50 protein-coding genes (1 of these 50 running past the window's edge) are annotated in these 57,671 nt (G+C 59.7%); 25 read left to right on the top strand and 25 right to left on the bottom strand.

Annotation, left to right across the window (positions count from 1 at the left end):
* The 9 genes from KUF73_RS28705 to KUF73_RS28745 all read left to right on the top strand — a co-directional run.
* On the top strand, positions 1–269 hold a 269-nt coding region (locus KUF73_RS28705), incomplete at its 5' end, for a transposase (protein WP_218441332.1).
* A gap of 151 nt (positions 270–420) precedes the next feature.
* Complete coding sequence (locus KUF73_RS28710; RefSeq protein WP_218441333.1) at positions 421–1,173, top strand: GntR family transcriptional regulator; 753 nt, start codon at positions 421–423, stop codon at positions 1,171–1,173.
* Positions 1,170–2,900, top strand: a complete 1,731-nt coding sequence (locus KUF73_RS28715; RefSeq protein ID WP_218441334.1) for a fumarate reductase/succinate dehydrogenase flavoprotein subunit — start codon at positions 1,170–1,172, stop codon at positions 2,898–2,900. The genes KUF73_RS28710 and KUF73_RS28715 overlap by 4 nt, the downstream gene beginning before the upstream one ends.
* Positions 2,901–2,926: 26 nt before the next feature.
* Positions 2,927–3,172: a ferredoxin family protein gene (locus tag KUF73_RS28720; RefSeq protein WP_008060065.1), complete on the top strand. Its 246-nt coding sequence runs from the start codon at positions 2,927–2,929 to the stop codon at positions 3,170–3,172.
* Between the two features lie 162 nt (positions 3,173–3,334).
* Positions 3,335–4,741, top strand: coding sequence for an ABC transporter substrate-binding protein (locus KUF73_RS28725; RefSeq protein WP_218441335.1), 1,407 nt, complete (start codon positions 3,335–3,337; stop codon positions 4,739–4,741).
* Between the two features lie 183 nt (positions 4,742–4,924).
* Positions 4,925–5,707 (top strand): ABC transporter permease, encoded by a 783-nt coding sequence (locus KUF73_RS28730; RefSeq protein ID WP_218441336.1) that lies wholly within the window; start codon positions 4,925–4,927, stop codon positions 5,705–5,707.
* The gene (locus KUF73_RS28735) at positions 5,707–6,555 is read left to right on the top strand and encodes an ABC transporter ATP-binding protein (RefSeq protein WP_218441337.1); all 849 of its coding nucleotides are present in this window, start codon (positions 5,707–5,709) and stop codon (positions 6,553–6,555) included. The genes KUF73_RS28730 and KUF73_RS28735 overlap by 1 nt, the downstream gene beginning before the upstream one ends.
* Entirely contained in the window at positions 6,552–7,514 is a 963-nt protein-coding gene (locus KUF73_RS28740; protein WP_218441338.1) for a HEAT repeat domain-containing protein, read from the top strand. Before KUF73_RS28735 ends, KUF73_RS28740 begins: the two co-directional genes overlap by 4 nt.
* Positions 7,511–7,786 (top strand): DUF971 domain-containing protein, encoded by a 276-nt coding sequence (locus KUF73_RS28745; protein ID WP_218441339.1) that lies wholly within the window; start codon positions 7,511–7,513, stop codon positions 7,784–7,786. The genes KUF73_RS28740 and KUF73_RS28745 overlap by 4 nt, the downstream gene beginning before the upstream one ends.
* A 126-nt stretch (positions 7,787–7,912) precedes the next feature.
* Here the strand turns inward: KUF73_RS28745 and KUF73_RS28750 are convergent, their stop codons facing one another.
* Together KUF73_RS28750 and KUF73_RS28755 are read right to left on the bottom strand one after the other, a co-directional pair.
* Complete coding sequence (locus KUF73_RS28750; protein WP_218441340.1) at positions 7,913–8,650, bottom strand: TorF family putative porin; 738 nt, start codon at positions 8,648–8,650, stop codon at positions 7,913–7,915.
* A 108-nt stretch (positions 8,651–8,758) separates the two neighbouring features.
* Positions 8,759–10,501, bottom strand: coding sequence for an amidohydrolase (locus KUF73_RS28755; protein WP_218441341.1), 1,743 nt, complete (start codon positions 10,499–10,501; stop codon positions 8,759–8,761).
* Between the two features lie 103 nt (positions 10,502–10,604).
* Here KUF73_RS28755 and KUF73_RS28760 point away from each other — a divergent pair, with 103 nt between their 5' ends.
* From KUF73_RS28760 to KUF73_RS28785, 6 genes are read left to right on the top strand one after another with little or no spacing between them, the layout of a single operon-like run.
* Positions 10,605–11,522 (top strand): LysR substrate-binding domain-containing protein, encoded by a 918-nt coding sequence (locus KUF73_RS28760; RefSeq protein ID WP_218441342.1) that lies wholly within the window; start codon positions 10,605–10,607, stop codon positions 11,520–11,522.
* Between the two features lie 35 nt (positions 11,523–11,557).
* On the top strand, positions 11,558–11,800 hold the full coding sequence (locus tag KUF73_RS28765; RefSeq protein WP_218441343.1) for a hypothetical protein: 243 nt from the start codon (positions 11,558–11,560) through the stop codon (positions 11,798–11,800).
* Positions 11,788–12,405, top strand: a complete 618-nt coding sequence (lexA, locus tag KUF73_RS28770) for a transcriptional repressor LexA (RefSeq protein WP_218441344.1) — start codon at positions 11,788–11,790, stop codon at positions 12,403–12,405. Before KUF73_RS28765 ends, lexA begins: the two co-directional genes overlap by 13 nt.
* Positions 12,405–13,022, top strand: a complete 618-nt coding sequence (imuA, locus tag KUF73_RS28775) for a translesion DNA synthesis-associated protein ImuA (protein WP_218441345.1) — start codon at positions 12,405–12,407, stop codon at positions 13,020–13,022. Before lexA ends, imuA begins: the two co-directional genes overlap by 1 nt.
* Positions 13,023–13,029: 7 nt before the next feature.
* Positions 13,030–14,445 (top strand): DNA polymerase Y family protein, encoded by a 1,416-nt coding sequence (locus KUF73_RS28780; RefSeq protein WP_218441346.1) that lies wholly within the window; start codon positions 13,030–13,032, stop codon positions 14,443–14,445.
* Positions 14,421–17,519: an error-prone DNA polymerase gene (locus tag KUF73_RS28785; protein WP_218441347.1), complete on the top strand. Its 3,099-nt coding sequence runs from the start codon at positions 14,421–14,423 to the stop codon at positions 17,517–17,519. Before KUF73_RS28780 ends, KUF73_RS28785 begins: the two co-directional genes overlap by 25 nt.
* Positions 17,520–17,634: 115 nt before the next feature.
* On the opposite strand, the gene KUF73_RS28790 is transcribed toward KUF73_RS28785, so the two are convergent.
* The 7 genes from KUF73_RS28790 to KUF73_RS28820 form a co-directional block, all read right to left on the bottom strand.
* The gene (locus KUF73_RS28790) at positions 17,635–18,297 is read right to left on the bottom strand and encodes a flavin reductase family protein (RefSeq protein ID WP_218441348.1); all 663 of its coding nucleotides are present in this window, start codon (positions 18,295–18,297) and stop codon (positions 17,635–17,637) included.
* 12 nt (positions 18,298–18,309) lie between these two features.
* Positions 18,310–19,797 carry an amidohydrolase family protein gene (locus KUF73_RS28795; protein ID WP_218441349.1) on the bottom strand — a complete coding sequence of 496 codons (1,488 nt, stop codon included), beginning with the start codon at positions 19,795–19,797 and terminating at the stop codon, positions 18,310–18,312.
* Positions 19,794–20,990, bottom strand: a complete 1,197-nt coding sequence (locus KUF73_RS28800; RefSeq protein ID WP_218441350.1) for an amidohydrolase family protein — start codon at positions 20,988–20,990, stop codon at positions 19,794–19,796. Before KUF73_RS28800 ends, KUF73_RS28795 begins: the two co-directional genes overlap by 4 nt.
* 139 nt (positions 20,991–21,129) lie before the next feature.
* Positions 21,130–22,182, bottom strand: coding sequence for an extracellular solute-binding protein (locus KUF73_RS28805; RefSeq protein ID WP_218441351.1), 1,053 nt, complete (start codon positions 22,180–22,182; stop codon positions 21,130–21,132).
* 18 nt (positions 22,183–22,200) lie between these two features.
* A complete protein-coding gene (locus KUF73_RS28810) occupies positions 22,201–22,989 on the bottom strand; it encodes an ABC transporter permease (protein ID WP_218441352.1) in 789 nt (262 codons plus the stop codon).
* A complete protein-coding gene (locus KUF73_RS28815; protein ID WP_059405971.1) occupies positions 22,986–23,903 on the bottom strand; it encodes an ABC transporter permease in 918 nt (305 codons plus the stop codon). The genes KUF73_RS28810 and KUF73_RS28815 overlap by 4 nt, the downstream gene beginning before the upstream one ends.
* Position 23,904: 1 nt before the next feature.
* A complete protein-coding gene (locus KUF73_RS28820) occupies positions 23,905–24,990 on the bottom strand; it encodes an ABC transporter ATP-binding protein (protein WP_218441353.1) in 1,086 nt (361 codons plus the stop codon).
* Between the two features lie 140 nt (positions 24,991–25,130).
* On the opposite strand from KUF73_RS28820, the gene KUF73_RS28825 reads away from it, so the two are divergent.
* The 3 genes from KUF73_RS28825 to KUF73_RS28835 all read left to right on the top strand — a co-directional run bounded on the left by KUF73_RS28825 (position 25,131) and on the right by KUF73_RS28835 (position 30,934).
* Positions 25,131–25,820, top strand: coding sequence for a GntR family transcriptional regulator (locus KUF73_RS28825; protein ID WP_218441354.1), 690 nt, complete (start codon positions 25,131–25,133; stop codon positions 25,818–25,820).
* Positions 25,821–26,033: 213 nt separating this feature from the next.
* Positions 26,034–28,145: a PAS domain-containing sensor histidine kinase gene (locus KUF73_RS28830; RefSeq protein ID WP_218441355.1), complete on the top strand. Its 2,112-nt coding sequence runs from the start codon at positions 26,034–26,036 to the stop codon at positions 28,143–28,145.
* Positions 28,146–28,303: 158 nt separating this feature from the next.
* Complete coding sequence (locus KUF73_RS28835) at positions 28,304–30,934, top strand: excinuclease ABC subunit UvrA (protein ID WP_218441356.1); 2,631 nt, start codon at positions 28,304–28,306, stop codon at positions 30,932–30,934.
* A 303-nt stretch (positions 30,935–31,237) separates the two neighbouring features.
* On the opposite strand, the gene KUF73_RS28840 is transcribed toward KUF73_RS28835, so the two are convergent.
* Genes KUF73_RS28840 through KUF73_RS28865 form a run of 6 tightly spaced genes read right to left on the bottom strand, consistent with a single transcriptional unit; the run spans position 31,238 to position 36,665 of the window.
* Positions 31,238–33,181: a response regulator gene (locus KUF73_RS28840; protein WP_218441357.1), complete on the bottom strand. Its 1,944-nt coding sequence runs from the start codon at positions 33,179–33,181 to the stop codon at positions 31,238–31,240.
* Positions 33,171–34,046: a sensor histidine kinase KdpD gene (locus KUF73_RS28845; protein ID WP_218441358.1), complete on the bottom strand. Its 876-nt coding sequence runs from the start codon at positions 34,044–34,046 to the stop codon at positions 33,171–33,173. Before KUF73_RS28845 ends, KUF73_RS28840 begins: the two co-directional genes overlap by 11 nt.
* Positions 34,039–35,049, bottom strand: a complete 1,011-nt coding sequence (locus tag KUF73_RS28850; RefSeq protein WP_218441384.1) for an ATP-binding protein — start codon at positions 35,047–35,049, stop codon at positions 34,039–34,041. The genes KUF73_RS28845 and KUF73_RS28850 overlap by 8 nt, the downstream gene beginning before the upstream one ends.
* Complete coding sequence (locus tag KUF73_RS28855; RefSeq protein ID WP_218441359.1) at positions 35,046–35,450, bottom strand: anti-sigma regulatory factor; 405 nt, start codon at positions 35,448–35,450, stop codon at positions 35,046–35,048. Before KUF73_RS28855 ends, KUF73_RS28850 begins: the two co-directional genes overlap by 4 nt.
* Positions 35,447–35,809 (bottom strand): STAS domain-containing protein, encoded by a 363-nt coding sequence (locus KUF73_RS28860; protein WP_217870352.1) that lies wholly within the window; start codon positions 35,807–35,809, stop codon positions 35,447–35,449. Before KUF73_RS28860 ends, KUF73_RS28855 begins: the two co-directional genes overlap by 4 nt.
* A gap of 4 nt (positions 35,810–35,813) precedes the next feature.
* Positions 35,814–36,665, bottom strand: coding sequence for an STAS domain-containing protein (locus KUF73_RS28865; RefSeq protein ID WP_218441360.1), 852 nt, complete (start codon positions 36,663–36,665; stop codon positions 35,814–35,816).
* Positions 36,666–36,963: 298 nt separating this feature from the next.
* Here KUF73_RS28865 and KUF73_RS28870 point away from each other — a divergent pair, with 298 nt between their 5' ends.
* Positions 36,964–37,161, top strand: a complete 198-nt coding sequence (locus tag KUF73_RS28870; protein WP_218441361.1) for a hypothetical protein — start codon at positions 36,964–36,966, stop codon at positions 37,159–37,161.
* A 57-nt stretch (positions 37,162–37,218) separates the two neighbouring features.
* Here KUF73_RS28870 and KUF73_RS28875 read toward each other — a convergent pair whose 3' ends face one another.
* Positions 37,219–37,740 carry a DUF4142 domain-containing protein gene (locus KUF73_RS28875; protein ID WP_218441362.1) on the bottom strand — a complete coding sequence of 174 codons (522 nt, stop codon included), beginning with the start codon at positions 37,738–37,740 and terminating at the stop codon, positions 37,219–37,221.
* Between the two features lie 218 nt (positions 37,741–37,958).
* Here KUF73_RS28875 and KUF73_RS28880 point away from each other — a divergent pair, with 218 nt between their 5' ends.
* On the top strand, positions 37,959–38,192 hold the full coding sequence (locus tag KUF73_RS28880) for a DUF465 domain-containing protein (RefSeq protein ID WP_218441363.1): 234 nt from the start codon (positions 37,959–37,961) through the stop codon (positions 38,190–38,192).
* 108 nt (positions 38,193–38,300) lie between these two features.
* Positions 38,301–38,501, top strand: coding sequence for a hypothetical protein (locus tag KUF73_RS28885; protein WP_218441364.1), 201 nt, complete (start codon positions 38,301–38,303; stop codon positions 38,499–38,501).
* 90 nt (positions 38,502–38,591) lie between these two features.
* Here the strand turns inward: KUF73_RS28885 and KUF73_RS28890 are convergent, their stop codons facing one another.
* From KUF73_RS28890 to KUF73_RS28900, 3 genes are all read right to left on the bottom strand, one after another.
* Entirely contained in the window at positions 38,592–39,680 is a 1,089-nt protein-coding gene (locus KUF73_RS28890) for an SMP-30/gluconolactonase/LRE family protein (protein ID WP_218441365.1), read from the bottom strand.
* On the bottom strand, positions 39,677–40,822 hold the full coding sequence (locus KUF73_RS28895; RefSeq protein ID WP_218441366.1) for an SRPBCC family protein: 1,146 nt from the start codon (positions 40,820–40,822) through the stop codon (positions 39,677–39,679). The genes KUF73_RS28890 and KUF73_RS28895 overlap by 4 nt, the downstream gene beginning before the upstream one ends.
* Positions 40,823–40,928: 106 nt before the next feature.
* A complete protein-coding gene (locus KUF73_RS28900) occupies positions 40,929–41,792 on the bottom strand; it encodes a LysR family transcriptional regulator (protein WP_218441367.1) in 864 nt (287 codons plus the stop codon).
* Between the two features lie 170 nt (positions 41,793–41,962).
* Between KUF73_RS28900 and KUF73_RS28905 the strand changes: the two genes are divergently transcribed.
* Positions 41,963–44,593 (top strand): glucosidase, encoded by a 2,631-nt coding sequence (locus KUF73_RS28905; RefSeq protein WP_218441368.1) that lies wholly within the window; start codon positions 41,963–41,965, stop codon positions 44,591–44,593.
* Positions 44,594–44,688: 95 nt separating this feature from the next.
* Here the strand turns inward: KUF73_RS28905 and KUF73_RS28910 are convergent, their stop codons facing one another.
* The 3 genes from KUF73_RS28910 to KUF73_RS28920 all read right to left on the bottom strand — a co-directional run bounded on the left by KUF73_RS28910 (position 44,689) and on the right by KUF73_RS28920 (position 48,034).
* The gene (locus KUF73_RS28910; RefSeq protein ID WP_218441385.1) at positions 44,689–46,536 is read right to left on the bottom strand and encodes an amidohydrolase; all 1,848 of its coding nucleotides are present in this window, start codon (positions 46,534–46,536) and stop codon (positions 44,689–44,691) included.
* Positions 46,537–46,944: 408 nt separating this feature from the next.
* The gene (locus tag KUF73_RS28915) at positions 46,945–47,259 is read right to left on the bottom strand and encodes an SCP2 sterol-binding domain-containing protein (RefSeq protein ID WP_007976511.1); all 315 of its coding nucleotides are present in this window, start codon (positions 47,257–47,259) and stop codon (positions 46,945–46,947) included.
* A 64-nt stretch (positions 47,260–47,323) separates the two neighbouring features.
* The gene (locus KUF73_RS28920; RefSeq protein ID WP_218441369.1) at positions 47,324–48,034 is read right to left on the bottom strand and encodes a histidine phosphatase family protein; all 711 of its coding nucleotides are present in this window, start codon (positions 48,032–48,034) and stop codon (positions 47,324–47,326) included.
* 201 nt (positions 48,035–48,235) lie between these two features.
* On the opposite strand from KUF73_RS28920, the gene sohB reads away from it, so the two are divergent.
* Positions 48,236–49,258 carry a protease SohB gene (gene sohB / locus KUF73_RS28925; protein ID WP_218441370.1) on the top strand — a complete coding sequence of 341 codons (1,023 nt, stop codon included), beginning with the start codon at positions 48,236–48,238 and terminating at the stop codon, positions 49,256–49,258.
* Positions 49,259–49,339: 81 nt separating this feature from the next.
* On the opposite strand, the gene KUF73_RS28930 is transcribed toward sohB, so the two are convergent.
* Positions 49,340–49,834, bottom strand: coding sequence for a DUF934 domain-containing protein (locus tag KUF73_RS28930; protein WP_218441371.1), 495 nt, complete (start codon positions 49,832–49,834; stop codon positions 49,340–49,342).
* Positions 49,818–51,476: a nitrite/sulfite reductase gene (locus KUF73_RS28935; RefSeq protein WP_218441372.1), complete on the bottom strand. Its 1,659-nt coding sequence runs from the start codon at positions 51,474–51,476 to the stop codon at positions 49,818–49,820. The genes KUF73_RS28930 and KUF73_RS28935 overlap by 17 nt, the downstream gene beginning before the upstream one ends.
* Before the next feature lie 521 nt (positions 51,477–51,997).
* Between KUF73_RS28935 and KUF73_RS28940 the strand changes: the two genes are divergently transcribed.
* Positions 51,998–53,083 carry an ABC transporter substrate-binding protein gene (locus tag KUF73_RS28940; protein WP_218441373.1) on the top strand — a complete coding sequence of 362 codons (1,086 nt, stop codon included), beginning with the start codon at positions 51,998–52,000 and terminating at the stop codon, positions 53,081–53,083.
* Positions 53,084–53,089: 6 nt separating this feature from the next.
* On the opposite strand, the gene KUF73_RS28945 is transcribed toward KUF73_RS28940, so the two are convergent.
* Positions 53,090–53,308: a DUF2970 domain-containing protein gene (locus KUF73_RS28945; protein WP_218441374.1), complete on the bottom strand. Its 219-nt coding sequence runs from the start codon at positions 53,306–53,308 to the stop codon at positions 53,090–53,092.
* 160 nt (positions 53,309–53,468) lie between these two features.
* Between KUF73_RS28945 and KUF73_RS28950 the strand changes: the two genes are divergently transcribed.
* On the top strand, positions 53,469–57,671 hold the 5' portion of the coding sequence (locus tag KUF73_RS28950) for an NEL-type E3 ubiquitin ligase domain-containing protein (protein ID WP_218441375.1). It continues 2,235 nt past the right edge of the window; the window shows 4,203 of its 6,438 coding nt (coding positions 1–4,203); its start codon is at positions 53,469–53,471; the stop codon falls past the right edge of the window.

The following is a 57,671-nucleotide window of genomic DNA, read 5'->3' on the forward strand; positions in this document are numbered from 1 at the left end:
ACCCAGAACTCCAGGACTCCGGCACGTTCAAGGGCCGCACCTTGATCTCTAAAATCGGTTCAGCGCGCTTGCGTGCTGGCCTCTACATGCCAGGCCTGGTAGCGCTGCGGCATAACGAAGCGATCATTGCCATGAAAGATCGCCTGAAGGCCAACGGCAAGGCCCCCAAGCAGATCATCTGTGCTGCAATGCGTAAGCTGCTGCATTTCGTTTACGGGGTGCTCAAATCGGGACAACCATTTGACCCAAAACTTGCACTTGCCCGGTGAGAGTCAAGACGGTATCTACATGATCCCTGTAGGAACTGCCGCAGGCTGCGATCTTTTGATTCTGCTTAACCTTATGCTCAAACAATATTTCTCAATAATCACATCACGTCTTTAAGATCACGTCACAACTCGTTATAACAAGTGATCTAAGATGACCGATAACGTTCTATCCCTTGGCAGCATTCCGCTGCATACCCAATTGCGAGACGTGCTGCGCGCCCGCATTCTCGACGGTGAATACCCGCAAGACAGCCAGATGCCTTCCGAAAGCGAGCTCGGCGCGCTGTTCAAGGTCAGCCGCATCACCGTGCGCCAAGCCTTGGGCGATCTGCAAAAAGAAGGCCTGATCTTCAAGATCCACGGCAAGGGCACGTTCGTGGCAAAGCCGAAAACCTTCCAGAACGTCAGCACCCTGCAAGGCCTGGCCGAGTCCATGACTGGTCGAGGTTACGAGGTGATCAACCGCCTGCGCAGCTTCAAGTTTATTGCTGCCGACAAACTGGTCGCCGAGCGTTTGCAAGTCGTGGAAGGCGAGACCGTGGCGCAGATCAAACGGGTGCGTTTGATCAACCGCGAGCCGATTTCGCTGGAAATCACCTACCTGCCCAAAGCCATTGGCGAGCGTCTGGAGAAGGCTGATCTGGTCACCCGCGACATTTTCCTGATTCTCGAAAATGACTGCGGCCTGGCCCTCGGTCATGCCGATCTGGCCATTGACGCGGTGCTGGCCGACAGCGATCTGACCCAGGCGCTGAACGTCGAACCGGGCTCGCCGATCATGCGCATCGAGCGTCTGACCCATGACGCCAGCGGCCAACCCGTGGACTTCGAACACCTTTACTACCGGGGCGATGCCTTCCAGTACCGCCTGCGGATCGACCGGCAAAAAGGGGATCAGGCATGAGCCGAACGACACTCGAGCAGGAATACGACATCGTCGTGATCGGCGGCGGTACAGCGGGGCCGATGGCGGCGATCAAAGCCAAGGAACGCAACCGCGATTTGCGGGTGCTGTTGATCGACAAGGCCAACGTCAAGCGCAGCGGCGCGATCAGCATGGGCATGGACGGCCTGAACAACGCAATCATTCCCGGCCATTCGACGCCAGAGCAGTACACCAAGGAAATCACCATCGCCAATGACGGCATCGTCAATCAGGCAGCGGTGTATGCCTACGCCACCCACAGCTTTGAAACCATCGAGCAACTGGACCGCTGGGGCGTGAAGTTCGAGAAGGACGAGACCGGCGATTACGCGGTGAAAAAGGTTCACCACATGGGCGCCTATGTGCTGCCGATGCCGGAAGGGCACGACATCAAGAAAGTCCTGTACCGCCAGTTAAAACGGGCGCGGGTGAGCATCACCAATCGACTGGTTTGCACCCGTTTGTTGAAGGATGAAGAGGGCGCGGTTAACGGTGTCATGGGTTTCGATTGCCGCACGGCCGACTTCCATGTGATCAAGGCCAAAGCCGTGATTCTTGCCTGCGGAGCCGCCGGGCGTCTGGGCCTGCCGTCTTCGGGTTACCTGATGGGTACCTACGAAAACCCGACCAACGCCGGCGACGGTTATGCCATGGCGTATCACGCCGGGGCTGAACTGGCGAACCTGGAATGCTTCCAGATCAACCCGCTGATCAAGGACTACAACGGCCCGGCTTGCGCCTACGTCACCGGCCCGTTGGGTGGCTACACCGCCAACAACAAGGGTGAACGCTTTATCGAGTGCGACTACTGGAGCGGCCAGATGATGTGGGAGTTCCACCAGGAGCTCGAAAGCGGGAACGGCCCGGTGTTCCTCAAACTCGATCACCTGGCCGAGGAGACCATCCAGAACATCGAAGAAATCCTGCACAGCAACGAGCGCCCGAGCCGTGGCCAGTTTCACGCCAATCGTGGTACCGACTACCGCACGCAGATGGTCGAAATGCACATTTCCGAAATCGGTTTTTGCAGCGGGCATTCAGCGTCGGGCGTGTGGGTCAACGAGAAGGCCGAGACCTCGGTCAAGGGCTTGTACTCGGCGGGCGACATGGCGGCCGTGCCGCACAACTACATGCTTGGCGCGTTCACTTACGGTTGGTTTGCCGGGAACAACGCGGCGGATTTTGTCGCTGGCCGCGAGTTCTCTGCACTGAACGCCGAGCAGATCGAAACGGAAAAACAGCGGGTTTACGCACCACTGGACCGTGAACACGGCCTGCCACCGGCTCAGGTCGAGTACAAGCTGCGGCGCTTCGTCAACGACTACCTGCAACCGCCGAAAGTGACTAAGAAAATGCAAATCGGCCTGCAACGCTTCAGCGACATCCAGCGTGACCTCGATCAGATCAAGGCGCACAACGCCCACGAACTGATGCGCGCCATGGAAGTCAGCATGATCCGCGACTGCGCTGAAATGGCCGCGCGGGCTTCGCTGTTCCGCGCTGAAAGTCGCTGGGGGCTTTACCACTATCGGGTCGACCACCCGCAACGCAACGACAGCGACTGGTTCTGCCATTGCCACCTGAAGAAGGGGGAAAACGGCTTGATGACCAGTTTCAAGAAAGCCGTCGAGCCTTACATCATCCCGCTGGATGCCGATGAAATGCAGGCCTACGACCGGTTGCGGGTCGGTGCTGACGCGGCTTGATGCCGTCAACAAAAGAGGGACAAACCATGGCGTATCAACCCCAGGAAATTTTCTTCCGTTCCAACGCCCCCGTCACGGTCGACGAGGACCTTTGTATCGCCCACAAGGGTTGCACCGTGTGCGTCGACGTCTGCCCGATGGACCTGTTGGCGATCAACCCGGCCACGCAAAAGGCCTACATGGCGTTCGACGAATGCTGGTACTGCATGCCGTGTGAAAAGGACTGCCCGACCGGGGCGGTGAAAGTAGACATCCCATATCTGTTGCGCTGAAACCCGTGTGGGAGCGAGCCTGCTCACGATGACGCCCGCCCAGACACCCAAAAACGCCATCCGGCCACACCCGGACGCTCGCTTCAAACACCCCTCGTTTCCCACCGCGCCCTGATCGTGGCGGAGACGAACATCCAATAAATGATTCGAGGGGAAACACCCATGTTCTTGCGTACAGCATTGGCCGGTCTGGTACTGGCGTCATTCACCTTGTCGGCCTCGGCCGAAACCATCCGCATTGCCATCGGCACCCAGGACACCACGATCAACTGCGCGGCCGGCGGCTTGTTGATTCGCGAACTCGGCCTGCTGGACAAATACCTGCCCCACGACGGCCAGTACAAAGACGCCCAATACGAGGTGGAATGGAAGAACTTCACCAGCGGTGCGCCCCTGACCAACGAGATGGTCGCCGGCAAACTCGATTTCGGTGCCATGGCCGATTTCCCCGGTTCGTTCAACGGTGTAGCGTTCGAAGCAGCCGGCAAGCACAGCCTGTTCATCAGTGTGCTGTCGGGCAGCACCAAGGGCAGCGGCAACGGCATCGTGGTGCCGAGCGCCTCAGGTGTGCAGTCGCTGGCCGAACTCAAGGGCAAGACCATTTCCGTGCCGTTCGCTTCCACCGCTCATGGCATGTTGTTGCGCGCCGTAGCCGCCCAGGGTTGGGACCCGCTCAAGGATGTGAACATCATTGCCCAACCGCCGGAAGTCGCTGGCTCTGCGTTGCAAGCCGGCAAGATCGACGCCCATGCCGACTTCGTTCCGTTCGCCGAATTGTTCCCGAGCCGAGGCTTCGCCCGGAAAATTTATGACGGCTCCCAGGCTGGCGCACCGACCTTCCACGGTGCCTTGGTCGATCAGAGTTACGCGAAAAAATACCCGGAAATCGTCGTGGCCTACTTGCGCGCCAGTATCGAAGCCAACCAATTGCTCGCCGCCGAACCGGAGAAGTACAGCGAACTGATCGCCAAAGTCACTGGCGTCGATGCCGAGGTCAACTACCTGTTCCACGGCCCGCTGGGTGTGCAGACCCGCGACCTGAGCTGGAAACCGGAATACCGCCAGGCCGTCGGCACCGCGATCGACACCCTCAAGCTGTTGAAGAAAGCGGATCGTGGCCTCGACTTGAATACCTTCATCGACGATCAATACATTCGCGCCGCGTTCAAGGCCTCGAACCTGGATTACACCGCGCAACTGGCCAACTACGCGCAGACGCCGCTCAAGGCGGTTGATGCGTCGACCGGCAAAGCCATCACCGATTTCAACCACGTGGTCGAAATCTGGGTGCGCGGCGAGCCGAAAGTCCGCCAGTACGCGTCCGCTGAAACGGCATTCACTGCGCTGGCCAGCCTCAAACAGGAAGGCAAAAACATCCGCGCGGTGTATGCCCAGGCCAGTGACAGCGGCATCAAATTGCTGGCGGATCAGGCGTGGTTTGCGAGTGATGCGAAAGGCCGGCTCAGTGCGTTTCTGCTGAAAGGCCAGGCCCAGCAATTCGCCACGGCCGAGGGCGGCAAAGTGTTCGACTTCACCGATGCCACCACTCAGGCCGTGGCCGTCCGCTAACCCCCAGAACGCCTCGGTCAACTGAACCCGACGGGCGCGCAATTGAACGCGACCAATGTAGGAGCTGCCGAAGGTTCGGGCCGCGTTCGGACGATCTTTTGACGTTGCTTTTAAAAAAAGATCAAAAGATCGCAGCCTCGTTTCACTCGACAACTCCTACAGGTTCGCCATTGGAAGTCATGTATGTACGGATCACTTTCACGCTGGATTCCAAGAGTCGCCTCGCTGCTGCTCTGCCTTTTGTTCTGGCAACTCGCCGCCAGTCACCACTGGAACCTTGGCCTGGTCACCTTCGCCAACGTGCCGACGCCACTGGCCGTCATCGATGCCGCGTTCGGCCTCGGTGACTCCGGCAAGCTCGCCCAGCACCTGACCAGCAGCCTCAGCCGGGTATTCGCCGGCTACCTCGCGGCGCTTGTCATCGGCATTGCATTGGGTCTGGCCATCGGCCGTTCGAAATGGGCCGAAGACTTGCTGCTGCCGCCGCTGGAAGTGCTGCGCCCGATTCCAGCCGTGGCCTGGATTCCCTTGGCAATCCTGATGTTCCCGTCGTCCGAGTTGTCGATGGTCTTCATCACCTTCACCGGTGCGTTGTTCCCGATCCTGCTCAACACCGTGCACGGCGTCGAAGGTGTCGACCCGCGACTGATCGCCTCAGCGAAAAGTCTCGGGGCAGGGCGGTGGGCGATTCTGCTGGAAGTAATCCTGCCGGGTGCCGCGCCGAGCATCATCACTGGCCTGGCCATCGGCATGGGCACGTCCTGGTTCTGCCTGGTGACCGCGGAAATGATCTCCGGCCAGTTCGGCATCGGCTATTACACCTGGGAGTCCTACACCATCCAGAACTACCCCGACATCGTCGTCGGCATGTTGCTGATCGGTGTCCTCGGAATGGGCAGCAGCCTGCTGATCAAACGCCTTGGCGGATTGTTCACGCCTTGGCATCGACCACGAGGAAAAGCCTGATGAGCGTATTCCAACACCCGGAAGGGCGCATTGATATTCGCGACTTGTCGATCAGCCTGGGCGAGGGCAGCGCTGCTTTCGAAGCCGTGCAGGGCCTCGATTGCCAGATTGAACCGGGTCAGTTCGTCTGCATCCTCGGCCCGTCCGGTTGCGGCAAATCCACCTTGCTCGGCGCACTGGCCGGCCACCTGCAACCGCGCACCGGCACCCTCAACGTTGACGGCGCCGCAGTGTCGGGCCCATCGCCTCAGCGCGGCATTGTGTTTCAACAACACACGCTGTTTCCCTGGCGCACGGTGCGCGACAACGTTGCGTTCGGCCTGAAAATGCGCGGCATCGGCAAAGCCGAACGTCATAAAGCCGCCGACGAAATCCTCGCGCTGGTCGGCCTCGAAGGTTTCGCCGAGCGCTGGCCGGATCAGCTTTCCGGTGGCATGCAACAGCGGGTGGAAATCGCCCGGGTGCTGGTCAACCGTCCACGGCTGTTGCTGATGGATGAACCCTTTGGCGCACTCGATGCCTTGACTCGCCTGAACATGCAGGAACTGCTGCTGGACATCTGGACGCGCATCCGCACCACCGTGGTGTTCGTCACCCATGACATCGACGAAGCGTTGTTTCTCGCCGATCGCTTGCTGGTCATGAGTACGCGCCCCGGCCGGATCATCGAAGACCTGCGCCTGGATTTCCCCCGGCCACGCACCACCGAACTGGTGACCAGCCACGAATTCTCCCGTTTGAAACGTCACTGCCTTGAGCTACTGCGTCACGAAGACGGTCGGCAATTACCACGCCTGAACCCTCTCGGACTTCCCCCAGAAAACAAACTGCCGCGATTTGCCCTATGACCTCACTATTCGATGTAACCGATAACGCTGACATTCTTGCCCTGCAACCGCGCCTGACCGATGAGGACGCCGGCGTGCGCCGGATCGCGCTCATCGACCTGGCTGACCTCGAAGAGCCCGATGGCTTGTTGTGGCTGGTCAATCGACTGGTCGAAGACCCGGCCGAAGAGGTTCGTGGCGAAGCCGCACGCTTGCTCGAAGCCTGGGAAGATGAGCCGGTCGTTGAAGCGCTTTGCCAGGCCCTGACCGATCCATCCGAAGCAGTGAGGACCGCTGCCGCGCAAAGCCTCAGCCTGCTCAAGAGCGAAGCAGCGGGCCGGGTGATTCTGCCGTGGACCGGGCATGCCGACATCGGCGTGCGTATTGCTGCGTTCAGGGCCTTGCGTGAGTTGCGCTTTGCCTTGGCTGCGCCAGCGGCATTGTTGGCGTTGGGTGATCACGATGCCAATGTCCGGCGAGAAGCGGTCGGTGTATTGGGCTGGCTCAAGCAGATCGATGCCTTGCCGGCACTGGCTCGATTGGCCAGTGATGACCCGGACACTGAGGTCCGCCGCGCCGCTACCGGGGCGCTCGGCCTGGCGTCTGACGCACAAGTTCTGCCAGCGTTGCGACAGGCGCTACAGGATCAAGCCTGGCAAGTACGCGAGGAAGCGGCCACCACCCTGGGCAAGGTCGGGCATGTCGACGCGGGTTCTGCACTGGTGCAAGCCTTGAGCGACGACTACTGGCAAGTGCGCCTGCGCGCCACCCGCAGCCTCGGGCGCTTGCGTTATGCCCCAGCCCTCGATGCGTTGATCGAAACCCTGGGGCATCGCATCAGTAATTTGCGCAAGGAAGCCGCGCTGGCCCTGGGGGAGTTGAACGATCGCAACGCCACCGCAGCGCTGCTGGCCGCGCAAGACGACGGCGACCCGGAAGTGCGCAAAGCCGTGCGCATTGCCCTGAGTCAGCTGCAATGAACCCGCTGGCAGTGGGCAATTCCCGAAGCAAACATCAGTTGCGCCTGAACTGGCCTGATGGTCGAGTACAACTGCTGGATCACGCCGAATTGCGTCGACAGTGTCCCTGTTCACAATGCCGGGCGTTTCGGTTGCGGGGGATGACGCCGAGGGTTGATGAGCGTGTACGTGTGATCGAATTGAACCCGCAGGGCTACGGCCTGCAACTGGTGTTCAGCGACGGCCATGAACGCGGCATCTATCCGTGGGCCTACCTCTCCAGCCTGACCTGACCCCTTACCCTGTAGGAGCTGACGAGTGAAACGAGGCTGCGATCTTTTGATGTTGCTTTTCAAAGACAAGATCAAAAGATCGCAGCCTCGTTTCACTCGACAGCTCCTACAGGGGGCTGTGTCGGGTTAGAAGGATTTGCTGATGCTTGCCACCACAGTAGCGGTGCACACGTCTTCGAAACCCCAGTTACTGGCGCACTGGCTCTTCGACAGGTCGGTATCGACATAGCTCAGGCCCAGCATTACCCCGGCCAGCTCGTGGGTCAGTTTGACCTCCCATTCGCGGTACGAATCCTCGGCTTCACCTGAGTTCGAGTACAGGTGCGGGTCCTTGAAGTCCATGTCGCCATATCGCAGTTTCAGGCCCACGCCGTAGGGCAATTCGCGTTCGTAGCCAACATAGCTGTAGAGCGAGTTCTGCTTGCTGTCGATACCCGGTGCGTCGTTTGAGTAATAAGCGCCGAGTTTCACCCCATAAAGGCTGAGAGTGCCGTAGACCTCGCTCTGATTGAACTGGCTCTCTTTCGGGTAGGCGTATCTGAGATAGCCGAGGTCGAGACTGACGTCATCGGTGGCCTGCCACAGCCAACCGCCGTAGTAATCGATCTCCTGCCGGGTCTTCAGGCCACCGCCAAAATCGACGTTGGAAGTCCATGCGCCCGCGTACAGGCCGCTGCTGTGCGCCAGGGTTGCTCCCGCTTGCAGGGCTGGATCGTTCTGGGTTTGCGAGATGCCGCGAGTGCGGTAATCGCTGGCCAGGGTCACGTCCAGCAGCAACGAGAAATCATCGTTCAGGGGGATGGCCTGGCTGCTTAACGGCAGCAAACTCAAGGTTCCGAGGGCGAACAGGGTGAAAACTTTCATGGGTTGCGTTCCGCTATTGTGGTTGTTATGGGCAGATGGCAGACAAGGCTGCGCCGGGCCTCGTGTCGCAAAACACGAGGTCGGGCAGCAGGTGTGTTGCAGTTTTTGTCAGAGGGTTGGGGCGTAGACTTGCCGGCCGCCGAACCAGGTCTGTAGCACTTGGGTGTCGTGCAGGGCTTTGTTGTCGACGCTGAACACATCGCGGTCGACCACGATGAAGTCAGCCTGTTTGCCGGCGCTCAAGGAGCCAATCTGTTTATCCAGGCCGATGGTGCGAGCAGCATTGATGGTGTAGGCATAGAACATGGTTTCGCGGTCGAGGCTTTCGTCGGCGTTGAGCACGCCCAGCGGGCCGACTCGGGTAATGGCCTGAGCCATGGCGTTCCACGGGTTGGGCGACGACACCGGCCAGTCGCTGGCACCGGCGATGGTCGCGCCCTGTTTGAGCAACGAATGCGCCGGGTACTGGTAACGGAACGCAAGGGCGCTGACGTAAGGCTTGATCATGTCCGTGGTGTAATCGTCAGCGCTGGCCCACAACAGTTGCATCGAGGCGATGACGTTGAGCGGTTTGAAGCGGGCGAATTCTTTCGGGTTGACCATCTGCAAGTGGGTGATGGAATGGGTGATGCCACTCTGGCGGTCCTTGCGCGCCTGTTCGATGCCATTCAGCGATTCACGCACCGCGCGGTCGCCGATGGCATGGATGTGCACCAGCCAGCCCCGTTGATCGATGGCGCTGACCAATTCGCCGAAATGCTTGGGATCGATCAGCAATTCGCCCTGTTTGTGCGAGTTGCTGTAAGGGTCGATCATCGCGGCACTCTGCGCCGGGTATTCGATTACGCCGTCGGCGAAAATCTTGATCCCGGGCAAGGTCAGGTTGGGAATCCCCTGAAATTGCTGGCGCACCTTGTCCAGGGTGTCGAGATCGGCTGGCACGCTTTTCGAGTTGGCCACCAGCAACGCGGCGACGTGGGCGGTCATGTTGCCGGTTTCGGACAGGGCCTTGTACACCGGCAGCATGCCGACGGTTTTCTCCGTCGGTTTGAGGGCAAATAACGGCTCACCCGGAGCGGCGTTGGCGGCGGGGTCCATCCACGCCGTGATGCCCAGGCTGTTGTTGTAGCTGACCGCAGCCTGCGCCGCTTTGAGCATCTCGCCGGCACTCGGCGACGGCATTTTCGAGGCGACCCGGTCCCAACCGGCGTCCACCAGAAAGCCGTTGGGCCTGCCGTCTTTAAGGGTGCCAATGGTGCCGAGTTCGGCGGCTGGCAAGGTCTTGAGCAGCTCGGCATCAATACCGGCGCGCTTGAGCATCACATCGTTGGCCCATGCTGTGTGGTGGTCGCTGCCGGTAAACACTACCGGTACGTCGGCCCATTCGCCGCTGTTGAATTTCTTGCCCAGGGCTTCGGACTGCGCCCAGTAAGCCGAACTCATGCCGGCCACGGTCAGGATATCGCCGTGTCTGGCCTTACCGTCGTCACGCCAGGCACGCAGGCGTTTTTCCAGTTCGTCCAGATCAACTACTTCATCCTCCATGTTGGCCACCACCATCTCCAGGCCGCCGAAAATCGCGTGGGAGTGACTGTCGATCAGGCCGGGCATCAAGGTCTTGCCGCCCAGATCAATGACTTTGGTTCCCGAGTCGATCAGGGCCTTGATCTGCGCATCGCTGCCCACTTGCAACACTTTGCCGTCCTGCACCGCCAAGGCCTGAGCCTTTGGCTGGTTGCGGTCGGCCGTGAAAATCTTGCCGTTGAACAACACCAGATCAGTCGCCGCCATGGCTTCCAACGAGGCAAAACTCATAGCTGCCATCAACAGATTCGGGATGAATCTTTTCATTGAATGTTTCCTTGTTATTGCGTCTGATGGCCAGATTAGTGGCTTGCCGCAATCAGCAGAACGCCTCGCTCACGAAAAACGTTTTTGCCTGAATGGAAAAAGTATGGACAAGTTGGGTGCATTGAAAATGTTCGTGGTCACGGCGCAACTGGGCAGTTTCAGTCGTGCGGCCGAGCAACTGGGCAAGACCCCGTCGGCCCTGACCAAAGCGGTCAATCACCTGGAGGCGGAACTCGGTGCGCGTTTGTTCGAGCGCAGCACGCGGCGGATTTTGCTCACGGAATCGGGGCGGCTTTACCTGGAAACTGCGCGTCAGGTATTGCAGCGACTGGACGAGGCGGGCGAGGAAATCGAGCAGTTGCAACACGGCCTGCGCGGCAGCCTGAAAATCACCGCGCCGTTGGCTTATGGGCAGGCCTTTCTCGATCAGGTGATTGGCGGTTTTCTTGAGCACTACCCGCAGATCGATCTGCAAGTGGGCCTGTGCGACGAGTTCGTCAACCTGCTGGAAAGTGGCTACGACCTGGCCTTGCGTGAGGGCCATGATGACTTGCCGGGACTGATTGCCCGGGTGGTCGGCAGCAATCGCCTGGCACTGTGCGGCAGCCCGGACTACCTGGCGCGCAAGGGCCTGGTGGTGACCCCGCAAACGCTCGATGACCACGAATGGTTGCTCTATCGCCACCCATTGCTCAGCCGCGAATTCTGGTGGGCCGAGCGCGACGGCCAGCGCTTGAGCCTGCCGCAGCCCCAGGCTCCGCGTTTGCGCAGCGACAATTACGACTTGCTGCTGGCCAATGCCCTGGCCGGTCGCGGCCTGCTGCACACACCGCTGTGGAGTGCCGCGCCGTACCTGGCCGATGGCCGACTGGTGCGGGTGATGGCCGATTACGAGATCGACCCGGACAGCTTCGGCTCGTACATCCTCGCGGTGTACCCCAGCCATCGACGGGCCACGGCGAAAGTGCTGGCATTCATCGATTACATCGCTGGGTTTCTGGCGTCCCGGGGGCTGGGTTAACAGCAACGCCAGCCCCTAATGAACGGACCGCCAAAATGTTGGACGTCGATCCTGACGCTTGGGGGTCAATTCATAATGTAGGAGCTGCCGCAGGCTGCGATCTTTTGATTTTGATTTTGATTTTGATTTTAAGAACAAGATCAAAAGATCGCAGCCTCGTTTCACTCGACAGCTCCTACCAGCTCCTACCAGCTCCTACCAGCTCCTACAGGTGTCTGTCGGAAAAATTACAAGTGCTTGCCAGAAAAATCGCAAAAGAGTACAAATGTACTCCATGACGACTTTAACTCCCCGCCGTACCGCCATCCTGACGTTTATCCGTGAGCGCATCGCCGAACACGGTCAGTCCCCGAGCCTCGCTGAAATCAGCGAGGCGTTCGGTTTTGCCTCCCGCAGCGTGGCGCGCAAGCATGTGCTGGCGCTCACCGACGCCGGTTTTATCGAGGTCAATCCGCATCAGGCCCGGGGCATTCGCTTGCTCGGGCAACCGCCGCGCCCCGAGTTGCTGGACATTCCTGTGCTCGGGCGGGTGGCGGCGGGTGCGCCGATTGGCGCTGATGCGGAGGTCCATAGCCGGTTGCTGCTCGACCCGTCGATCTTCTCGCGAGTCCCGGACTACATGCTGCGGGTGCGCGGTGACTCGATGATCGAGGACGGCATTCTCGACGGCGATCTGGTGGGCGTGCACCGCAATCCCGAGGCGTTCAACGGCCAGATCGTGGTGGCGCGGCTCGACGGCGAAGTCACCATCAAGCGCTTCGAGCGGGTCGGCGACACGGTTCGGCTGTTGCCGCGCAACCCGGCTTATCAGCCGATCATCGTCGAAGCCGATCAGGACCTGGCCATCGAAGGGGTGTTCTGCGGCCTGGTGAGGCAAGGCTGATGGGCGCCGTCGTTGCGTTGGATACGCTGTTCAATGGCGGCCAGGTCTGGAAGGGCCGGCCTGCGCCGCCGACCGTCAGCCCGCAGCCCACCGGGCATGCCGTGCTGGATGCGGCGTTGCCCACCGGCGGTTGGCCGGAAGCGGCGCTGACCGAAATTCTCTTGGCCGGGCAGGGCGTGGGCGAGTTGCAACTGGTGTGGCCGGCGCTGGCGCGGCTGTCGGCGGCGGGCGAGCGCATCGTGCTGGTGGCGCCGCCTTACGTGCCGTATCCCCAGGCCTGGCAGAGTGCCGGGGTCGATCTGCGCCAGTTGTCGATCATCCAGGCCAGCGAACGCGATGCACTGTGGGCGGCGGAACAATGCCTGCGGTCGGGCAGTTGCGGCGCGGTGCTGTGCTGGCCGCACAAGGCCGATGACCGTGCCTTGCGCCGTTTGCAGGTGGCGGCGGAAACCGGCCAGACGCTGGCGTTCGCCTATCGCTCGATCAGTGAAGCGATCAACCCGTCGCCTGCGGCCCTGCGTATCGCCATTGATGCCAAACCGGCGCAATTGCGCGTGCTCAAGTGCCGTGGCGGGTTGGCCCGTTCGGCGCCGATTGCCTTTGCCGTGGGGCATTGAGGTTGCCATGCGCTGGGTTTGCATTCTATTTCCGCAATTGGCGCTGGACGCGGTACTGCGTCAGCGCACCGACCCCGATCAGCCGCTGGCGTTGCTGACCGGCCCGGCCCAACGCCGCGTATTGCAGACGGTCAACGGCCCGGCGCGGGCGCTGGGTTTGCGCCCCGGCCAGTCGATGAGCGCCGCCCAGGCCTTGAGCAAGGGCTTTGCCACGGCCGAGTACGACATTGCCGAGATCGAGTACTGGCAGCAATTTCTCGCCGCTTGGGCCTATCGATTCAGTTCCCAGGTCAGCGTGCATTATCCCCGTGCACTCGTATTTGAAATCGAGTCCAGCCTGGGACTGTTCGGCGCCTGGCCGCAGTTTGAGGCGAGGTTGCGCAGCGAACTCGGTGAGCTGGGCTTTCGTCATCGTATTGTTGCCGCGCCCAACCCGGTGGCGGCGCGGATGCTGGCCAACGCCTATGACGGCCTGGTGGTGCCCGACGAGCAAGCCTTGCAGCATCACCTTGGGCAAATGCCGGTGGATCGGATCGGCCTCGAATCCAGCGTTGCCACGGCGTTGTCGCGCATGGGGCTGCGCACCCTGAGTCAGGTGCAGGCGTTGCCCCGACATAGTCTGGCCCGGCGTTTCGAGGCCCAGGTGCTGAAACATCTGGACAGCTTGTCCGGGCAACGGCGACTGGCGCTGGCGTTCTATCTGCCGCCCGACCGCTTCGATGTGCGCATTGAGCTCAACTTTGATGTGCAATCCCATCAAGCCTTGTTGTTTCCGCTGCGCCGCTTGACCGGCGATCTGTCGGCATTCCTGTGTGGTCGGGACAGCGGCGTGCAGCGTTTCGACCTGCACCTGGAACACGCCGGGTTGCCGGACACGCTGATCAAGGTCGGACTGCTCAGCGCCGAGCGCGATCCGGCGATGCTCTTCGAACTGGCGCGGGGGCGGCTGGAGCAGGTGCAGGTCGAAGCCCCGGTGCGCGGTTTTCGCCTGCGCGCCGAAGATTTGCCGACCTTCGTTCCGCAGTTTCAGGAGCTCTTCGACGACCGCCCGCAGCAGTCCTTGCCCTGGGAGCAACTGCGCGAACGCCTGCGCGCACGGCTGGGGGATGACGCGGTGCATGGCCTGCGCTTTCAGGCCGATCACCGACCCGAGTGTGCATGGCAGGCCAATGCCCAAAGCCAGCCATGCGCGGGATTGCCGAGCGTGCAACGACCGGGCTGGCTGCTGACCGAACCTGTGGCAGTGCACGAAGGTTCGACGCGGATTCTGATGGGGCCGGAGCGCATCGAGTCCGGTTGGTGGGACGGCGAGGACGTGCGCCGCGATTATTACCTGATCCAGACCCGTGCCGGCCAGCAGGGCTGGGCCTACCGTGCGGTGGGCGAGGACGGCCCGTTGTGGTTGCAGGGTTGGTTCGCATGAGTGCCGGCTACGCCGAACTGCATTGCCTGTCGAACTTCAGTTTCCAGCGCGGTGCCTCCAGTGCCCTGGAGTTGTTTCAGCGGGCGAAAAAGCAGGGTTATGAGGCTCTGGCGATCACCGACGAATGCACCCTGGCCGGCATCGTTCGTGCCTGGCAAGCCGCGAAATCCGTGGAGCTGCCACTGATTATCGGCAGCGAAATCCGCATCGAGAACGGCCCGAAACTGGTTTTGCTGGTGGAGAACCTTGAGGGTTACCAGACGCTGTGCCGACTGATTACCCGAGCCCGTCGTCGCACACAGAAGGGCCAGTATCGAGTATTACGTGAAGACCTCGACACACCCTTGCCGGGGTTGCTGGCAGTGTGGGTGCCGGATGCGCTTGATGACTTTGCACAGGGCCACTGGCTAAAGCAGGTCTTCGCCGAGCGCCTGTGGCTGGCGGTGCAGTTGCATCGTTGTCAGGACGATACCCGGCGACTGAACGACCTGCTGGCATTGGCCAGGGAACTGCGGATTCCGGCCGTGGCCAGCGGCGATGTGCACATGCATGCGCGCGGGCGGCGGGCCTTGCAGGACACCATGACCGCGATCCGCCATCACCTGTCGGTGGCCGATGCCGGGTTGCGCCTGCACCCGAATGGCGAACGGCATTTGCGCAGCCTCGATGTGCTGCGCGATCTCTATCCGCAAAGCGTGCTCGATGAAACCCTGAACATTGCCCGGCGCTGCACCTTTGACCTCGGGCAGTTGCGTTATCAATATCCGCGGGAACTGGTGCCTGATGGTCACACCGCGACTTCCTGGCTGAAAGTATTGACCGAGCGTGGCGTTCGCGAGCGATGGCCTGAAGGTGCGAGCGAGAAGGTACGCGGGTTGATCGACAAGGAGCTGGGGCTGATTGCCGAGCTGGGCTATGAAAGCTATTTTCTCACCGTTCAGGACATTGTCGCCTTCGCCCGGGGCGAGAGAATTCTTTGTCAGGGCCGAGGCTCGGCGGCCAACTCGGCGGTGTGTTTCGCCTTGGGCATCACCGAGATCGATCCGGATCGAATGAACATGCTGTTCGAGCGCTTTCTCTCCAAGGAGCGCAATGAACCGCCGGACATCGACGTCGATTTCGAACACGAACGGCGTGAAGAAGTCTTGCAGTATGTGTTCCGGCGTTATGGCCGGTCCCGGGCCGCGTTGACGGCAGTGGTCAGCAGTTACCATGGCGCCGGCGCGGTGCGCGACGTGGCCAAGGCGCTGGGTTTGCCCCCGGATCAGGTCAACGCGCTGGCCGACTGCTGTGGCCACTGGAGTGATCAGGCTCCGCCCGTAGAGCGCCTGCGTGAAGGTGGATTCGATCCTGACAGCCCGGTGTTGCGCAGGGTACTGAGCCTGACTCAGCAGTTGATCGGTTTCCCCCGGCACCTGTCCCAGCATCCCGGTGGTTTTGTGATTTCCGAGGAACCGCTGGACAGCCTGGTGCCGGTGGAAAACGCCGCCATGGCCGAGCGCACCATCATCCAGTGGGACAAGGACGATCTGGACGCGGTCGGCCTGCTCAAAGTGGATATCCTGGCCTTGGGCATGCTCAGTGCGATTCGTCGCTGCTTCGATTTACTTCGTCGTCATCGCAATCTGGACTTGAGTCTGGCGACGGTGCCCTCCGAAGACGCTCAAACCTACGACATGATTGGCCGCGCCGACACCATCGGCGTCTTCCAGATTGAATCCCGGGCACAAATGTCGATGCTGCCAAGGCTCAAGCCGCGCAAGTTCTATGATCTGGTGATTGAGGTGGCCATCGTTCGTCCTGGACCCATTCAGGGCGGAATGGTGCATCCCTATCTGCGCAGACGAAACAAGGAAGAACTCGAAAGCTATCCCTCCGAAGAATTGAGGGAGGTACTGAAACGTACCCTCGGCGTCCCGCTGTTTCAGGAACAGGTGATGCAGATCGCCATCGTCGCGGCGGATTACAGCCCCGGCGAGGCCGATCAATTACGCCGTTCCATGGCCGCCTGGAAACGCCACGGCGGGCTCGAACCGCACAAGGAACGCCTGGCCGCCGGGATGAAGAAAAACGGCTACACCGCCGAGTTCGCCGCGCAGATCTTCGAGCAAATCAAAGGCTTTGGCAGCTACGGTTTTCCCGAGTCCCATGCCGCCAGTTTTGCCTTGCTGACCTACGCCAGTTGCTGGTTGAAGTGCCATGAGCCGGCGGCTTTTGCCTGTGCGCTGATCAACAGCTGGCCCATGGGTTTCTACAGTCCGGACCAGATTCTGCAGGATGCGCGCCGCCATCATTTGCAGATTCGCCCGGTGGACGTGCGGGCCAGTGACTGGGATTGCAGCCTGGAACCGGTCACCGGTGCGCAACCGGCCATTCGCATGGGCTTGCGCATGATCAAGGGGTTTCGCGAGGACGACGCCCGGCGTATCGAAGCCGCACGCTCAAAAGGCGCGTTTGCCGACATCGCCGATCTTGGTATGCGAGCACGACTCGATGCCCGCGCCCAAGAGCAACTGGCCGATGCCGGGGCGCTGCGAGGGATGGCCGGTGATCGGCATCGGGCGCGCTGGGAAGTGGCGGGGGTGCAAAAACAGCTTGGCCTGTTTGCCGGCCTGCCCAGTCAGGAGGAGGGCGCGGTATCGCTGCCCAAACCCACAGTCGGCGAAGATCTGCTGGCGGATTACAACAGCGTCGGCACCACCCTCGGGCCGCACCCGCTGGCCTTGCTGCGCGGCGAATTGAAAGCCCGGCGCTGCCGCAGTTCGAAGGAGTTGCTGGAGGTCGAGCACGGGCGACCAGTCAGCGTCGCCGGGCTGGTGACCGGCCGACAACGGCCGGGCACCGCCAGTGGCGTGACCTTCGTCACCCTGGAAGACGAGTTCGGCAACGTCAACGTGGTGGTCTGGCGCGATCTGGCCGAGCGGCAACGCCAGGTACTGGTCGGCTCGCAGTTGCTCAAGGTCGACGGGCGCTGGGAGAAGGAGGGCGAGGTTCGGCACCTGATTGCCGGGCGTTTGAGCGACTTGAGTGAGTTGCTGGACGGCATCAGCGTGCGCAGTCGGGATTTCCGTTGACGTGCATTCCCCTCTGCAGGAGCTGCCGAAGGCTGCGATCTTTTGATTTTGATTTTAAAAAAAAGATCAAAAGATCGCAGCCTGCGGCAGCTCCTGCCGGTAGATCCGTTGAATCTTATTTAGCCATCGGCCAAAACCGTTCGCCACCCCCCGGTGCATCCGTCCAGGCCTGTAACGATCGGGTTGGCAAATCGAAATAATCCCGCGTACGCGCATAGCCATGCCCACCCATGCGGCCAATTGCATCGAGCCCCAATTGATCGATGTACAGGGTTTTCGGATCGATCAGTTCATCCCGAACATGGGCCATCAGCACTTCGCCAAAGATGATTTCCCGCGACTGGCCGATGGACAGCGCCATCATCCGTCGGCACTCCAGCGCTACCGGCGCTTCGCCGATGCGTGGGCATTTGACCGTGGTGCCGGGGATGGCGGTGAGGCCGGCGGCGGTCAGTTCGTCGAAACCGGGGGCGAAGGGCACGGCGCAGACATTCATCGCTTCCACCAACGCATCGCTGACGATATTGACGGTGAATTCCTGGTTGAGCTGGATGTTGCGCGTGGTGTCTTTGGGGCTCTGGTCACCGTAGTTTTCCACGCCCAACGCGAGGATCGGCGGATCGGCCGACAGCGCATTGAAAAAGCTGAACGGTGCCGCGTTAATCCGGCCTTCGCCGTCAACGGTGGTGACCAGGGCAATCGGTCGTGGCACCACGCTGCCGATCAGAATCTTGTATTTGTCCCGAGGGCTCAATTGGCTGAAGTCGAAGCTTTGCATGGGCAGAATTCTCTAAAGAAGTGGATCAACGGCGCTCAATGGCGCCTGTGCGCTGTAGTCATCGGCGAACGGGATGGCCGGCTGGAACAGACCTTTCCAGTCCGGTTGACCAACGGCCCGGTCGCTGTGGCCGCGCATCAGTTTTTCGAATTGTTGTTGGGCCTGGCGTTGCAGGGTGGGGTAGTCGATACCGTTGACCTGACCGTCCTGCATCACGCAGCGGCCATCGATGTAACTGGCGATGCAGTCGTCACCGCGTCCGGCCAAAACCAGATTTTTCAATGGGTCGAACAATGGCCCCAAGTGCAGGCCGCGCAGGCTGAATACGGTGATGTCGGCCTTGGCGCCCGGGGCCAGTCGACCGAGATCGTCGCGTCCCAAGGCCTTGGCACCGCCGAGGGTGGCGGCGTTGTACAAATCCAGCGTAGTGGTCAGCGCATTGCCGCCCTCCATCAAGCGAGCGATGTTCAAGCCCTGACGCATGTTGTCCAGCAAGTCCGCCGGCCAGGTGTCGGTGCCCAGGGCGAAGTTGATGCCCTTGGCCCGATAACGCCCGAACGAATTCAGCGCCTCGCCGTCCCGGGCAAACACCACCGGGCAATGCACCAGGCTGGCGCCGCCATCCACCAGCCGTTGCAGGTCGTCATCGCCCTCGGTGTAGATACCGTGTGGCAACAGGCTGCGCGGGTTCAACACGTCCAGCTGCTGCAACCAGCCCAGCGGTGAAAAACCGCGCAGTTGCTTGACCATCGCTACCTCGCCGAGCCCCTGGCAGCAATGCAGACGCATGGGGGCATTCAACTCGCGGCTCAGCGCGGCGGTGCGTTGCAATAGCGCCGGCGTGCACGTCTGGATGCGGTCCGGCAGCAGTGCGCCGCGAATCAAACCGCCGTTCGCACCATCGAAGTCCTGGAAAAATCGCTCTGCAGCCGCGAGTCCGGCCATGCCCCGGTTTTCGTCCCAGTGGTGCGCCAGGGTTCCATCGGCCTGCCAGTAACTCATGCCGCTCATGTAGCAGGGGCCAAGATAAGTTCGCAGGCCCAACTCGGCAGCCACACCGGCTACCGCGGCAAATTCGTCGTAGGTTTCCGCCCACTCGCGGTAATACATCGAGGTGATCGGCATGGCGGTGGTGATGCCGTTGCGGATCAACTGGGTGAAGGCATAACGGTATTTGAAGACCTCTTCTTGAGGGCTGTAACTCTCCCGTGGACCTCGCGCCAGATATTCCGCCGACCACATCCGGCCCATGTCGCGTTCATCGCCGTTGTCCAGGGTCAGTACCGTGGAATCGAGGTCGCCGAGTGCATCCAGGTCGATAAAACCGGGGCCGATCAACGCGTTGCCGTAATCGATCCACTGATCCACCGGCCCCGCGTAATCGCGCCCGACAAACACAATGCGCGAGGCTTCAAATACCACTTCGCCGTCGCGCCACAGCACATGCTGCGTGCCGTCGAAGCCGACCACGCAGCCAGCCTTCAGGCCGATACGCTTCACAAACGGCTTTCCAGCAATCGACCGCCAGCGGCGATCAATCGCCCAGCGCGATAGACCTGCCGCAGCGGCCGCGACACCAGCGCTTCACCCAGCGTTTGCACCGGCATCAACAGGAAGTCCGCCGGCCTGCCGATGTCCAGACCATAACCTTCACAACCCAGCGCCCGCGCACCATTCACCGTCGCCGCTTCGAACGCGGCGGCCAGTTCCTCGTCTTTGTTCAAATCAAAACGAAACGCCAGCAGCATCGCCCGTTCCAGCATGTCGCCGTTGCCCATGGGCGACCAGGCATCACGAATGCCATCCGAGCCAAGGCAAACATTCACCCCGGTTTCGCGCAGGGCCAGAAACGGTGGCACCGCACAATCGGCTGGTGCAGAACTCATCAGCGAAATGCCCAACGCCGCCAGACGCTCGGCCACTGGTTTGACCTGACTCCACGGCAACATACCGAGGCAGTACGCGTGACTGATCATCACCCGGCCGTGAATCCCGAAGCGTTCGGTGTAGTCGGCAATCAGCGCAATTTGCCACAGCCCCAGTTCACCCTTGTCGTGCAGGTGAATGTCGACGCCACGCTGAAATTCGCTGGCCAGTTTGAACACGAAGTCGAGTTGGGCGATGGGGTCATTGTCGATGCCGCATGGGTCGAGTCCGCCGACGTTTTCCACGCCCAGGGCCATGGCTTCGCGCATCAGTTCGCCAGTTCCGGGACGGCTGATCAGGCCGGTTTGCGGGAACACCACCAGTTGCAAGTCGATCAGGTCGCGATAGCGCTCGCGCAGTTGTTGCATGGCTTCGACATGACGCAGGCCGAATTCCGGGTCGATGTCGACGTGGCAACGCATGGTCAGCGAGCCACGGGCAATGCAGTTTTCCAGCAGGGCGCCGGCCCGCTGTGTGATCGGGGTTTCGACTTCACGCAGGATGCGGCGCTCGTTGGCGATGTAATCCTTGAGGGTCGGCCCGGCACTGTTCGGACGCCAGGGTTGGCCCCAGAGGGTTTTATCCAGATGCACGTGGCTTTCCACCAGCGCCGGGGTCATCAGCTGGTTCTGGCCGTCGATGTCGGTGGCGAGCAATTCCGTGGTCGAGGCCGGGCGGCGTTGAGTGAACCGGCCGTTTTCGATCAGCAGGTCTTCGGCGGGGGCGCCGTAGGGGCGCACGTTGCGTAGCCAGCGGGGGTGGGTCATACAAACCTCAAATTCAGCATTGTGTGCGAGGGCCTCATCGCGAGCAGGTTCACTCCTACAGTGGATCTTTGGCGTTCACAAAATCCCTGTAGGAGTGAGCCTGCTCGCGATGGGCATCACTGGGTCTCAAGTCAGGCAATCAACCCTTGAGCTTCGCCCAAATGCGGTCCTGCAGTTCCCGCGCCTTATTGCTGCATTCCTTTTCAGGCCGCAGGCGCGAGGCGAATTCATCGGGCATGTTGATGGCGTCCATGACCCGCCATTTCGCGTCGATCAACTTGTCGCTCTGGATGCCGTTGTCGTAGGCGATGGCGTTGGATACAGCGGCGGCGTTTTCCGGTTTCATCATCCAGTCGATGAAGATCTTCGCGTTGCCAGGATGCGGTGCGCTTTTCGGTACGGCGAAGTTGTCCTGGAACATCGCTACCCCTTCACGTGGGTAAACGTATTTGATGGTGCTCTTCTGCAAGGTGGCCCGCGCTGTAGACCCGTTCCAGTTTTGCATCATGATCACTTCGCCGGAGGCCATGCGGTCGACGGTGTTGTCGGAGCTGTACATCTTCAAAAACGGTTTCTGTTTTTGCAGCAGTTCGAGGATGCGCTTGGCGTCCTGCGGGTTTTCGCTGCATTCGTCGACGTTCAGGTAATGGCTGGCCGCATTGATCACGCTGCTGGAGGTGTCGAGCGCGGCGAGTTGGCCTTGCAGTTCCTTGCGCGGTTCGAAGAATTCTTTCCACGAGTCGTCGAGTTTGCCGCCGGGAACGCGTGCACTGTCATAGGAAAACCCGGTGGTGCCCCACAGGTACGGTGCCGAGAATTTGCGGCCGGGGTCGAAACTCGGGTCGCGGAACGCCGGTTTGACGTACTGGAAATTGGGCAGGGCCGAGGCGTCGATTTCCAGCAGCAAGTCTTGGTTGATCAGGGTGCGCATGATCGACTGCGACGGCACGATCACGTCATACGCGGCGCCCCCGGCCTGCAACTTGGCCAGCAGGGTTTCGTTGCTGTCGTAGCCGTCCATGGTGACCTTGATCCCGGTCTCCTTTTCAAACTTGGCCAGCAGGTCGACCGGGTAATAGTCGGTCCAGTTGTAGAAGAACAGTTCCTTGGGCTCGGCGGCCTGGGCGCTGAACGCGGTGAAGCAACTCAGGGCCAGACCGGCGACAGCGAAACACATGCTTTTTGTTTTCATGATTGAAGCGCTCCAGGATTATTGGTTTTTGCCGCGCTGTCCCAGCCAGAAGGCCAGTACCACCAGCACGATGGAAATCACCAGCATCAGGGTCGAGATCGCGTTGATCTCCGGCGTCACGCCGGCCTTGATCGCCGAGAAGATGTACACCGGCAGGGTGGTCGAACCCGGCCCGGCGACGAAGAAGGTCATGATGAAATCGTCGAGGCTGACCACAAACGCCAGCACCGACCCGGACAGCACCGCCGGCCACAACAGCGGCAGCGTCACCCGGCGGAACACCTGCCACGGATTGGCGTACAGGTCGTTCGCCGCTTCCAGCAGGCTTTTGTCGAGGTCATTGAGCCGTGCGCGGATCGGCAGGTAGGCGAAGGGAATGCAGAAACCGATATGGGCGACGATCACCGTCAGCAATCCGAGCTTGATTCCCAGTGCCATGAACAGCAGCAGCGTCGCGACGGCGGTGACAATCTCCGGCAGGATCAGCGGCAGGTTGATCCCGCCCTCGACCATTTTCTGCCCATAGAACGGCCGGTAAGTCGCCAGCGCCGCGAGCAGCGCAATGGCGGTGGCGCAGACCGTGGCGATACTGGCGACGATGATCGAGTTCAGCGCCGCCGTCTGGATCGACGGGTTGGCCAGAATCCGCCCGTACCAGGCGAACGAGAACTCGGTCCACACCGTCGCCGAGCGGTTGGCGTTGAAGCTATAAGCAATCAACACCAGGATCGGCAGGTACAGATAGGCCAGGATCAGCAGGCTGACTTCCCGGGTCATCGGCAGTTTTTTCAGGTGCAGGGCGATCATGCGGTGGCTCCCCGACGAAGCGTTTTGGCGGCGTTGCGGCTGTAGAGGGCGTAAAGCACCAGGGACAACAGCAGAATCCCCAACAACAGGAACGACAGCGAACTGCCCAGCGGCCAGTTGCGCGCGGTGCCGAACTGCTGCTGGATCAGGTTGCCGATCATCAGCGTCTTGCCGCCGCCGAGAATCGCCGGGGTGATGAAAGCGCCAAGACTCGGCACAAACACTAACAGCGCCCCGGCAATCACCCCCGGCATCGACAGCGGCAGGATGATCCGCCGCAGCGCGTGCCAGCGGTTGGCACCGAGGTCATAGGCCGCTTCCACCAGACGCCAGTCGAGTTTTTCCAGGGTCGAGTAGATCGGCAAAATCATGAATGGCAGGAAGCTGTAGACCAGCCCGACGCTGACGGCGAAGTCGTTGTAGAGCAGGGTGATGCCACCGGCCTGAGGGAAAAGCGCGTTGAGGCTCTGGGCGACCCAGCCATGTTCGCGCAGGATGATCAGCCAGGCGTAGTTGCGAATCAGCAGGTTGGTCCAGAACGGGATGGTGATCAGCAATACCATCAGGTTGCGCCGTCGTGGTGTCAGGCTCGACATCCACAGCGCCACCGGAAAGCCGAACAGGAAACACAACACCGTGGTGCCTCCGGCCTGGAACACCGAGCGCAAGAGTGCCTGGGCATAGACCCAATTCAGCTCCAGTTCGCCGTCGAAACCTTCCTGGAAAAACAGCTGCACGTAGCTTTGCAATTGCCAGTTGGCCTGCCAGTCGACGCCGCCATAGACGTTGCGCGGCAACAGGCTGATGTAGCCCATGATGCCCAGCGGAATGGCGATCAGGGCCAGCAGGGTCAGAACCACCGGGCTGAGCAACAGCGCGCGGTTGAGGGCGGGGGAAGTGCTGCTGACGCTCATCTCAGGCCTCCATCAGCAGGCAGGCGTGGGGCGGCAGGTTGACCGCGACGCGATCACCGATGCCACGGCTGCGATTCAGGCCCTCGTTGTTTTCACGCAGCATGACTTTGATGTCGTTGTTCAAGCGGCACTGATAGAGGGTCGCGGTGCCGACATACAGCACCGCCTCGATCACCCCGCGCAGGTGATGCGGTTGTGTCGGATCGACCAGTTGCGAACGCTCCGGGCGGAACGCCAGTTGCACGCTAGAACCGTCGAAGCCTTGGGCCGGGCAGGGGATTTCGACCGGCATGCCGTTGGGAACGAAGAGTTTTTCGTTCTGCTGGCCGCGCTTGAGGTGGCCGGGGAGGAAGTTGATGTCACCGATGAACTGCGCGACGAACTGATGTTGTGGCCGTTCGTAGATGTCAGTGGGTGTGCCGATCTGCAGGATCTTGCCAGCGGACATTACGGCGATGCGATCGGACAACGTCAGCGCTTCTTCCTGATCGTGGGTGACGAAAATGAAAGTGATCCCGGCTTCTTTCTGCACGCGCTTGAGTTCGACCTGCATTTCCTTGCGCAGCTTGAGATCCAGCGCCGACAGCGGTTCGTCGAGCAGCAGTACTTTCGGTTTCGGTGCCAACGCCCGTGCCAGAGCCACGCGCTGTTGCTGACCGCCGGACAATTCGGCGGGTTTGCGCTGGGCCAGGTGCTGCATCTGCACCAGCGCCAGCATCTCGTCGACACGTTGTGCAATTTGCTTGCGATCAAGACCCTGCATCTCGAGGCCGAAGGCGATATTCTGCGCAACACTCATGTGCGGAAACAGCGCGTAGCTCTGGAATACCGTGTTGACCCGGCGCTTGAACGGCGGCAGGTCGTTGACCGGTTCACCGGCGAGGCGGATCTCGCCGTCGCTGACATGCTCGAAGCCGGCGATGGTACGCAACAGGGTGGTTTTGCCGCAGCCGGAAGGGCCGAGCAGGGTGAAGAATTCGTTATCGGCGATATCGACTGAAACGTTGTCGAGCGCTGGTGCCAGGCCTGGATCGTCGGAATACCGCTTGGAGACATTACGCACTTCGATAGCTGTTGGTTGACCCATTATGGTGCAATCCTCTAATTATTGTATGCAATATCTGGATGCAATTTAGAAATACCCGGATTAATCTGCTCGTGCAACCCCTTTTGAAAGGCTGTTCATTCGCCTGGGGGCCGGTTGCACAGCGCTGAAGGAGTCATCGAATGGCCGAAAAGAAACCGGAAACCACGGTCGACCGCGTCTACCAAGGGGTTTACGAGGCGATCAGCAAGCACACCCTGCGTCCTGGCATGAAGCTCGGCGAGGCCTCTTTGGCTGAACTTTTTAATGTCAGCCGAACGTCGGTTCGGGCCGCGCTCAAGCAATTGGAAGCCGATGGCCTGGTCACCACCGAGCCCAATAAAGGTGCATCGGTGTCATTGCCGAGTGACGAAGAGATCCGCTCGCTGTTCGAAACCCGGCGCCTGGTCGAGATCGGCATCGTCAGCGAGCTGTGCCGCCGCCGCGACACCGCTGTGACCCAGGACCTGCGCGATCACCTGTTGCTGGAAGATGAAGCGCATAAAAGCGGGGATCACGAACGGCTGATCCATTTGCTCGGCGAATTCCACATCAAACTGGCGCGCAGCCTGAACAATCCGGTGCTGCTGGACTGGTTCCAGAAGCTGATCTCCCGCGCCTCGCTATACGCCGCTGCACTGGATGACGACAGCCACGAGGCGTGTCGCGATAACGAACACTTGCGGCTGATCGAGTACATCGAGGCGGGTAACCAGAGTGCGGCGATCGAGCTGACCTGCATGCACCTCAATGGCATCGAGAAAGCCATTCTTGATGTCGCTGCCACACTCAAAACCGGCTATCACCCGCTCAAACACCTGATTGAGGTCTAACCCACATACCCTGTAGGAGCTGCCGAAGGCTGCGATCTTTTGACTGTGTTTTTTAAAGACAAGATTAAAAGATCGCAGCCTGCGGCCGCTCCTACATTGAGACTGCGTTTTCCATAGACGCCATGGCGATACGAATCAGCTATACCTCCATGAAACCAATAGCATCCACAATGCTCGAAACAAACGGGTGAATGTGCGAGGCAGAGCCAGTCGATGCAGTTTCTAGAAGATAGCCACGGATGTTCTGGCTGGGGCGGTGAAATGGCCGGGCGCATTCGTGCGTTCGACTGGAGCCGGACCGAGTTGGGCGCCCTCGAAACCTGGTCGAAAAGTTTGAGCAGTTCGGTGCAGATGATGCTCGCCTCACCGCTGCCGATGGTGATGCTCTGGGGCCTTCCCGGCTACATGATCTATAACGACGCTTACTCGGTATTTGCCGGTGGTCGTCACCCTTACCTGTTGGGTTCTCCGGTAGAGCTGGGCTGGCCAGAAGTGGCCGAATTCAATCGGCATGTCGTGGACACCTGTCTGGCAGGCGGTACATTGTCCTTCCGCAACAAAGAGTTGGTGTTGCTGCGTGATGGTGCTCCGGAAGACGTCTGGATGGATCTGTATTACAGCCCCGTGGCTAACGATGATGGTTGCCCGGCCGGGGTCATGGCGATGGTGGTAGAGACCACCGAATACATGATTTCCGAACGCCTGCGCCAGGCTGCGGAAAATGCTTATCGCGCCGACAACGAACGGGTGCGCCTGGCCCTGAATGCCGGGGCCTTGCTCGGCTCGTTCGTGCTCGACATCAAGGCCAACGTACTGAGCGGCGATGAGCGTTTTGCCCGGACCTTTTCCTATCCTCCCGGACAGAACCTGCAAGACCTCTCGCGGAACATCGCCCAAGAGCAGGTTCACCCCGACGACCTCGGCTGGGTTTTGGAGCAAATGCAGCAGTCAATCGACACGGGTGCGCCCTATAACGCTGAATATCGGGTATTGCGCTCCGACGGCAGTTACCTCTGGGTGCTTGCCAGCGGCGCCTGCGAATTCAATGAGCAGGGCGAGCCGTTTCGTTTCCCTGGCGTGTTGATCGACATTAATGAACGTAAGACCGCCGAAGAATCGCTGCTCAGGTTCACCCGAAATCTTGAGCAGCGGGTGAGCGATGAAGTTGAAGCGCGGCTGGCGGCGGAAGAACAATTGCGTCAGTCACAGAAACTCGAAGCCATCGGCGGCCTTACCGGCGGCGTGGCCCATGACTTCAACAACCTGTTGCAGGTGATCGCTGGCAACCTGCACTTGTTGGCCCGGCACGAGTCGCAAAACGCCAACGTGCAACGCCGGGTCGCGGCGTCGATTGCTGCAGTCGAGCGCGGCGCAAAACTGTCCTCGCAATTGCTCGCATTCGCACGCCGCCAGCCATTGTCCCCGGCGACTTGCACACCCCAGCAGATTTTCGACGGTGTGGGTGAACTGTTGCAGCGCGCACTGGGAGAAACCATTCAGGTGCATATGACTGCGCCGATAGACCCTTGGCCAGTGTTTGTCGATCGTAATCAGCTGGAAAACGCGATCCTTAACCTGGCGATCAATGCCCGTGACGCCATGAAGGGAGAGGGCACCATCGAGTTGAGTGCCGACAACATGACGCTCGACGCGGTGTTTTGCGCCAGCAAAGGCATTGTCGCCGGTGATTATGTGCGGGTGTCGGTGGCAGACACCGGTGTTGGCATGTCGTCGCAGGTACTCGCGCAGGCCTTTGAACCGTTTTTCACCACCAAACCCGATGGCCAGGGCACGGGGCTGGGCTTGAGCATGGTGTTCGGTTTCGTCAAACAGAGCGGTGGGCATATCGATATGTCCAGTGTCGTCGGCCAGGGCACTCGGGTGCAGTTGTATTTTCCGCGCAGCCTGCGGTCGGCGGACAATGAAACAGCCACGCCTGATACCGGGCAACGCGGTGGCCATGAACGGATTCTGGTGGTCGAAGACAATGAAGCGGTGCGCGTTTCGACGGTGGAATTGCTGCGCGAAGAGGGCTATCAAGTGTCGACGGCGGCCAATGCCGACATCGCCATGCAGATGCTGCTGGATGGTATGACAGTGGACCTGATCTTCACCGATGTGGTCATGCCCGGCCTGATCAAAAGCTCGGACCTGGCGGCGTGGGCCAAGGTCCAGTCACCCCCGGTGACGGTGCTGTTCACCTCCGGCCACACCCGTGACATTATCTCGCGCAATCACCAACTGAGCCCGGACACGCATTTGCTGAGCAAACCCTATGGCCCGGATGCGCTGACCCACATGATCCGCACCGTCCTCAATGGCTGAACAAAACGTTCTCATATTCCGGGTGGGAACGATCAAACCCTGTTGGAGCTGCCGAAGGCTGCGATCTTTTGACTTTGCTTTAAAGACAAGATCAAAAGATCGCAGCCTGCGGCAGCTCCTACATTTGGATTGCGTAACTCTTCAAATAAGGCTGGCCAATGACTTCAACGCGCACCTCCAACCCTCCCTCAGGCATGGTCAGGGTGCGCGGCGCCCGGGAGCACAACCTCAAGAATGTCGACGTCGATATCCCACGCGATGCCTTGGTGGTGTTCACCGGTGTGTCCGGTTCGGGCAAGTCGTCGCTGGCGTTTTCGACGCTGTATGCCGAAGCGCAACGCCGTTACTTCGAATCCGTCGCTCCGTATGCACGGCGCTTGATCGATCAGGTCGGCGTGCCGGATGTCGATTCCATCGAAGGCTTGCCGCCGGCGGTGGCCTTGCAGCAACAACGGGGCACGCCAAGCACACGATCTTCGGTGGGCAGTGTGACGACGTTGTCGAGCTTGATCCGAATGTTGTATTCCCGCGCCGGCAGCTACCCGCCGGGGCAACCGATGCTGTATGCCGAAGACTTTTCGCCCAACACCCCGCAAGGCGCCTGCTCCGAATGCCACGGGTTGGGTCGGGTGTATGAAGTCACAGAAGCGCTGATGGTGCCGGACCCGAGCCTGACCATTCGCCAGCGCGCCGTCGCTTCCTGGCCCATGGCCTGGCAAGGCCAGAACCTGCGCGACATCCTGGTAACCATGGGCTACGACGTCGATATTCCCTGGCGCGACCTGCCGAAAAAGCAGCGCGACTGGATTCTCTTCACTGAAGAAACTCCGACCGTGCCGGTGTATGCCGGGCTCACGCCGGAAGAAACCCGGGTCGCCCTCAAGCGCAAAATGGAGCCCAGTTACCAAGGCACGTTCACCGGCGCGCGTCGCTATATCCTGCACACCTTCACCCATTCGCAAAGTGCGCTGATGAAGAAGCGCGTCTCGCAATTCATGCTCGGCAGCCCTTGTCCGTTGTGCGATGGCAAACGACTAAAGCGCGAGGCGTTGTCGGTGACCTTTGCCGGCTATGACATTGGCGAGCTGTCGCAGATGCCATTGCTGCAAGTGGCTGAAGTCCTGAGGCCGGTGGCAGCCCAGCATTACCTTGAGCAAGGCGAAGAGGCGGGCGAGGTGTTGACTCACCGTCAGACTCGCGAGGCGCGTGAACAGCGGGTCGCCCACGGCGCCAGCGGCCACGCCAACGCCCCGGATGTGCGTCACACGCCTAACCTGTCGGTGGAAAAACGCTTGGCCGCGCAACGGATCGCCCAGGATTTGCTGGAGCGGGTCAGCACCCTGACCGACCTTGGCCTCGGCTACCTGGCCCTGGAGCGCAGCACGCCGACCTTGTCGTCTGGCGAGTTGCAGCGCCTGCGCCTGGCAACGCAACTGGGTTCGCAGTTGTTCGGCGTGATCTATGTACTGGACGAACCTTCGGCCGGTCTGCACCCAGCGGATGGCGAAGCGCTGTTTGAAGCCCTGCAACGCTTGAAAGCCGCTGGCAATACCTTGTTTGTAGTCGAGCACGACCTGGAAACCATGCGCCGTGCCGACTGGTTGATCGACGTTGGCCCTGCGGCAGGCGAACACGGCGGGCGGGTGCTGTACAGCGGCGTGCCGGCCGGGCTGGCCGACGTGACTGACTCACAGACCCGCGCCTACCTGTTCGCCGAACAGGTAGGCCAGCCCCGAGCAGCGCGCAAGGCCAGTGACTGGCTGCGCCTGGAAGGCATTACTCGCAATAACCTGGACAACCTCAGCGTCGAGTTCCCTCTGGGTTGTTTCACGGCGGTAACCGGGGTTTCGGGTTCGGGTAAATCGAGTCTGGTCAGCCAGGCGTTGCTGGAGTTGGTGGGCGCGCACCTCGGCCGCCCGGCCGCCGATAACGAATCGGAAGAGCTGAGCCTGGAGGACGACGCGCCGCAAGTCAGCGGCGGCCAAGTCACCGCGGGGCTGGCTTCGATCAAGCGTCTGGTGCAAGTCGATCAGAAACCTATTGGCCGCACGCCGCGTTCCAACCTAGCGACCTACACCGGGCTGTTCGACAACGTGCGCAAGCTCTACGCCGCCACGCCTGAGGCACAAGCGGCGGGTTACGACGCCGGGCAGTTTTCATTCAACGTCGCCAAGGGTCGTTGCCCGACCTGTGAAGGTGAGGGGTTTGTCAGTGTCGAGTTGTTGTTCATGCCCAGCGTCTATGCTCCCTGCCCAACCTGTCACGGCGCTCGCTACAACCCTGAGACGCTGGCGATCACCTGGGAGGGCCGGAGCATTGCGCAGGTGCTGCAACTAACTGTGGATGAGGCGGTAGATGTGTTTGCCGAACAGGCGAGCATTCGCCGTTCGCTGGAGGTGCTGCGTGACATCGGCCTGGGTTACTTGCGACTGGGTCAACCGGCGACTGAGTTGTCCGGCGGTGAAGCCCAGCGGATCAAACTGGCCACCGAACTGCAACGCAACCAGCGTGGGGCGACGCTGTACGTGCTCGACGAACCGACCACCGGATTGCATCCACGGGACGTTGATCGCTTGCTGGAGCAGTTGAATAACCTGGTGACGTCGGGGCACACGGTGATCGTCGTCGAACACGAAATGCGCGTGGTGGCGCAGAGTGATTGGGTGATTGATATTGGGCCGGGCGCGGGGGATCAGGGCGGCAGGATCGTGGTTGCGGGGACGCCGCAGAAAGTTGCGAAGAGCAAAAAAAGCCGGACAGCGCCGTTTTTGGCCAGGGTCCTGTTATGAGATGAATCAAAAGATCGCAGCCTTCGGCAGCACCTGCATTGATCCGTGTAGGAGCTGCCGAAGGCTGCGATCTTTTGATCTTAGTTGCCGTCGATGGTACGTCGTACCTTGTCCAGCAGCTCATTGATCTGAAACGGCTTGATCAGCATGTCCATGCCACTGCCGAGAAACGAAGAGCAAAAAAAGCCGGACAGCGCCGTTTTTGGCCAGGGTCCTGTTATGAGATGAATCAAAAGATCGCAGCCTTCGGCAGCTCCTGCATTGATCCGTGTAGGAGCTGCCGAAGGCTGCGATCTTTTGATCTTAGTTGCCGTCGATGGTACGTCGTACCTTGTCCAGCAGCTCGTTGATCTGGAACGGCTTGATCAGCATGTCCATGCCACTGCCGAGAAACACCTGGCGGTTGATGGCGGTTTCGGCGTAGCCGGTCATGAACAGGATTGGCAGCTTCTCGCGCCAGCCGCGCGCAACGTCGGCAAGTTCACGTCCGGTCATGCGCGGCAGGCCGACATCGGTCAGCAGCAGGTCGATGGATTCATCGTTTTGCAGGCGTTCCAGGGCACCTTCAATATCGCCCACTTGCGTGCAACGGTAACCGGCATCCACCAGCACCTCGGCCACAAACATGCGCACCGATGGCGTGTCCTCGACAATCAATACATGTTCACCGGCACCTTGGGGGTCCACCGTCGTCAACTCGACTTCGCCGGCGGTCGGGTCGGAGCTGGCCGGCAACATAATGGTCACTTCAGTGCCGCGCCGCGCCACGCTGCGGATATGTGCATCGCCCCCCGACTGCCGGGCGAAACCGTAGATGGTCGACAGCCCGAGTCCAGTGCCCTGGCCCAGCGGCTTGGTGGTGAAGAACGGATCGAATACCTTGTCGATCACATTGTGTTCAATACCGGTGCCGTCATCGCGCACCGACAACGCGACGTAAGCGCCATCAGCCAGATTCGGATCGCCATGGGAATAGGCGGCATAGGTGTTGACCCAAATGTTGCCGCCCAGGGGCAGCGCATCTCGCGCATTGATCACCAGGTTGAGCACGGCGCTTTCCAGCTGGATCGGATCGACCAGCGCGATGGCGGCTTTGGAGGTGAGTTCCAGTTTCAAGGCAATGCGCTCGCCGATGGTTCGCACCAGCAGTTCTTCAAGTGAACGGATGTGCTCGTTGATGTCCACCGGCCGGGTGTCGAGTGGCTGTTGCCGGGCGAAAGCGAGCAGGCGATGGGTCAGAGAGGCCGCGCTCATGGCCGAGCTCAGGGCCGCTTCGGTGTAGAACTGAACCTTGTCGGTACGTGACGCGGCGACGCGTTTCTGGATCAATTCCAGGCTGGTAATGATGCCGGTCAGCAGGTTGTTGAAATCATGGGCAATGCCGCCGGTCAATTTGCCCAGTGCGTCCATTTTCTGCACTTGCAACAGTTGGGCCTCGGTGCGTGCGCGTTCGGCGACTTCTTTGGCCAGTTGGCTAGTAGCATCGTCCAGCCGCGCCAGGTGCGAGCGTTCGCGGTGACGGTGCTCAGTCACATCCTCGACAAAGACCAGGCTCAATTCCGGGGTGCGATAGGGCGAAATCTGCCATTCGGTTTCACGAATGTCGCCCTGGACACGCATGCTCAGCGTGCCTTTCCAGCGTTCTCCATAGGACAGGCGCAAGCGCAGTTCTTCGATGATGGCACACTGATCGTCGGCAAAACATTCGCGCAGGGTGTCAGGGTCGAGGTTGTCCTGAATCAGTTGGGCGAACGCATGGTTGCATTCATGCACCTTCAAATCGGCATCCAGCACCGCGATAGGCGCCGACACATTGACGAAAATCTCGCGAAAACGTGCCTCGCTTTCACGCAGGGCGTTTTCGGTTTCGCGCACCCGCAACAAGGTGCGCAAGGTTGCCTGCAGGACGTCGGGGTCCACCGGGTGGATCAGATAAGCGTCGGCGCCGGCGTCGAGGCCGGTGATGATATCGCCGGTCTGGATTGACGCGGCGGATACGTGAATCACCGGGAGCAGGGCGGTCGCCGGGTCGGAACGCAACTTGCGCACGATGTCGAAGCCACTCATGTCCGGCAGGTTGACGTCGAGAATCAGCGCATCGATCACGACACTGCCGATCAGCTCAAGGCCCTCGCTGCCGGTGCCTGCTTCGAGTACTTCATAGCCGTGACCTTCCAGGCGGCGGCGCAGGGCGTAGCGTGTGGCGACGTTGTCGTCGACGATCAGCAATCGGATGTCACGCTTCATCGGCAGGCTCCATGGCGATGGCCAGCGGGATGATCACGAAAAAGGTCGAACCTGTGCCCGGTGTGCTCTGCAATCCGACTTCGCCACCCAACAATCCAGCGAAGCGTTTACACAGGGACAGCCCGAGCCCGGTGCCGCGCAGGCGTTTTTGCAGCGGCGAGTCGACCTGGGAAAAGTCTTCGAACAATGCGCCATGTAGCTCGGCAGCGATACCTATTCCGGTGTCGCTCACGGCAAAACGCACGTGAGTGCTGTTTTCCAGTCTCGCCGACACCCGGACTTCCCCGCGCGTGGTGAACTTCAGTGAGTTGGAAATGAAATTGCGCAGGATCTGCGCGAGCTTCTTGTCGTCGGTGTACAAGCGCGGCAGACCCACCGGTTCCTCGAAAATCAGGTCCACGGCCGAGGCATCGACAATCGGCCGAAACATGCCGCGCAAGGCGGCAAACAGGTCGAACATGTCGAACCAGGCCGGTGAAATGCTGATGCGCCCGGCTTCGATTTTCGCCAGGTCCAGCAGGTCGTCGACCATGTCGCTCAACTCACGCGCCGAATTGCTGACGAAAGCCACCTGCTTGTGCTGCTCGGGGCTCAACGGGCCGTCCAGTTCATCGGTCAGCAGGCTGGCAATGCTCAGGATCGAGCCCAGTGGCGTGCGAAATTCATGGCTCATGTACGACAGGAAACGGCTCTTGAGGTCCGAGGCCTGGCGCAATTGCTCGGCCTGGGTGTCGAGTTCGGCGTACAGCGCCAGGACGCCCTGGTTGGTTTCATCCAGTTCGGCGCGCAGAGCGTCAGATTCGCCTTGCAGTCGCGCAATCAGCGCTGCTTGTTCATCAATCTGACTCATGGGTGTTTCAGCCATGGGCTGCCTCCAGAGCAATGACCAACACCGTGACATCGTCTCGTCCACGACAGAAGTCACGGTGCAGAATGGCGGCAATCACGGCGGGATGGCGGTGCACCAGACCGGGATAATCCTGCAGGTTCCAACGCGATTGCAGGCCGTCGCTGTACATGATCAATAGCTGTCCGTTTACCTGAGCATAGTCAAAGGGTTGAGCCTTTCGATATTGACCGCCGACGATGCCGGGATGGGAAGCCAAACCACGGGACTTATCGGGTGCGATCAAGCAGGCACCAATGTTGCCGATGCCGACGAATTTCAAGGCGTTGTTGTCATGGTCGAATTGCGCGATAGCGAGTGCACCGCCACGGGTGCCGGTCATGGCTTGATGGATGTCTTCCAGCAGCGGAACCGGTGAGGCAAAAGGCGACAGGGCAAAGGCTTTCTCGCCGGCGCGGGCAGCCCGCTCGGCCTCTTCACCATGGCCCAGGCCATCAATCACCAGGGCACTGAGGCGTGGCCCGTCGAACGCCAAGTGCCAGACGTCGCCGCAGGCGGGATCGTTGTGCAATGAATGCTGACTGATGCCGATGCGGCGGTCCGGGGCCTTGTCCGAGCGGGAGTACAGCCGAGTGAGCAACACAGCGCCCCGGGAGTCGGCATAGACGTCGAACACTTCAGTCTGACGCGACACGGCGCCCAGCCCGATGCCCTGAGTGCCGCCGGTGGAAAAGCCGTCGGCCATGCACGCTTGCAAATCAAAACCCTGGGCACGGTCGATCGCCAGTATTTCGATGCCAGCCCCCTGCGCGCGGGGCAAAACCCTCAGGTTCAGTTCGCCATGGGCGGCATGCTTGAGAATGTTACTGGCAAGCTCAGTGGCCACCAGCGCCACGCGACCGGCATCGGTGCTGTCGAAGCCGTGATTTTCCGCGAGTTTCTGTGCGGTACGCCGTGCATGACCGACCTGGCTGGTGTCTTCGACCACCAGGACCTGGGTCATCGAACCGCCAATATTCACGTCCATCGGGTGATCGTTATGCGAGTGCCTTTGCCCGGCGTGGTATCGAGTTCGAATTCTTCGACCAGACGCTTGGCGCCGGTCAGGCCGAGTCCCAGGCCACTGCCGGAGGTCCAGCCATCGGTCATCGCCAGTTTGATGTCGGGAATGCCGGGACCCTCGTCGCGAAAAATCAACCGTAAGCCGGTGCGCGAATTCTCGTCGAGGATCTGCCAATCCATGTCGCCACCACCGCCATAGACCATGGTGTTGCGCGCCAGCTCGCTGACGGCGGTCACCAGTTTAGTCAGGTCGATCAGGCGCATGCCGCACTCCTGGGCAAGCTTGCGCGCGGTTTGGCGGGCCAGGACCACGTCCTGCTCAATGTGAATCGGATGAGTGCCGCTGCTGCGTACGGTCATTGCTCGCGTACCCGGTCCTGAAGCAGTTTCATGCCGCGTTCGACGTTCAGTGCGGTGCTGACGCCAGGCAGGGTCAAACCGAGTTCTACCAGGGTGATGGCCACCGCTGGCTGCATGCCGACCAGCACAGTCTGGGCGTCCATGATTTTCGACAGCCCGGAAATGGTCCCGATCATCCGGCCAATAAACGAGTCCACCATGTCCAGGGCGGAGATATCGATCAGCACGCCCCGGGCTGACGTCCTGCTGATGCGCTCGGATAAATCATCCTGAAGAGTCAGGGCCAACTGATCGTGCATGTCGACCTGAATGGTCACTAGCAGGAAGTCGCCCATCTGCAATATCGGAATGCGCTCCATCGGCTCAGTCCGCCTTGCTGACAGTCATTCCCAGCCGGCTCAGGGCCAGTTTCAGGGCATCGGCCAGATTGGCCTTGGTCACCACGCCTTGCAGGTCCAGACCCAGGTGCACAATGGTCTGCGCGATTTGCGGACGTACACCGCTGATGATGCAATCGGCACCCATCAGGCGAATGGCGGTAACGGTCTTGAGCAGGTGTTGCGCGACGAGTGTGTCGACGGTTGGTACGCCGGTGATGTCGATAATGGCAATCTCGGAGCCGGTGTCGACGATCCGCTGTAACAGCGATTCCATCACCACCTGCGTGCGTTGCGAGTCGAGGGTGCCGATCATTGGCAATGCCAACACGCCGTCCCAGAGTTTGACCACCGGGGTCGACAGTTCCAGCAATTCTTCCTGTTGGCGCTTGATCACCGCTTCACGGGATTTCTGGAAGGTACGAATGGTGTGCATGCCCAAGGCGTCAAGCAGTTCGGACACTTCCCAGAGTTGTTCGGCCAACAGTGCCGGACTGTCCTGGTAGTGATTCTGCAACAGCGTAAATAGCGGGCCTTTGAGCGAGAAAATGAAACTGGCGGTCTGTTGCGAATCCTGGCCGAGCAGGGCGCGGCTGTGGGAGAGTTTTTCCAGGAACAGGCGGATTTCATCCCAACCGGAGGCAGCAATATTCTGGCCGTTGCCGTTTTCCAGGCCGGATACGATTAACTGCAGGAAATCCGAGGTCTGTTGCTTTATATCCTGATCTTTGAGGTTGCGCGTGGCACCGCTGGCCTCCAGGCCATTTGTCCATTGTGCAAGCAGTTGCGCCTGGTTTTTCTTCAGCGCATCGAGTGTGCTGGATTGCAATGCCGCCATGAGACTGGACTCCCTTTAGGTGTGCACCGGCTCCCCATAATTTGGCCGGTGCAATGCAGTGACATTTGCCGGATGAAATAGTTGTTCGACCACGTCAGATTTTTCATCTGGTGAAATGGACTGTAGTAGGAGCTGCCGAAGGCTGCGATCTTTTGACCTTGATCTTGAAAAGCAAAATCAAAAGATCGCAGCCTTCGGCAGATCCTACAGGGGGTAGCGTTTATTTCATGGAACGTTGGCTGCCTGGCGGCTTCGAAATCAGACAAGCCGCGCATTTGCAGTGACGAGTGAGGTGCTCATGAAAGACCAATCAAGCGACAACCTCGGACAGCCAGAGGAAACCACGCCGCAACCGCAAAGCGGTGATACGGCGGTCGATCAGAAAAACCGCCATACCGACAACGACAATGAATTCAGCCCCGGCTTCAAGCCCAATCCGGATCGACCAAAGCCCAGCGATGACACGGATGCCGACATCGATACCGATGGCGGTTAGATTCAGCGCAAACAAACAGAGGCCGCATCGATGGATGCGGCCTCTTTGTTTGCGTGCTTACTTGCTCGGGTGGGCGGCTTGCAGTTTTTTCGCCATATCAAGGTGTTTTTCCAATCCTGGCAGCATTTTTTGCGCGAAGCCTTTGAGCTCCACGGCACCTTTAGTTTTGTCATCCGTCACTGTATTGGCTTCTTTCTTGAACAGTTCGATCGTCTGTTCATGGGCCTTGACCTGATTGTTGGCGTAGGCCGCATCGAACGATTCGTCGCGCATGTCGAGGATTTTTTCCTTGGCCTGATTCGTCAGCGTCGTGCTGTCCGGCACCTTGATGTCATTCTTTTTCGCGATGGCCGCCAGCTCATCATTCGCTTTCGAATGATCGGTGATCATCATGTTGGCGAATTCCTTGACGTCGGCAGAACTGCTTTTTTCCAGGGCCAGGCGGCTGGCTTCGATTTCGGCGATGCCTCCGGCGGCGGCGTGATCGACAAAATCGTTGGAGGTCGCGGCGAATGCCGCGCCCATGCTGGTACTCAAGGCGAGGGCCAGAGTCAGGTGGCGCAAGTTAAATCCGTCCATTGGTGCTTCTCCACTGAGATTTTCATGGGCGATCATGATGACCGTTAACCTGTGGAGGCTGGGGCCGGGATAAAGGTTTTATCGCATTTGCGACAGGACGACGAACGGACACCGCTGGTCTGACAGGTGGTCGACAGAACCCGCCAACGGAGGCCATTCTGATAGTTGGCGAACGCAATCAGTCGCGTTTGCTACCGATTAACAAACGGAGGTGTTCCATGCCGGTGTCACATGACCTTTATCAGGATCTGAAACGCACAAAGGAAGAAATCCAGCAGAAACGCACCAAGGATCCGTTACTGGATTCGCTGCTTAACAAGTATTCGCAGGCGGATGCCGAAGTAGTGAAAGCAGAACAGGCCAAATCCAGCGATGACGCCGTGAGAAAGCTCAAGGAGACGCGCCTGATGGTCAAGGACAAGATCGTCAAACAACTTGAGTCGTCGTCCTGACGCACCGATGAGCCACCGACGATCGGTGGCAGAAAAATTGGAACGGCGATAAAACCCGGCACCTCGAATGATCAGAGCCCCACATTGTGGCTGTGTACGAGGTGCCTTATGACAGATCCAAAATTTCCCAGCGAAGAACAGGGCGGCTACGACCCGATTCCGACGCATCCCGAACCCTTGAGCCCCGGCCGCACCGCGGAGCATCCCGACGACGAACCGGGTATCGACGAATTACCCAATAACGAAGGTGCGATTCCCGAGGACCTGGATGACGGGACCGACCGAGAAGGCGAGAGGGACCCGCGGTAAATCAAGATCAAAAGATCGCAGCCTTCGGCAGCGCCTGCATTCGATTCATGTAGGCGCTGCCGAAGGCTGCGATCTTTTGACTTTTGATTTTTATTGCAACGCGGCACTCAGCGGCAACCGCACCATGTTCTTTGCCTTCAGCGAACCGAAATACAACCAGTCCCCATACTCGCGCACGGTGGTGATCGGTGAGTAGTTACCGGTGCTGCCATCCTGCAAGTTGGCAATGACCTTGCCATCAACATCGAGTCCCAGGACAAATCCGCGTTTTTCCACGGGTTTGGGCAGGGCCGTCATGGCTCGGGCAATCATCTTGCGCACGAAAGGATGAGCCGCCGTGCTATCGAGCAACGCACTGCGCGGTGCATACAGCGCTACCCAGAAACGGTCATTGCCGTTGAACGACAGGTTGTCCGGCAAACCCGGCAGGTTATCGATAAACAGATCGTGGGTACCGGCTTTCGGCCCGGTCAGCCAGTATCGGCTGATGCGGTAGGCACCGGTTTCGTTGACCAGCACAAAGGCATCGTCCGGTCCGAGGGTGACGCCGTTGGCAAATTCCAGCTTATCCAGCAGGACCGAGGTTGTACCGCTCTGGAAGTCGTAACGCAGCAAGCGACCGTCGCCCCCATGTTCGATGATCGCTTCGCCGTCCTTGCCGTAGCCGAAGCGGCTGGTCGCATCGCTGAAATAAGCGAAGTGCCCGGATTTGTCGATGGCCACGTCGTCGGTGAAACCGAAGGGCACGCTGTTGGCCTCGGTGGTCAATGCCACAAGGCGACCTTGGGCATCCAGCGACAGCAAGCCCTTGACCGCGTCGGCGATCACCAGCAATCCGTTGGGGTGCCGGGCCAGTCCCAAGGGCCGGCCGCCGGTATCGGTCAGGACGTTGTGGGTCTTGCCATCAAGGCTGGTGCGGATCACCCGACCGTCATGCAAACCGGTGATCAGGGACTCGTTTTCCAGCAGCAGCGCTTCCGGGCCGTCGATGTCCGCCGCACCGACGCGCTCCACGCCCTTGAGGCGCTGATTGTCGGCGTAGACACCGCTGGTGAGTGACGGCGCAGGCTGTGGCGTCCAGGCCACGGGTTTCACTTTGGTCGGCATCAGCAGCAGGAAAGCGGCGATGACGAGGATCACCAGCAACAACCCATGACGAATGCGGATCGATCGACTCACGCATTGACTCCTGACTGTGCCAGGTGTTTTTCCGCCATCTCGCGTAGCGCCAGCAATGAAGCCGCTGATTCGCGATCAATCCGCCGCTTGAGCAGCAGTTGGTTGGCGATGCGCAGTGCCAGGCCACTGAATTGATATTCCAGCGTGCGGACAAACCGCGTGTTGTCGCCCTCGGCCTCGCATTCGTAAGTCACCACCAATGACAGGCCGTTATCGCCGCAAGCCTGGGCAATCCAGCGGCGGCCAGGCAGGTACTCGTCGACCACCCAATTCAGATGCCCGTCGCGCCCACCGGCGCGAATGTCCTCTTCGAAGCGCGAACCTGCGTGCAGTGAGCCTTTTTGCCCATTGATCCGGAGTGACGACGGGTGCCACTCGGGCCACCGGGTCACGGTGCTGGCATAGGCGAGTACGGCAACGGGGTTTCCAGCGATCTCGATCTGATGCTGCATGCGGGTCATAGGCGTTCTCGTCAGGTACGGGACGGCGGGCTCCGGCTCCCAGTGGAGGGTGCCGAACAGGTAATCCATCAACGGAAAAACGATGTTGAAATTGCGTTCCTGCATCATTTCGCGGCGGTGATGCAGTTCATGCAGGCGACGCATCTGACTGACCCACGGCAAGCGCGTCAGCGGATTGTGCGGCGGCAGATGCTCGCAGGCATGGAACACTTCATAGGCCAGGTAACCGAGGACCAGGAAACCGCCCACCAACCCGGCGACGTTCACGTCGAGTTGCTTGAGCAGCCACCAGAGGGGCAGGGTAATGACCAGCGTGTGCAAGACGATCAGCCAGGCCGGAAACAGAATCACCCGCCAGTCGCGGGCGCTGTCAAAGGTCATGTGGCCGGGGGCAAAAAAACTGTGGTGGTCGCCGGCATGCCGCGCGTAGAACATCCGCGCGAAACTTTTCTTCTGATGGCCCAGGTGCCGATGCACCATGTACACAACGAAGTTGAAGAACAACAGGGTCAATGGCACCGCCAGCCATTCCGTGGGTTGCACCTGGTGCACGGTGCTCCAGAAAACCGCGATGGCCAACAGGCCGAACAGCAGCACAAAGGTGCCGTGCAGCCAAGGGTTGTAGAGCGGATGGATGTTGGCGCGGTAGCGGCTACGGAATGCTTCGGTGGTCTGCCTCACTGCAATCACCTGTCGTTTTTGTTATCTCCTGCAGATTAGTCGATTCCGGCGTTTTGGCTGGCCGAACCTTGAGGACACAACCGCCATGATCCGGTGCAAACCGGTTTCAGGTCAGCGGGTCCCAGCGTTGAGACCAATCGTCATCGGTCTTGATGACTTCGCGCAGCAGGTCGAAGGCCTGCTGGAGGGTTTCCGAGTCGCGGTCGCGGGAGTAAACCAGGTACGTCGGGTAGCTGAATTCCGGGGCTTTCGGCACTTGTTCCAGCACGCCACTTTCCAGGTAACTCTGCACCACGCGGGTACGGAAGTAGCCGCTGCCGCCGTTTTCCAGGATGTACTGCAAGCCCAGCGGGCCGAGATTGAAGCTCAGCGCTGCCTTGGCTTTTTCCGGCAGCGCGGCATCGTGCTGACGCCGGAAGTCCGGTCCCCAGTCGATGTAAACGTACGGGTCGGGACGCCCCGGAAGACGTACAAGGACAAGTTTCTCTTCCAGAACCTGCTCGACTTGCAGGCGCGGCCAATATTCCGGTTGATAAACCAGCGCCGCATCCAGCACGCCCAACTCCAGTTGGCGCAGCAGGTTCTCGCCGTCACGGATTTCCATGCGCAGGGCATGGCTGGGGATTTTCTCGCGCAGTTCGCCGGCCCAGCTGAGCATCAACGGATTGCACAGACTGACCTCGCCACCGATGTGCAGCACATCGTGGTAACCCTCGGGCAAAGGCAAGTCGCGGCGCGCGGCTTCCCAGGTTTCCACCAGTTGATTGGCATACACCACGAAGGCTTCACCGTTGGGTGTCAGGCGCGCACCGGCGCGATTGCGCACGAACAGGGTGCTGCCCAGGTGACTTTCGAGTTTCTGTACCCGCGCGGTGATCGCGGTCTGGGTGACATGGAGTTTCTCGGCGGCCCCGGCAAGGCTGCCGTGGCGAACGATTTCCAGAAAGGTGCGGGCGAGATCGATGTCCATGGGGAGGCCGGTGTGGGAAGTGCTGGCATTGTAAGACTTGCAGGTGCCATGTAGGAGCTGTCGAGTGTAAACGAGGCTGCGATCTTTTGACCTTTTAAAAGCGAGATCAAAAGATCGCAGTCTGCGGCAGCTCCTACACTGCAACCGTCTCTTGTCCAACGGACCCATCCATGACAGCTAAACCCGCTACGAACATTCAAGGCACTGTCGAAGGCCGGCGTCTGGTCGGCAGTGAGGCCGATGCCTGGCGCGAATGGGGGCCGTATCTGAGCGAACGCCAATGGGGTACGGTGCGCGAGGACTACAGCGCCGATGGCGATGCCTGGCGCTATTTCCCCCACGATCACGCCCGCAGTCGGGCCTATCGCTGGGGCGAGGACGGGCTGGCTGGATTTTCTGACAAGGCCCAGCACTGGTGTCTTGGGGTGGCTCTCTGGAATGGTCGCGACCCGATTCTCAAGGAACGTCTTTTTGGCCTGAACAACGCCGAGGGTAATCACGGCGAAGACGTCAAGGAACTGTATTTCTACCTTGATGGCGTACCGAGCCATGCCTACATGCGCATGCTCTATAAGTACCCACAGGCCGAGTTCCCCTACGCTGACTTGATCGCCGAAAACGCCCGGCGAGGCTTGGCGCAAAGCGAATACGAAATCCTCGACACCGGTGTGTTCGAGGATGACCGTTACTTCGATGTGACGGTGGAATACGCCAAGCATGCGGCAGACGACATCTTCATGCGCGTCACCGTGCACAACCGCGCCGAACAGCCCGCGCAGTTGCACGTAGTGCCTCAACTGTGGGCGCGCAACACCTGGAGCTGGGTGGCCGACGGGCAAAAGCCGAACCTGATGGTAGACGGCGATCAGGTTCTGGCCCGCCACCCACAGTTGGCCGATCGACAGGCCAGTGCCTGGGGTGAGGAACACTGTGAATGGCTGTTTTGCGAAAACCAGAGCAACTTCCCCAGGCTTGACGGTGTGGCGGCAAACGGTCCGTTCAAGGACGGGATCAACGATTTTCTGGTTGATGGTATCGACAACGCAATCCGCCGCGACGGCGGAACAAAAGCAGCGGCGCATTTCGTACTGAAGTTCGAGGGTGGCCAAAGTCAAAGCGTCTATCAGCGCTTTGCTCCGTCGGGTGCCCCACGGGTGAACGCCGAGGCGCTGTTCGAACGTCGGCGCGCCGAGGCTGACGCGTTTTACGCGGCGCTGCAAAGCGAGATCAACGACGCGGACGCGCGCAATGTGCAACGCCAGGCCCTGGCCGGATTGCTGTGGTCAAAACAACTGTATTACTTCGACGTCAATCAGTGGCTCGACGGCGATCCGGCGCAACCTTCGCCGCCGCCCGGGCGCTCGCACCTGCGCAACACCCATTGGCGACACCTGTCGAATTTCGACATCGTCTCCATGCCCGATACCTGGGAATACCCGTGGTACGCCTCGTGGGACCTGGGCTTTCAGGCCGTGGCTTTTGCGCTGATCGATCCGGCGTTTGCCAAGCATCAATTGTTGCTGCTGGTCAAAGACCGCTTCATGCACCCCAATGGCCAGTTACCGGCCTATGAATGGCGCTTTGACGACGCCAATCCACCCGTCCACGCGTGGGCCTGCTGGCGGGTGTATCAGCAAGACAAGCAGCTGACCGGGGCGGGCGATATGGACTTCCTCGAACGGATTTTCCATAAGCTGCTGCTGAATTTTTCCTGGTGGGTTAACCGCAAGGACGCCGAGGGGCGCAACCTTTTTCAGGGAGGCTTCCTTGGGCTGGACAACATTGCGTTGTTCGACCGCTCGGCGACGCTGCCTTCCGGCTTCCAGCTCGATCAGGCCGATGGCACGGCGTGGGTCGCCGCGTATGCGCTGGATCTGATGCGCATCGCCCTGGAACTGGCGAAGCGCAACAGTGTGTACGTCGACATCGCGGTGAAGTTCTTCGAACATTTCCTCTACATCGCCGGGGCAATCAATCGGGTCGACTCCGAGGCCGAAGGTTTGTGGGATGAACAGGACCGGTTTTTCTACGATGTACTGCACCGGCCGGACGGGGTGAACGAGCCGCTGCGCCTGCGCTCTATCGTCGGTTTGATGCCGCTGTTCGCCGTGCAGGTGCTGGAGCAGCACGAGCACGAGGGTTTGCCGGGATTGCGTGAGCGTTTGCTTGGGTTCATGCGCCATCGACCGGACCTGGCCAGCCTGGTGTCGCGGTGGACAGAACCGGGTGAAGGCAACCGGATGCTGCTGGCACTGTTGCGCGGCGAACGCACTAAAGACTTGCTCAAACGCATGCTCGACGAGGATGAGTTTCTCAGTGAGTTCGGTATTCGCTCACTGTCCAAGGCCTTCGCTGAACTGCCCTTTGGCTTGCAGATCAATGGCGATCGACTGTGTGCGCAGTACGAGGCCGGGGAGTCGGAGTCGCGGCTGTACGGTGGCAACTCCAACTGGCGTGGGCCGGTGTGGATGCCGATCAACTACATGTTGATTGAATCCTTGCGCGAGTTTCATCGTTACTACGATCAGAACTTCTCGGTGGAATACCCTACGGGTTCAGGTTTTCTGGCATCGCTGGAGGAAGTCGCGGACCGCTTGAGTCAACGCCTGACCCGGTTGTTTTTGCGCGATGAGGAGGGCAATCGACCGTCGATGGCGGCCTATCCGCAACTGCAGGCCGACCCCGCCAGTCGCGACCTGGTGTTGTTCCATGAGTATTTTCACGGGGAAACCGGGCGTGGTTTGGGCGCCAGTCACCAGACCGGGTGGAGTGCGTTGGTGGCGCTGTTGTTTCAGGCATAGATCAAGATCAAAAGATCGCAGCCTGCGGCAGCTCCTACATGGAAATGTGATCCTCTGTAGGAGCTGCCGAAGGCTGCGATCTCTTGATCTTGATTTCAAAACGCAAAACACGAACAACCAAACGCGCCCCAGAAACCCCGGAGGTCACTGACCGGTGCCGAGGACAGTCGCGCTCGCTCGTGACTGTGCGCATGCACCGCGCACGCTCCAACGCATTGATGAACCTGGGCCGTCAGCGGCGCCAGCGGTTTCCAGTGCCCCGGCACCTTGGCCACCGGCGACCATTCCGGCACCACAGGAATCGGCGGTGGCCCGAGTTTTTCGAACTCGACGGCGCCGTAGACAATCTTGCCATCGACAATGGTCAGCACCGCTTCGATACCTTTGATGCCTTCGTCCTCGATGTGGAAGTAGTCCCCCGACAGCGCGATCAGGTCCGCCAGTTGCCCGACCTTGATCTGGCCTTTCTTGCCCTGTTCGGAGGAGAACCAGGCGCTGCCGTGGGTGAACAGCTCCAGCGCGGTGTCGCGGCTCAAGCCTTGCGGATACAGCTCAAGCCCACCGACTGTGCGACCGCTGACCAACCAGTACAGCGAAGTCCACGGGTTATAACTCGACACCCGCGTGGCATCGGTGCCTGCGCCGACCGGAATGCCTTCGGCGAGCATGCGGGCAATCGGCGGGGTGTGCTCAGCGGCTTTGGCCCCGTAGCGATCGACGAAGTACTCACCCTGAAACGCCATGCGATCCTGAATCGCGATACCGCCGCCCAAGGCTTTGACCCGCTCGATGTTCTGCGGCGTGATGGTTTCGGCGTGATCGAAGAACCACGGCAAGCCGTCGAATGGAATGTCGCGATTGACCTTCTCGAACACGTCGAGCATACGGCTGATGGACTCGTTGTAGGTGGCGTGCAAACGGAATGGCCAACGTTGTTCCACCAAATGGCGCACCACCGGCTCCAGATCCTGCTCCATGCCCGGCGGCAGGTCGGGACGTGGTTCGAGGAAGTCTTCGAAGTCCGCCGCCGAGAACGCCAACATTTCCCCGGCACCGTTGTGCCGCAGGAAATCGTCGCCTTGGTGCAACTTGACAGTGCCGGTCCAGTTTTTGAAGTCGGTCAGCTCTTCCTTGGGTTTCTGGGTAAACAGGTTGTAGGCAATGCGCACGGTGAGCTGCTGGTCTTTGGCCAGTTGCTGAATGACTTGATAGTCGTCCGGGTAATTCTGATAACCGCCGCCGGCATCGATGGCGCTGGTGACGCCAAGGCGATTGAGTTCGCGCATGAACTGGCGGGTCGAGTTGACCTGATATTCCAGCGGCAGCTTCGGCCCCTTGGCCAAAGTTGAATACAGGATCATTGCGTTAGGGCGGGCGATCAGCATGCCCGTTGGGTCGCCATTGGCGTCGCGCTGGATTTCACCGCCCGGCGGGTTGGGCGTGTCGCGGGTATAACCCACCACCTTCAAGGCAGCCCGGTTGAGCAGGGCACGGTCGTAAAGGTGCAGGACAAACACTGGCGTATCGGGCGCGGCTTTGTTCAGTTCATCGAGGGTCGGCAGGCGTTTTTCGGCGAACTGGAATTCGGTCCAGCCCCCGACCACTCGCACCCATTGCGGTGTTGGCGTGCGGTCGGCCTGATCCTTGAGCATGCGCAGGGCATCGACCAGTGACGGCACGCCTTCCCAGCGCAGTTCGAGGTTGTAATTGAGGCCGCCGCGAATCAGGTGCAAGTGTGAGTCGTTGAGGCCTGGAATCACCGTGCGACCGTGCAGGTCGATGACTTGCGTGCCGGCGCCTTGCAGCGCCATGGCCTGGGCATCGCTGCCGACTACCACGAAGCGCCCGTCCTTGATCGCGACGGCGCTGGCCTGGGGTTTTTTGCGGTCGACGGTGTGCAAGCGGCCGTTGTACAGAATGAGGTCGGCGGGTGTATCTGGCATGGTTTTACTCCCTGCGAACATCGGGCTGATCCAGGCTCCCACGGCACCCGCCGAAAGGCCTTGCAGTACACGTCGGCGGTTGAATCCGTCGTGGTCGTCAGGTGGACTCATGGCGGTGCTCCGCACAAAAGTGTCGAGGGGCAAACGACCGATGTCTGACGCATGCGGCCAGAAGGAATATAGACCGCAAATCCATGGGCGGCCTGTTTTAACCGCCGGATGCCTTTTGTAGTAGCTGCCGAAGGCTGAGATCTTTTGATCTTGCTTGTGATCTTCATAGAGACCGAAAAGATCAAGATCAAAAGATCGCAGCCTGCGGCAGTTCCTACGGGGTAAAACGACGAATCCCGCCATATAGGCGGGATTCGTGTGCTACTACAGAGGCTCCCCGAAGTGGGAGCCGCCGTCTCAGGAAGGGAACAGCTCGGACAGTTTCATGGCCAGCATCATGTCGCCTTCAGCGCGCAGTTTGCCGCCCATGAACGCTTGCATGCCGTCGGTCGAACCGTCAACGATGCCTTCCAGCGTTTCGCCGTCCATCACCAAGGTCACCTGGGCGTCCGGGTTTTCGCCTTCTTGCAGCTCGCAAGTGCTGTTTTTGACGATCAGCGAGAAGTTCTTGGTGTCGTCGATGCGGAAACCGAAGACCAGGTCCAGACCGGCAGCAGCGGCTGGGTTGAACTTGGCTTTCATTGCTTGTACGGCATCAGCTACGGAGGTCATGGTTCGATCCTTTCTTGGGTAATAAGAGCTGGGTGATTACAGCCAGGGTCACAATAGTCCGGACTCAGCGAAATGTGATGAGTTCCGGGGCCTTCAACAGTTGCAGGTGCGCATGACTGTTGAAGGAAGCCAGTGCCACCTCGCGACCACGAAACTTCAATTGGTTGAGCGAGGTGTTGACGATTTGCCAGTTAAGCTCAAACGCCTGTTTTGCAGGCATTTGCGTAATGAGGTGGAGCAGGGCAGTGATGGTGCCGCCGGAAGTGAACACGGCAATTTTCTGAGTATTGTCGGCGAGTTCGAGAATCCGCTGCAGGCCGGCCTGTACGCGCTCGACAAAACCCAGCCAGCTTTCCAGGCCCGGTGTGTCGTAAGTGCCGGCGAGCCAGCGTTCGATGATCAGGGCGAAGATGCGCTGGAACTCGCCACGGTTTTGCGCGGCGTTGCGCAGAATGTTCAAGGCTTCGGGTTCGTCCGGCAACATCGCCGGGAGTAGCGCGCGGATGACCGCGTCAGCGTCGAACTCATTGAAGGCGGCATCGGTTTCCAGGATCGGCACCGGCAGGCCTACAGCCGCGAACTGTTCCAGGGCGCTGTTGGCCGTGTGTTGCTGGCGGCGCAGGTCGCCCGACAGACAGCGATCGAAGCTGATATCCAGCTCGGCCAGGTGTTGGCCAAGGATTTCTGCCTGGCGAATACCGATGGGCGACAGGACGTCATAGTCGTCTGCACCAAAGGAGGCCTGGCCATGTCGAATCAAATAGATGCTGCCCACGTCCGCGTCATCCCGGTACGTTGAAGGTTTGGCGAGGTTATGAGGATGACGGTGAGCTGTCAATGAAAAAACATACGCTTGTTTGAAAGGCTGGTTACAGGCCTGATGCCAGTGGTTTCACGGCTGGCCGCAAGGCCTGCGCATGGGTATGCTGGAGGCATCCCGCGCGCGTTGATGCCGCGCATCGTTTGAGGAGTCCCTGTGGAGTTTTTCACCGAGTACGCCAGTTTCCTGGCCAAGACCGTGACCCTGGTGATCGCCATTCTGGTGGTCCTGGCCAGTTTTGCGGCGTTACGCAGTAAAGGTCGACGCAGGTCGGCCGGCCAGTTGCAGGTCAGCAAGCTCAATGATTTTTACAAAGGGCTGCGCGAGCGCCTGGAGCAAACCTTGCTCGACAAGGATCAGCTCAAGGTCTTGCGCAAGTCCCAGGCTAAAACCGAGAAAAAGCAGAAGAAAAACCCCGAAGCCAAACCCCGGGTGTTCGTGCTCGATTTCGACGGCGACATCAAGGCTTCGGCCACCGAGAGCTTGCGTCACGAGATTACCGCGCTCCTGACCCTCGCCACGCCTCAGGATGAAGTGGTGCTGCGTCTGGAGAGCGGCGGCGGCATGGTACACAGCTACGGCCTGGCCTCTTCGCAACTGGCGCGTATCCGCGAAGCGGGCGTGCCGCTGACCGTGTGCATCGACAAGGTCGCGGCCAGCGGCGGCTACATGATGGCGTGCATTGGCGAGAAGATCATCAGCGCGCCGTTCGCGATCCTCGGCTCGATTGGCGTAGTAGCGCAGCTTCCCAACGTCAATCGCCTGCTGAAAAAGCACGACATCGACTTCGAAGTGCTCACCGCCGGTGAATACAAACGTACCCTGACCGTGTTTGGCGAAAACACCGAGAAGGGCCGGGAGAAGTTTCAGGAAGACCTGGACATCACCCATCAACTGTTCAAGAACTTTGTCGCGCGCTACCGGCCGCAACTGGCTATCGACGAAGTGGCCACCGGTGAAATCTGGCTCGGTGTCGCGGCACTGGACAAACAACTGGTTGACGAGCTGAAGACCAGTGACGAGTACCTGGCCGAACGTGCCAAGAAGTCCGAGCTTTATCACCTGCATTACGCCGAACGCAAAAGCCTGCAGGAGCGCATCGGCATGGCAGCCAGCAGTTCGGTCGATCGTGTTCTGCTGAACTGGTGGGCTCGTTTGACCCATCAGCGCTTCTGGTAAGCATCGAGCGGAGTCCTTTACAACGAACACAAAAAAGCCCTGAAGCGGATGTCCGGTTCAGGGCTTTTTAATACGACGGGCTTAGCGGCGACGGAACAGCGGCAGCGGTTCGTCTGTGGACGCCTGATACGTCACCGAGAAATCCTTGAGACCTTCAAGGGCTTCGTACGGGTCTTTGTCAGGGCGAACCGCAAAGGCATCGAAACCACAGCGATGCATGTAGAACAGTTGATCGCGCAGCACATCGCCAATCGCCCGCAGTTCGCCTTTGAAACCGTAACGGTCACGCAGCAGACGGGCGTTGGAGTAATTGCGGCCATCAGTAAAGGCCGGGAAATTCAAGGCAATGACCGTGAAGTTCGCCACGTCTTCACCGATTTCCTCGGCTTCTTCGTCGGCATCCAGCCATATGCCCAGGCCGCCATCACGGGCCAGGAGCATACGACTGTGTTCGCGCCACAGCTGCAGCGGGACAATGTAGTCGTCGCAGTTGCTGATCTCGTCGATGTTGAAATCCTTGGGCAGCAGGTGCCAGGTTTCGTCGACGACTTCGTTGTTCTTAATGATTCGCTGCATAGACGCGTTCCTTGAAGAGGTCGATGCCAATACGCTGATAGGTGTCGATGAAGCGCTCGTCTTCGGTACGTTGTTCGATGTACACGTCGATCAGCTTTTCGATCACATCAGGCATGGCTTCCTGGGCAAAGGAAGGGCCGAGGATCTTGCCCAGGCTGGCGTCGCGACTGGCACTGCCACCGAGGGAAACCTGGTAGAACTCTTCGCCTTTCTTGTCCACCCCGAGAATGCCGATGTGGCCGACGTGGTGGTGACCACAGGCGTTCATGCAGCCGGAGATGTTCAGGTCCAGTTCGCCGATGTCGAACAGGTAGTCCAGGTCGTCGAAACGGCGCTGGATCGATTCGGCGATCGGGATCGACTTGGCGTTGGCCAGGGAGCAGAAATCGCCACCCGGGCAGCAGATGATGTCGGTCAGCAGGCCGATGTTCGGCGTAGCAAAACCTTTTTCGCGCAATTCGCCCCACAGGGTGAACAGCTTGTCCTGCTCGACGTCGGCCAGGATGATGTTCTGCTCGTGGGAGGTACGCAACTGACCGTAGCTGTAACGGTCGGCCAGATCGGCAACGCCGTCGAGCTGCTTGTCGGTGATGTCGCCGGGTGCAACACCGGTCGGCTTCAGGGACAGGGTCACTGCAACATAGCCAGGCTTCTTGTGGGCCAGGGTATTGCGGGTGCGCCAGCGGGCGAAGCCCGGATGTTCCTTGTCGAGTTCCGCCAGTGCAGCGCTCTGGTTTTCCAGGGCTTTGTAGTCCGGGTCGACGAAGTGTTTGGCAACGCGATGCACTTCAGCCTCGGTCAATGTGGTCTGGCCACCGCGCAGGTGCTCCATTTCCGCATCGACTTTCTGGGCGAAGACTTCAGGCGTCAGCGCTTTTACCAGAATCTTGATCCGCGCCTTGTACTTGTTGTCGCGACGGCCATAGCGGTTGTAAACCCGCAGGATGGCGTCGAGGTAGCTCAACAGGTCTTGCCACGGCAGGAATTCATTGATGAACGCGCCCACCACCGGCGTACGGCCCAGGCCACCGCCAACCAGCACACGGAAACCCAGCTCGCCAGCGGCGTTGTGCACCGGCTCAAGGCCGATGTCATGGACTTCGATGGCGGCGCGGTCGGAGGTCGAACCGTTGACGGCAATCTTGAACTTGCGCGGCAAATAGGCGAATTCCGGGTGGAAGGTGGTCCACTGACGGACGATTTCGCACCAAGGACGCGGGTCAATCAGCTCGTCGGCAGCGACACCGGCGAACTGGTCGGTGGTGACGTTGCGCAGGCAGTTGCCGCTGGTCTGGATCGCGTGCATCTGCACGGTGGCCAGTTCAGCCAGGATGTCCGGAATGTCTTCCACGGCAGGCCAGTTGAACTGCACGTTTTGACGGGTGCTGATGTGGGCATAGCCCTTGTCGTAGTCACGGGCAATCTTGGCCATCATTCGCATTTGGCGCGAAGTCAGTTGGCCGTAAGGCACCGCCACCCGCAACATCGGCGCAAAACGCTGGATATAAAGCCCGTTTTGCAGACGCAGGGGGCGGAATTCTTCTTCGCTCAGCTCGCCTGCCAGATAGCGTCGGGTCTGATCACGGAACTGCTTGACGCGGTCCTCGATGATCCGCTGATCATAATCGTCGTATACGTACATATAAGTCCTGTTCTCAGGCTTGGGCCGGTCGGAAACAGCGGCGTTTGTTGCTTGCTGGAGTCCGATAATGCCTCGGCAATTCTGCGCGCACGGCCGCGCACTCCCTACGGAGCCGGGGCAAGATACCAGTTTGCAGTTATGCGCAAAAGTGATGTTTGAGTATATGTAAAGAACCAAATCGCCTAATGAGAATCGTTGTTGCAAAGACCCTGTTTGTGGTGCGGGCAATCGTCGTCTTTACTGTGGTCGAGTCTTCCTGCAATCACCGATAAAACCGACAAGAGGCGATGCAATGAGCAACCCAACCAAAGCGACAAAAAGCGACAGTACAGTCGATGCCTGGGCGATTTTGTTCCTGATCATCCTGGTCGTTGGCACAGCGGTATTTTGGGTCAGTCACCAATAAACGACCCTGTCCCGGCCTCGGTCCGACGATTGTCGGACAAAAACCGGAATAAACCCCGTTTTGCGGATGTTCGCTGGCATAATGCGCGGCGGATTTTCGGGGGCTCGGACGACTCATGTTGAAGTTTCTGTATGGTGCATTACTGGCGCTGGGTATGGTCGCGGGGCCTTATGCCCAGGCGGAGTCAGTGCTGTTCCTGAATCCCGGAACCCCCAATGAAGCTTTTTGGGTCAGTTACTCCCAGTTCATGCAGGCTGCGGCCAACGATCTGGATGTCAACCTGCGCATTGAATATTCCGATCGCAACGCTGAAATCACCATCAGGCAGGCGCGCGAAGCCCTGCTGGGGCCAAATCGCCCCGACTATCTGATGTTCGTCAACGAGCAATACATCGCCCCCGAAATCCTGCGCCTGGCCAAGGGCAGCGGTGTGAAGCTGTTCCTGGTCAACAACGCGTTGACTGTGGACCAGATGCGCCTGCTTGGTGCACGGCCGGACAAGTATCCCGATTGGGTGGGCAGCCTGGTGCCCAACGACGAGGAGGGTGGCTATCTCATGCTCAAGGAGCTGATTCGCCTGCACCGGCCGGTCGCTCCCGGCCAGATGATCGAACTCTTGGCCTTTTCCGGCTTGAAAGTGACGCCGTCCGCACAATTGCGTGAAAAGGGTATGCGCCGGGCATTGGCCGAACACCCTGAAGTGCGTCTACGCCAATTGGTATACGGCGGCTGGACCCGTGAGCGTGCCTATGAACAGGCCAAACTCCTGTTCAAGCGTTATCCGCAGACATCGCTGGTCTGGACGGCCAATGACGAAATGGGCTTCGGCGTGATGCAAGCGTATGAAGAGACGGGCGGTAAACCCGGCAAGGACGTGCTGTTCGGCACCATCAATAATTCACCCGCAGCCTTGCGCGCATTGCTGGATAACCGGCTGAGCGTGCTGCTGGGTGGGCATTTCAGTCTGGGTGGCTGGGCGTTGGTGCAGTTGCATGACTATGACCAGGGCATCGACGTCAGCCAGTATGGCGGTCGTGATCGGCAGATTCCGCTGTTGCAGGTCATTGATCGCGTACAAGCCAGGCGATTGCTGGCGATGGGGGCCGCCCAGGATTTCGGCGTGGATTTTCACAAGCTATCGGCCAAGGGGCGGCCGATGTCCTATCGCTACCCGTTCACACTGCAAACCCTGATGCACTGATCGGCTTCAAATTCCTGCCAGCAGCAACACCAGCTTCACAACGCCAAATAGCGCCAGCGCAAACACCGCGGTGAACAGAATTCCCAGAATCACGAAATGACTGGGCTTGCCGTGGGTAAAATCACGCGCCCGGTTTTTTCCGCTTTGCACGCCAAACGCCGCAGCCATCACGCTGTGCAGCATCTGCCAGAAGGTCGGCGGCTTGTTGTCGACTGGATCGTCCATACATCCCTCACCTGAAAGTGGTCCCCAAAAGCATAGCCAATCCGGCGATTCGTGCCCTTGAAGCTGTTGGTAACAAACCTGCGCCAGCGCAATAACTATCTACCGCAAATGCGCGTTACTGAAATGGTGTCCTGTCGCTCCACTTTTCAGGAGAGACAACATGTCCACCGTTGCCAAAGAAAAAACCAGTATTCACAGCGATCTGCTCAAGCAGGTGACGCCCGACTGGCTGATCGATGCCACATCCGACAGGCGGGCGGCGCTGAAAGCCACCCGCACACGCTTGCCAGACTGGTATTTGCGCGCCTCCATCGAGCAACAAAAAGCACTGAAGAACGGTTTCAACGCGAGTTTCACTGCCCAGTCCCGACTGGACAAAATGATGTCGACGTTGCAAGACATCGACACATTTGCCGAGCCGCTGCTGATCAAGGCGCTGAAGAATCAGTTTTCTATTGAAGTCGATGTCAACAAAACCTCGGTGTGCCTGAGGCGACCTCTGGAAGTCGGGGTACTTGAGGTCGAAATCACTTCGTTCGAAGTGTTAAAGCTCTCGCTGCTGCAGGCCGCGCTGCATAACTTTGAAGAATCGGAATGTAAGGAAGGCGCCTTCCATAAAGGTTCGGGATTTGTCCAGGAAACGTCTACTTCCGGTACGTTCGAGGTCGCCCACCTCAACATGACGGTCCGGGCGTTTCTGTCGCTGTGTCGCACGCTGGACATCGGGGCGCAGTATCAAGCCTATGTGAAGGCGTTTTTTCACGCGAAAGATGCACAGAAGGAAACAGCCCTTCGCCAGCAATTCATGACGAGTCAGAAAACGGCATTACGCGCCGCTGCCGAACTGGCGCTGCTGAAAAAGGACATCGAGCCCGACGACTACACAATGATCCTGTCGGTGATTCGCGGCGAGGTACATCCCCGGTTGGGCAACAAGCCAGTCTGGTTTCGCGACCTGAGCTTGATGAAGCACCGAATGACCGGCTGTGTCGTGTTCAGCATCAGTGAGCAGTATCGTTACACCAGTGATTTCATTGTGTACGTTCCCCATGATCCGCAGCACCCGCTCAAGCGCTACACCACTGAGCAGTGGCGCGATGAGTTCAAGCGCCAATTCACGGCCCGGAATGGTTCGCCGTCAGGCAGCATTGCTCCCACGGCTCACCAGCGTTTTTTCAGCCAGTTCGTCGCGTACGCTGACCGTCCTTATTACTTCAGCCAATTCACCCGTAAAACCGCGGACGCTCCCACTGATCCATTGCGCTCCATATGGGTGAAAGTCGCACAACTCATTCCGCCGTTTTCTGCCGTCGTCGGCATTAAAGAGTTGCCACCCGAACTACCGGTCAAGCAGGAACCGGTGGACGATCCTTATCTCAATCCTTTCGGCATAAACCGCGAAGGTGTTGCCGGCATCTGGTCGGCCAACACTGATTTGTGGACTTATCTCTTCGAACAAAACCGCGCCAAGGTCATCGCCGACGCTCGTAGCCATGCGGTTCCCACCGCTGACGTCGATGCGAAGGCCCGCGCAGAGAAACTCAATCATCTGCTTGAAATCGGCCTGTTGGGCTTGAACATGGTTTCGATGTTCGTACCCGTACTGGGCGAGATCATGATCACGGTGATGGCCGGTCAGATGCTGTACGAATCCTTCGAGGGGTCGATCGAATGGAGTGAGGGCGATCGTGAAGCCGCCAAGGCGCATCTGATCGACGTGGCGGAAAACCTGGCACTGATCGCCGTGATGGCTGGTGTGGGTAAAGGGGTGAGCAAACTGACGGCAGTGAAACCCGAGCCTGTCGTCGAAGACCTGGAACCGGTCAAGCTGCCCAATGGCGCAAGCCGATTGTGGAAACCGGACCTCAAGGTTTATGAACGCGAAGCCGGCCTGGTTCGCAATACCATCCCTGACGCGCAGGGGCTGCATCGGCTAAACGGCAGGACTTACTTGCGCCAGAGCGCCAAGGTCTATGAAACAACGTTCGATGCGTCGTTGAAAAAATGGCGGATCAAACATCCGACTGATGCTGATGCCTATCAGCCAATACTCGAACACAACGGGCACGGCGCCTGGCGACACACGCTGGAGCGCCCGCTGAAGTGGGATCGCTTGACGTTGCTGCGGCGCATGGGCCATGTAACCGAGGCATTGACCGACGAGCAGTTGCTCAAGATCGCCGAGGCCAGTGGTGTCAGTGAAAATGCCTTGCGCAAAATGCACATGGATCTTTTGCCTCCTCCTCCGGAACTGGCTGATGCGTTGCGGCTATTTGCGGCTGATCCTGCGGCGACAGAGTCCAGCGAACAGATCAGCAGTAATGCTCTGGTGGCAAGGTTGCAACGGGCGTGCCCGGGCCTTGGCGATGCTGCCGCGCGAAGGGTGGTGCTGGACGCCAATAGCGAAGAACTCACCCGTCTGAAAACAACCCGTCGAATTCCGCTGAAAATGCTCGAAGAGGCCCGCTGGTATGCTCAGCAAGGCCGCGTGGATCAGGCTTTCATCAACTTGCATCTTGGGCGCATGGCTTCAGCTGACAGCAAATGGCTCGCACTGCGTGCGCTGGAAAAACTGCCGGGCTGGTCTGGCGAAGTGCGCCTGGAAGTGCGTGACGGCCACATCGACGGGCCGTTGATCGATGGCATCGGCCGCGAGTCCGCTGCTAGCCGCAAGTATGTCGTCAAACAGGGGGCGGCCTATCAGGCGTTTGATGCGCGGGGGGAGGAACTCAATGGCGTGCCCTCAAGTGGTGACAATTTTTTTGCCTCGATCATGCACGCCTTGCCTGATGAATCGCGCCAGGCGCTGGGCGTTCCGCATGTAGGTCAAAGCGGTGATTTGCGTAAAGCGGTTATCGACGCGGCAAGCGAGCATCGCCCTGAACTGACGCAAATCCTGGAGAAACGAACCCGCGGGAACAAGTCGTTCAAGCCGCCCGTACGAACAGCAGAACGTACCGTGGGTTATTACGCCAGCGGGCGTGGGCAAGGTGTCAATCCGTCCCTGGTGACTCGCGTACGGGATGTGTATCCGCTGCTCACCGATCAGCAGGCCAACGGGTTCATCCTCAAACAGTTGCGCGAGGGCAAAACCGATGCGCAGATTTTCAGTCTATTGCAGGCGCGCATGCGCGAGTGGGAGCAGTTGCAGGCAACGCTTGATCAATGGGTTGGCGAGCCGGTGACGGAGACTGTCTTGCAGTCGATACTGGGAGGCAAGAGCTCGGTCGCACGGGCGATCAAGGAAAGCTGGCGAAGCTCGCCATTGGCTGAGGAACATCTCTATTTCCGTTCCCTTGATTTGATGTGTGATGAGCCGCTTCCGCCGCTGGCGGCAGATTTTTCCCACGTCCAGGACTTGCGTCTCAGGGGGCGGTTCATCACCGACACCAATATCGATGCGTTGTTGCGGAAATTCCCGAGGCTGAAAAGTCTTCGGATAAACGCCACAGGATTCGAGTTCAGCAATGTTCCCTTGGCGTTACAGGAAATGCCGGAGCTGACAGATCTGAGTCTGTACTGCGTCTTGCCTTTCGCGGCGGATATGCCGGCGCGGCTCAGTACGCTGACACGCCTTGAGACACTGGGCGTTTTCACCTCCAGTTATGACCCCATCGTTCTTGATGTCCGCCGAATGCACCAGTTGCGAATGTTGCAAGTCACGGCCTATTCGCTGCACGAGTGGCCGGTCGGCGTTCTTGAGTTACCAAACCTCGAGCGTGTGGATCTCAAAAGCACGGCAATCGACACATTACCCGACGGCGTATTCCAGGGACATGAGCGACTGTGGTCCGGGTTGTCTCTGGACTGGTCCAGGTTCTCCCCTGAAAACTTCAAGCCAGCGTATGAGTATGTGAGGAATCATCCTCAGCACCTTGTAGATCTGGAGGAGATGGTCAAGGGCTACTGCGACGGTGAACTGAGGCGACTGGGTCGAGGGGTAAACGAGCCACTCGAGGGCGTTGTGAACACGTTTATGAAGCAATGGCAGGGCGCGGAGGCACGATTCAAAGCGATCGATGCGTTGAGCGAGGAACATAGTCTGGTGGATCGCCAACTCAATGAATGGGCGTCTCGTGCGCTACTCGCAACCATGGATATGCAAGAGATTGTCGGGCGGTCGTGGGCAGCAAGTTTCATCAAGACGTGCTGGCGCAACGGTGCATTCAAACGATACGGCGTAACGGTCGATGCCTCGGTGCTGGATCTGCCGAATCTGCAAGTCACTGAGCTTCCCGACCTGCCCGACAGCGCGTTCACGCATGTGCAAGCACTGTATTTAAAAGGGGCGCAGGCACCCACCGAGCAGTTGCGAAATTTTGTTCGCACGTTCACCGGGCTGCAAACACTCGACCTGAGCGCT

The organism is Pseudomonas sp. PD9R (assembly GCF_019200975.1).
Taxonomy (GTDB): domain Bacteria; phylum Pseudomonadota; class Gammaproteobacteria; order Pseudomonadales; family Pseudomonadaceae; genus Aquipseudomonas.

What these genes read in the sequence shown, in the direction of transcription:
- KUF73_RS28820 (WP_218441353.1), bottom strand. Translation starts at nt 24,990, where the DNA reads ATGGGTCAACCAACAGCTATCGAAGTGCGTAATGTCTCCAAGCGGTAT.
- KUF73_RS28730 (WP_218441336.1), top strand. Translation starts at nt 4,925, where the DNA reads ATGTACGGATCACTTTCACGCTGGATTCCAAGAGTCGCCTCGCTGCTG.
- KUF73_RS28755 (WP_218441341.1), bottom strand. Translation starts at nt 10,501, where the DNA reads ATGAAAAGATTCATCCCGAATCTGTTGATGGCAGCTATGAGTTTTGCC.
- KUF73_RS28760 (WP_218441342.1), top strand. Translation starts at nt 10,605, where the DNA reads ATGGACAAGTTGGGTGCATTGAAAATGTTCGTGGTCACGGCGCAACTG.
- KUF73_RS28910 (WP_218441385.1), bottom strand. Translation starts at nt 46,536, where the DNA reads ATGCCAGATACACCCGCCGACCTCATTCTGTACAACGGCCGCTTGCAC.
- KUF73_RS28750 (WP_218441340.1), bottom strand. Translation starts at nt 8,650, where the DNA reads ATGAAAGTTTTCACCCTGTTCGCCCTCGGAACCTTGAGTTTGCTGCCG.
- KUF73_RS28875 (WP_218441362.1), bottom strand. Translation starts at nt 37,740, where the DNA reads ATGGACGGATTTAACTTGCGCCACCTGACTCTGGCCCTCGCCTTGAGT.
- KUF73_RS28725 (WP_218441335.1), top strand. Translation starts at nt 3,335, where the DNA reads ATGTTCTTGCGTACAGCATTGGCCGGTCTGGTACTGGCGTCATTCACC.
- lexA (WP_218441344.1), top strand. Translation starts at nt 11,788, where the DNA reads ATGTACTCCATGACGACTTTAACTCCCCGCCGTACCGCCATCCTGACG.
- KUF73_RS28835 (WP_218441356.1), top strand. Translation starts at nt 28,304, where the DNA reads ATGACTTCAACGCGCACCTCCAACCCTCCCTCAGGCATGGTCAGGGTG.
- KUF73_RS28780 (WP_218441346.1), top strand. Translation starts at nt 13,030, where the DNA reads ATGCGCTGGGTTTGCATTCTATTTCCGCAATTGGCGCTGGACGCGGTA.
- KUF73_RS28830 (WP_218441355.1), top strand. Translation starts at nt 26,034, where the DNA reads ATGCAGTTTCTAGAAGATAGCCACGGATGTTCTGGCTGGGGCGGTGAA.
- KUF73_RS28745 (WP_218441339.1), top strand. Translation starts at nt 7,511, where the DNA reads ATGAACCCGCTGGCAGTGGGCAATTCCCGAAGCAAACATCAGTTGCGC.
- KUF73_RS28900 (WP_218441367.1), bottom strand. Translation starts at nt 41,792, where the DNA reads ATGGACATCGATCTCGCCCGCACCTTTCTGGAAATCGTTCGCCACGGC.
- KUF73_RS28805 (WP_218441351.1), bottom strand. Translation starts at nt 22,182, where the DNA reads ATGAAAACAAAAAGCATGTGTTTCGCTGTCGCCGGTCTGGCCCTGAGT.
- KUF73_RS28880 (WP_218441363.1), top strand. Translation starts at nt 37,959, where the DNA reads ATGCCGGTGTCACATGACCTTTATCAGGATCTGAAACGCACAAAGGAA.
- KUF73_RS28740 (WP_218441338.1), top strand. Translation starts at nt 6,552, where the DNA reads ATGACCTCACTATTCGATGTAACCGATAACGCTGACATTCTTGCCCTG.
- KUF73_RS28930 (WP_218441371.1), bottom strand. Translation starts at nt 49,834, where the DNA reads ATGCAGCGAATCATTAAGAACAACGAAGTCGTCGACGAAACCTGGCAC.
- KUF73_RS28715 (WP_218441334.1), top strand. Translation starts at nt 1,170, where the DNA reads ATGAGCCGAACGACACTCGAGCAGGAATACGACATCGTCGTGATCGGC.
- KUF73_RS28845 (WP_218441358.1), bottom strand. Translation starts at nt 34,046, where the DNA reads ATGGCTGAAACACCCATGAGTCAGATTGATGAACAAGCAGCGCTGATT.
- KUF73_RS28905 (WP_218441368.1), top strand. Translation starts at nt 41,963, where the DNA reads ATGACAGCTAAACCCGCTACGAACATTCAAGGCACTGTCGAAGGCCGG.
- KUF73_RS28710 (WP_218441333.1), top strand. Translation starts at nt 421, where the DNA reads ATGACCGATAACGTTCTATCCCTTGGCAGCATTCCGCTGCATACCCAA.
- KUF73_RS28790 (WP_218441348.1), bottom strand. Translation starts at nt 18,297, where the DNA reads ATGCAAAGCTTCGACTTCAGCCAATTGAGCCCTCGGGACAAATACAAG.
- KUF73_RS28810 (WP_218441352.1), bottom strand. Translation starts at nt 22,989, where the DNA reads ATGATCGCCCTGCACCTGAAAAAACTGCCGATGACCCGGGAAGTCAGC.
- KUF73_RS28945 (WP_218441374.1), bottom strand. Translation starts at nt 53,308, where the DNA reads ATGGACGATCCAGTCGACAACAAGCCGCCGACCTTCTGGCAGATGCTG.
- KUF73_RS28800 (WP_218441350.1), bottom strand. Translation starts at nt 20,990, where the DNA reads ATGACCCACCCCCGCTGGCTACGCAACGTGCGCCCCTACGGCGCCCCC.
- imuA (WP_218441345.1), top strand. Translation starts at nt 12,405, where the DNA reads ATGGGCGCCGTCGTTGCGTTGGATACGCTGTTCAATGGCGGCCAGGTC.
- KUF73_RS28865 (WP_218441360.1), bottom strand. Translation starts at nt 36,665, where the DNA reads ATGGCGGCATTGCAATCCAGCACACTCGATGCGCTGAAGAAAAACCAG.
- KUF73_RS28870 (WP_218441361.1), top strand. Translation starts at nt 36,964, where the DNA reads ATGAAAGACCAATCAAGCGACAACCTCGGACAGCCAGAGGAAACCACG.
- KUF73_RS28840 (WP_218441357.1), bottom strand. Translation starts at nt 33,181, where the DNA reads ATGAAGCGTGACATCCGATTGCTGATCGTCGACGACAACGTCGCCACA.
- KUF73_RS28935 (WP_218441372.1), bottom strand. Translation starts at nt 51,476, where the DNA reads ATGTACGTATACGACGATTATGATCAGCGGATCATCGAGGACCGCGTC.
- KUF73_RS28765 (WP_218441343.1), top strand. Translation starts at nt 11,558, where the DNA reads ATGTTGGACGTCGATCCTGACGCTTGGGGGTCAATTCATAATGTAGGA.
- KUF73_RS28735 (WP_218441337.1), top strand. Translation starts at nt 5,707, where the DNA reads ATGAGCGTATTCCAACACCCGGAAGGGCGCATTGATATTCGCGACTTG.
- KUF73_RS28855 (WP_218441359.1), bottom strand. Translation starts at nt 35,450, where the DNA reads ATGACCGTACGCAGCAGCGGCACTCATCCGATTCACATTGAGCAGGAC.
- KUF73_RS28720 (WP_008060065.1), top strand. Translation starts at nt 2,927, where the DNA reads ATGGCGTATCAACCCCAGGAAATTTTCTTCCGTTCCAACGCCCCCGTC.
- KUF73_RS28860 (WP_217870352.1), bottom strand. Translation starts at nt 35,809, where the DNA reads ATGGAGCGCATTCCGATATTGCAGATGGGCGACTTCCTGCTAGTGACC.
- KUF73_RS28825 (WP_218441354.1), top strand. Translation starts at nt 25,131, where the DNA reads ATGGCCGAAAAGAAACCGGAAACCACGGTCGACCGCGTCTACCAAGGG.
- KUF73_RS28915 (WP_007976511.1), bottom strand. Translation starts at nt 47,259, where the DNA reads ATGACCTCCGTAGCTGATGCCGTACAAGCAATGAAAGCCAAGTTCAAC.
- KUF73_RS28885 (WP_218441364.1), top strand. Translation starts at nt 38,301, where the DNA reads ATGACAGATCCAAAATTTCCCAGCGAAGAACAGGGCGGCTACGACCCG.
- KUF73_RS28940 (WP_218441373.1), top strand. Translation starts at nt 51,998, where the DNA reads ATGTTGAAGTTTCTGTATGGTGCATTACTGGCGCTGGGTATGGTCGCG.
- KUF73_RS28815 (WP_059405971.1), bottom strand. Translation starts at nt 23,903, where the DNA reads ATGAGCGTCAGCAGCACTTCCCCCGCCCTCAACCGCGCGCTGTTGCTC.